This window comes from Reyranella sp. (assembly GCF_965279625.1).
GTDB lineage: Bacteria > Pseudomonadota > Alphaproteobacteria > Reyranellales > Reyranellaceae > Reyranella.
Window position 1 is genome coordinate 5225385 of record NZ_OZ257251.1, and the last position, 55566, is coordinate 5280950.

At 66.6% G+C, this 55566-nt stretch carries 56 protein-coding genes (2 of these 56 running past the window's edge); 37 read left to right on the forward strand and 19 right to left on the reverse strand.

Annotation, left to right across the window (positions count from 1 at the left end; all coding sequences use genetic code 11):
• On the reverse strand, window positions 1-426 hold the 5' portion of the coding sequence (locus ACQY78_RS25410; protein WP_428680400.1) for a dienelactone hydrolase family protein. Its footprint begins 291 nt before the window's first position; the window shows 426 of its 717 coding nt (coding positions 1-426); the start codon lies at window positions 424-426; its stop codon lies beyond the left edge, outside the window.
• Window positions 427-757: 331 nt separating this feature from the next.
• On the opposite strand from ACQY78_RS25410, the gene cysS reads away from it, so the two are divergent.
• Window positions 758-2089, forward strand: a complete 1332-nt coding sequence (gene cysS / locus ACQY78_RS25415) for a cysteine--tRNA ligase (RefSeq protein ID WP_428680402.1) — start codon at window positions 758-760, stop codon at window positions 2087-2089.
• 35 nt (window positions 2090-2124) lie between these two features.
• Here cysS and ACQY78_RS25420 read toward each other — a convergent pair whose 3' ends face one another.
• Genes ACQY78_RS25420 through ACQY78_RS25430 form a run of 3 tightly spaced genes read right to left on the reverse strand, consistent with a single transcriptional unit; the run spans window position 2125 to window position 3776 of the window.
• Window positions 2125-2898: a thioesterase family protein gene (locus tag ACQY78_RS25420; protein ID WP_428680404.1), complete on the reverse strand. Its 774-nt coding sequence runs from the start codon at window positions 2896-2898 to the stop codon at window positions 2125-2127.
• A 5-nt stretch (window positions 2899-2903) separates the two neighbouring features.
• Window positions 2904-3617, reverse strand: a complete 714-nt coding sequence (locus tag ACQY78_RS25425) for an alpha/beta fold hydrolase (RefSeq protein ID WP_428686500.1) — start codon at window positions 3615-3617, stop codon at window positions 2904-2906.
• A gap of 3 nt (window positions 3618-3620) precedes the next feature.
• A complete protein-coding gene (locus ACQY78_RS25430; protein WP_428680406.1) occupies window positions 3621-3776 on the reverse strand; it encodes a hypothetical protein in 156 nt (51 codons plus the stop codon).
• Window positions 3777-3896: 120 nt separating this feature from the next.
• On the opposite strand from ACQY78_RS25430, the gene ACQY78_RS25435 reads away from it, so the two are divergent.
• Genes ACQY78_RS25435 through ACQY78_RS25450 form a run of 4 tightly spaced genes read left to right on the forward strand, consistent with a single transcriptional unit; the run spans window position 3897 to window position 5691 of the window.
• Window positions 3897-4265, forward strand: a complete 369-nt coding sequence (locus tag ACQY78_RS25435; RefSeq protein WP_428680409.1) for an ArsR/SmtB family transcription factor — start codon at window positions 3897-3899, stop codon at window positions 4263-4265.
• Window positions 4243-4707: an SRPBCC family protein gene (locus tag ACQY78_RS25440; RefSeq protein ID WP_428680412.1), complete on the forward strand. Its 465-nt coding sequence runs from the start codon at window positions 4243-4245 to the stop codon at window positions 4705-4707. The genes ACQY78_RS25435 and ACQY78_RS25440 overlap by 23 nt, the downstream gene beginning before the upstream one ends.
• Window positions 4704-5393: a DUF899 domain-containing protein gene (locus ACQY78_RS25445; RefSeq protein ID WP_428680415.1), complete on the forward strand. Its 690-nt coding sequence runs from the start codon at window positions 4704-4706 to the stop codon at window positions 5391-5393. The genes ACQY78_RS25440 and ACQY78_RS25445 overlap by 4 nt, the downstream gene beginning before the upstream one ends.
• A gap of 16 nt (window positions 5394-5409) precedes the next feature.
• Window positions 5410-5691 (forward strand): DUF427 domain-containing protein, encoded by a 282-nt coding sequence (locus ACQY78_RS25450; RefSeq protein ID WP_428680418.1) that lies wholly within the window; start codon window positions 5410-5412, stop codon window positions 5689-5691.
• A 61-nt stretch (window positions 5692-5752) separates the two neighbouring features.
• Here ACQY78_RS25450 and ACQY78_RS25455 read toward each other — a convergent pair whose 3' ends face one another.
• From ACQY78_RS25455 to ACQY78_RS25465, 3 genes are all read right to left on the reverse strand, one after another.
• On the reverse strand, window positions 5753-6334 hold the full coding sequence (locus tag ACQY78_RS25455; protein WP_428680421.1) for a hypothetical protein: 582 nt from the start codon (window positions 6332-6334) through the stop codon (window positions 5753-5755).
• Between the two features lie 98 nt (window positions 6335-6432).
• Complete coding sequence (locus ACQY78_RS25460; protein WP_428680423.1) at window positions 6433-7224, reverse strand: alpha/beta fold hydrolase; 792 nt, start codon at window positions 7222-7224, stop codon at window positions 6433-6435.
• Between the two features lie 4 nt (window positions 7225-7228).
• On the reverse strand, window positions 7229-8503 hold the full coding sequence (locus ACQY78_RS25465; protein WP_428680426.1) for an LLM class flavin-dependent oxidoreductase: 1275 nt from the start codon (window positions 8501-8503) through the stop codon (window positions 7229-7231).
• Window positions 8504-8712: 209 nt separating this feature from the next.
• Here ACQY78_RS25465 and ccrA point away from each other — a divergent pair, with 209 nt between their 5' ends.
• Together ccrA and ACQY78_RS25475 are read left to right on the forward strand one after the other, a co-directional pair.
• Window positions 8713-10002 carry a crotonyl-CoA carboxylase/reductase gene (ccrA, locus tag ACQY78_RS25470; protein WP_428680428.1) on the forward strand — a complete coding sequence of 430 codons (1290 nt, stop codon included), beginning with the start codon at window positions 8713-8715 and terminating at the stop codon, window positions 10000-10002.
• Between the two features lie 140 nt (window positions 10003-10142).
• Window positions 10143-11783: an acyl-CoA dehydrogenase family protein gene (locus ACQY78_RS25475; RefSeq protein ID WP_428680431.1), complete on the forward strand. Its 1641-nt coding sequence runs from the start codon at window positions 10143-10145 to the stop codon at window positions 11781-11783.
• A gap of 84 nt (window positions 11784-11867) precedes the next feature.
• On the opposite strand, the gene ACQY78_RS25480 is transcribed toward ACQY78_RS25475, so the two are convergent.
• Window positions 11868-12080 (reverse strand): HIG1 domain-containing protein, encoded by a 213-nt coding sequence (locus tag ACQY78_RS25480; RefSeq protein WP_428680433.1) that lies wholly within the window; start codon window positions 12078-12080, stop codon window positions 11868-11870.
• 156 nt (window positions 12081-12236) lie between these two features.
• Here ACQY78_RS25480 and ACQY78_RS25485 point away from each other — a divergent pair, with 156 nt between their 5' ends.
• Both ACQY78_RS25485 and ACQY78_RS25490 read left to right on the forward strand, forming a co-directional pair.
• Window positions 12237-12539: a hypothetical protein gene (locus ACQY78_RS25485; protein ID WP_425064780.1), complete on the forward strand. Its 303-nt coding sequence runs from the start codon at window positions 12237-12239 to the stop codon at window positions 12537-12539.
• Window positions 12540-12600: 61 nt separating this feature from the next.
• Window positions 12601-13239: an SDR family oxidoreductase gene (locus tag ACQY78_RS25490; protein ID WP_428680436.1), complete on the forward strand. Its 639-nt coding sequence runs from the start codon at window positions 12601-12603 to the stop codon at window positions 13237-13239.
• 31 nt (window positions 13240-13270) lie between these two features.
• Here ACQY78_RS25490 and ACQY78_RS25495 read toward each other — a convergent pair whose 3' ends face one another.
• Window positions 13271-14800 (reverse strand): arylsulfatase, encoded by a 1530-nt coding sequence (locus ACQY78_RS25495; protein WP_428680438.1) that lies wholly within the window; start codon window positions 14798-14800, stop codon window positions 13271-13273.
• A 26-nt stretch (window positions 14801-14826) separates the two neighbouring features.
• On the reverse strand, window positions 14827-15555 hold the full coding sequence (locus tag ACQY78_RS25500; protein WP_428680440.1) for a helix-turn-helix domain-containing protein: 729 nt from the start codon (window positions 15553-15555) through the stop codon (window positions 14827-14829).
• Window positions 15556-15652: 97 nt separating this feature from the next.
• Here ACQY78_RS25500 and ACQY78_RS25505 point away from each other — a divergent pair, with 97 nt between their 5' ends.
• The 12 genes from ACQY78_RS25505 (at window position 15653) to ACQY78_RS25560 (ending at window position 26336) form a co-directional block, all read left to right on the forward strand.
• A complete protein-coding gene (locus ACQY78_RS25505; RefSeq protein WP_428680442.1) occupies window positions 15653-16621 on the forward strand; it encodes a Bug family tripartite tricarboxylate transporter substrate binding protein in 969 nt (322 codons plus the stop codon).
• Window positions 16622-16630: 9 nt separating this feature from the next.
• Window positions 16631-17515, forward strand: coding sequence for a TauD/TfdA dioxygenase family protein (locus ACQY78_RS25510; RefSeq protein ID WP_428680444.1), 885 nt, complete (start codon window positions 16631-16633; stop codon window positions 17513-17515).
• Between the two features lie 12 nt (window positions 17516-17527).
• The gene (locus tag ACQY78_RS25515) at window positions 17528-18181 is read left to right on the forward strand and encodes an HAD family hydrolase (RefSeq protein WP_428680446.1); all 654 of its coding nucleotides are present in this window, start codon (window positions 17528-17530) and stop codon (window positions 18179-18181) included.
• The gene (locus ACQY78_RS25520) at window positions 18166-19605 is read left to right on the forward strand and encodes a flavin monoamine oxidase family protein (RefSeq protein ID WP_428680449.1); all 1440 of its coding nucleotides are present in this window, start codon (window positions 18166-18168) and stop codon (window positions 19603-19605) included. Before ACQY78_RS25515 ends, ACQY78_RS25520 begins: the two co-directional genes overlap by 16 nt.
• A gap of 6 nt (window positions 19606-19611) precedes the next feature.
• Window positions 19612-19824 carry a twin transmembrane helix small protein gene (locus ACQY78_RS25525; RefSeq protein ID WP_428680452.1) on the forward strand — a complete coding sequence of 71 codons (213 nt, stop codon included), beginning with the start codon at window positions 19612-19614 and terminating at the stop codon, window positions 19822-19824.
• Between the two features lie 3 nt (window positions 19825-19827).
• Entirely contained in the window at window positions 19828-20424 is a 597-nt protein-coding gene (locus ACQY78_RS25530) for a cob(I)yrinic acid a,c-diamide adenosyltransferase (protein ID WP_428680455.1), read from the forward strand.
• Between the two features lie 154 nt (window positions 20425-20578).
• On the forward strand, window positions 20579-21328 hold the full coding sequence (locus ACQY78_RS25535; protein WP_425064793.1) for an electron transfer flavoprotein subunit beta/FixA family protein: 750 nt from the start codon (window positions 20579-20581) through the stop codon (window positions 21326-21328).
• Between the two features lies 1 nt (window position 21329).
• Window positions 21330-22265 (forward strand): electron transfer flavoprotein subunit alpha/FixB family protein, encoded by a 936-nt coding sequence (locus ACQY78_RS25540; protein WP_428680458.1) that lies wholly within the window; start codon window positions 21330-21332, stop codon window positions 22263-22265.
• A 21-nt stretch (window positions 22266-22286) separates the two neighbouring features.
• Window positions 22287-23159, forward strand: a complete 873-nt coding sequence (locus ACQY78_RS25545; RefSeq protein WP_425064795.1) for a 3-hydroxybutyryl-CoA dehydrogenase — start codon at window positions 22287-22289, stop codon at window positions 23157-23159.
• Window positions 23160-23175: 16 nt separating this feature from the next.
• Window positions 23176-24660 carry a M81 family metallopeptidase gene (locus ACQY78_RS25550; protein WP_428680462.1) on the forward strand — a complete coding sequence of 495 codons (1485 nt, stop codon included), beginning with the start codon at window positions 23176-23178 and terminating at the stop codon, window positions 24658-24660.
• On the forward strand, window positions 24657-25757 hold the full coding sequence (locus ACQY78_RS25555; protein WP_428680464.1) for an NADH:flavin oxidoreductase: 1101 nt from the start codon (window positions 24657-24659) through the stop codon (window positions 25755-25757). The genes ACQY78_RS25550 and ACQY78_RS25555 overlap by 4 nt, the downstream gene beginning before the upstream one ends.
• Before the next feature lie 117 nt (window positions 25758-25874).
• Window positions 25875-26336: a hypothetical protein gene (locus ACQY78_RS25560; protein ID WP_428680466.1), complete on the forward strand. Its 462-nt coding sequence runs from the start codon at window positions 25875-25877 to the stop codon at window positions 26334-26336.
• Between the two features lie 139 nt (window positions 26337-26475).
• On the opposite strand, the gene nadC is transcribed toward ACQY78_RS25560, so the two are convergent.
• The 4 genes from nadC to ACQY78_RS25580 form a co-directional block, all read right to left on the reverse strand.
• Entirely contained in the window at window positions 26476-27327 is an 852-nt protein-coding gene (gene nadC / locus ACQY78_RS25565) for a carboxylating nicotinate-nucleotide diphosphorylase (RefSeq protein ID WP_428680469.1), read from the reverse strand.
• A gap of 7 nt (window positions 27328-27334) precedes the next feature.
• A complete protein-coding gene (gene nadA / locus ACQY78_RS25570; protein WP_428680472.1) occupies window positions 27335-28324 on the reverse strand; it encodes a quinolinate synthase NadA in 990 nt (329 codons plus the stop codon).
• 72 nt (window positions 28325-28396) lie between these two features.
• Window positions 28397-29329: an NUDIX hydrolase gene (locus ACQY78_RS25575; RefSeq protein WP_428680475.1), complete on the reverse strand. Its 933-nt coding sequence runs from the start codon at window positions 29327-29329 to the stop codon at window positions 28397-28399.
• 42 nt (window positions 29330-29371) lie between these two features.
• Window positions 29372-29959 carry a TlpA disulfide reductase family protein gene (locus tag ACQY78_RS25580; RefSeq protein ID WP_428680478.1) on the reverse strand — a complete coding sequence of 196 codons (588 nt, stop codon included), beginning with the start codon at window positions 29957-29959 and terminating at the stop codon, window positions 29372-29374.
• A 35-nt stretch (window positions 29960-29994) separates the two neighbouring features.
• On the opposite strand from ACQY78_RS25580, the gene argH reads away from it, so the two are divergent.
• The 3 genes from argH to ACQY78_RS25595 are packed head-to-tail and all read left to right on the forward strand — an operon-like array spanning window position 29995 to window position 35364.
• Window positions 29995-31443: an argininosuccinate lyase gene (argH, locus tag ACQY78_RS25585; protein WP_428680481.1), complete on the forward strand. Its 1449-nt coding sequence runs from the start codon at window positions 29995-29997 to the stop codon at window positions 31441-31443.
• Between the two features lie 2 nt (window positions 31444-31445).
• Window positions 31446-32720 carry a diaminopimelate decarboxylase gene (gene lysA / locus ACQY78_RS25590; protein ID WP_428680483.1) on the forward strand — a complete coding sequence of 425 codons (1275 nt, stop codon included), beginning with the start codon at window positions 31446-31448 and terminating at the stop codon, window positions 32718-32720.
• A 13-nt stretch (window positions 32721-32733) separates the two neighbouring features.
• Window positions 32734-35364 carry a TIGR02302 family protein gene (locus ACQY78_RS25595; RefSeq protein WP_428680486.1) on the forward strand — a complete coding sequence of 877 codons (2631 nt, stop codon included), beginning with the start codon at window positions 32734-32736 and terminating at the stop codon, window positions 35362-35364.
• A 154-nt stretch (window positions 35365-35518) separates the two neighbouring features.
• Here ACQY78_RS25595 and hpt read toward each other — a convergent pair whose 3' ends face one another.
• Both hpt and ACQY78_RS25605 read right to left on the reverse strand, forming a co-directional pair.
• Entirely contained in the window at window positions 35519-36076 is a 558-nt protein-coding gene (gene hpt / locus ACQY78_RS25600; RefSeq protein ID WP_428680489.1) for a hypoxanthine phosphoribosyltransferase, read from the reverse strand.
• Window positions 36077-36099: 23 nt separating this feature from the next.
• Window positions 36100-36855 carry a zinc-ribbon domain-containing protein gene (locus tag ACQY78_RS25605; RefSeq protein ID WP_428680492.1) on the reverse strand — a complete coding sequence of 252 codons (756 nt, stop codon included), beginning with the start codon at window positions 36853-36855 and terminating at the stop codon, window positions 36100-36102.
• Window positions 36856-36888: 33 nt separating this feature from the next.
• On the opposite strand from ACQY78_RS25605, the gene ACQY78_RS25610 reads away from it, so the two are divergent.
• Window positions 36889-37623 carry a lysophospholipid acyltransferase family protein gene (locus tag ACQY78_RS25610; RefSeq protein WP_428680495.1) on the forward strand — a complete coding sequence of 245 codons (735 nt, stop codon included), beginning with the start codon at window positions 36889-36891 and terminating at the stop codon, window positions 37621-37623.
• A gap of 80 nt (window positions 37624-37703) precedes the next feature.
• Entirely contained in the window at window positions 37704-39983 is a 2280-nt protein-coding gene (locus ACQY78_RS25615; RefSeq protein WP_428680498.1) for an adenosylcobalamin-dependent ribonucleoside-diphosphate reductase, read from the forward strand.
• A 5-nt stretch (window positions 39984-39988) separates the two neighbouring features.
• Here the strand turns inward: ACQY78_RS25615 and ACQY78_RS25620 are convergent, their stop codons facing one another.
• Window positions 39989-40990, reverse strand: coding sequence for a Bug family tripartite tricarboxylate transporter substrate binding protein (locus tag ACQY78_RS25620; RefSeq protein ID WP_428680501.1), 1002 nt, complete (start codon window positions 40988-40990; stop codon window positions 39989-39991).
• 136 nt (window positions 40991-41126) lie between these two features.
• Here ACQY78_RS25620 and ACQY78_RS25625 point away from each other — a divergent pair, with 136 nt between their 5' ends.
• A complete protein-coding gene (locus ACQY78_RS25625) occupies window positions 41127-42500 on the forward strand; it encodes a Do family serine endopeptidase (protein ID WP_428680503.1) in 1374 nt (457 codons plus the stop codon).
• A 20-nt stretch (window positions 42501-42520) separates the two neighbouring features.
• A complete protein-coding gene (locus ACQY78_RS25630; RefSeq protein WP_428680506.1) occupies window positions 42521-43810 on the forward strand; it encodes a replication-associated recombination protein A in 1290 nt (429 codons plus the stop codon).
• Window positions 43811-43897: 87 nt separating this feature from the next.
• On the opposite strand, the gene ACQY78_RS25635 is transcribed toward ACQY78_RS25630, so the two are convergent.
• Complete coding sequence (locus tag ACQY78_RS25635; RefSeq protein WP_428680509.1) at window positions 43898-45421, reverse strand: L,D-transpeptidase family protein; 1524 nt, start codon at window positions 45419-45421, stop codon at window positions 43898-43900.
• The gene (locus tag ACQY78_RS25640) at window positions 45421-46311 is read right to left on the reverse strand and encodes a dienelactone hydrolase family protein (protein ID WP_428680512.1); all 891 of its coding nucleotides are present in this window, start codon (window positions 46309-46311) and stop codon (window positions 45421-45423) included. The genes ACQY78_RS25635 and ACQY78_RS25640 overlap by 1 nt, the downstream gene beginning before the upstream one ends.
• A 35-nt stretch (window positions 46312-46346) precedes the next feature.
• On the opposite strand from ACQY78_RS25640, the gene ACQY78_RS25645 reads away from it, so the two are divergent.
• From ACQY78_RS25645 to ACQY78_RS25685, 9 genes are all read left to right on the forward strand, one after another.
• The gene (locus ACQY78_RS25645) at window positions 46347-47351 is read left to right on the forward strand and encodes an RluA family pseudouridine synthase (protein ID WP_428680515.1); all 1005 of its coding nucleotides are present in this window, start codon (window positions 46347-46349) and stop codon (window positions 47349-47351) included.
• A 37-nt stretch (window positions 47352-47388) separates the two neighbouring features.
• Window positions 47389-49398, forward strand: coding sequence for an AsmA family protein (locus ACQY78_RS25650; protein ID WP_428680518.1), 2010 nt, complete (start codon window positions 47389-47391; stop codon window positions 49396-49398).
• Window positions 49395-49961: an STM3941 family protein gene (locus tag ACQY78_RS25655; RefSeq protein WP_428680521.1), complete on the forward strand. Its 567-nt coding sequence runs from the start codon at window positions 49395-49397 to the stop codon at window positions 49959-49961. Before ACQY78_RS25650 ends, ACQY78_RS25655 begins: the two co-directional genes overlap by 4 nt.
• Before the next feature lie 73 nt (window positions 49962-50034).
• Window positions 50035-50751, forward strand: coding sequence for an ATP12 family chaperone protein (locus ACQY78_RS25660; protein WP_428680524.1), 717 nt, complete (start codon window positions 50035-50037; stop codon window positions 50749-50751).
• An 8-nt stretch (window positions 50752-50759) separates the two neighbouring features.
• Window positions 50760-51632: a phosphonopyruvate hydrolase gene (locus tag ACQY78_RS25665; protein ID WP_428680527.1), complete on the forward strand. Its 873-nt coding sequence runs from the start codon at window positions 50760-50762 to the stop codon at window positions 51630-51632.
• Entirely contained in the window at window positions 51629-52066 is a 438-nt protein-coding gene (locus tag ACQY78_RS25670) for a hypothetical protein (RefSeq protein WP_428680530.1), read from the forward strand. Before ACQY78_RS25665 ends, ACQY78_RS25670 begins: the two co-directional genes overlap by 4 nt.
• Window positions 52067-52122: 56 nt before the next feature.
• Window positions 52123-53655, forward strand: a complete 1533-nt coding sequence (locus ACQY78_RS25675; RefSeq protein ID WP_428680533.1) for an acyl-CoA carboxylase subunit beta — start codon at window positions 52123-52125, stop codon at window positions 53653-53655.
• A gap of 10 nt (window positions 53656-53665) precedes the next feature.
• Window positions 53666-53884 (forward strand): hypothetical protein, encoded by a 219-nt coding sequence (locus ACQY78_RS25680; RefSeq protein WP_428680536.1) that lies wholly within the window; start codon window positions 53666-53668, stop codon window positions 53882-53884.
• Window positions 53885-54015: 131 nt separating this feature from the next.
• Window positions 54016-55566, forward strand: the 5' portion of a protein-coding gene (locus ACQY78_RS25685; protein WP_428686502.1) for an acetyl-CoA carboxylase biotin carboxylase subunit. Its footprint extends 402 nt past the window's final position; only the first 1551 of its 1953 coding nucleotides appear in the window; the start codon lies at window positions 54016-54018; the stop codon falls past the right edge of the window.

Consider the following 55566-nt stretch of genomic DNA (forward strand, 5'->3'; position numbering starts at 1 on the left):
ATGGAAGCCGACGACCGCCTTCACATCGGCGCCGCTGCGGGCGATCTCGAGCGAAGTCGTGCCGCCAAAGCAGTAGCCGATGGCCGCGAGCCGCGCCGGATCGACCTCCTTCTGGGCCTTCAGCGCGTCGAGCGCGGCCAGCGCCCGGGTGCGGATACCGGTCGGATCGGCCATCCAAGGCTGCAGCCGCGCCATCGTCTGGCTGGGATCGGCAAGCGGCTTGCCGTCGCCGTGATAGTCCATCGCGAAGGCGGCGTAGCCCAGGCCCGCGAGGCGCGCGGCGATCTTCTTCGTGTGGTCGGTGAGGCCCGGCCCCTCGTGGCAGACCAGGACGCCGGCCCGACGGCCCGGTTTGCTATCGTCGACCACATACTGTCCGACCATGCGGACGCCGTCGGCCTGGTACTCGATATCCTCGGTGCGCATTGTGGTTGGTTTCCTCCGGTTGGAACGGAGACTAGCGGAGCCGGCTCGACCCGCCAACGACCCGCCGCCTCAAGGCGCCGCCATGGTCACACCCGCGTCCCCGCCCGTCGTCCGTTTCGCGGCCGGGCCCGCGCGACCGAACGGCTTCACGGGCGCGAAGCCTGAGAAAGCGTTGCCACGGGGCCTGAATTGCGCGGCAGGAACCCATCGTATAGATTGCCGCCATGTCGCAGTTCTTTCTTCCCGGCGCGTCCCTCGCGCGATGTATCGAGGCCTGAGGCCCAGCGGGCCCTGTTAGCCTTCGTTCGTTTTTGAGTCGGGAGAAGGGGCGATGTCCCTCGTCGTTTACAACACGCTATCGCGCGAGAAAGAGCCGTTCGTGCCGCTCGATGCGGACCATGTGCGCCTCTATGTCTGCGGCCCGACGGTCTACGACTATGTCCATATCGGCAATGCGCGGCCGGTCGTCGTGTTCGACGTCCTCTACCGTCTGCTGAAGCGACGCTATTCGCGCGTCACCTATGTCCGCAACATCACGGACATCGACGACAAGATCATGGTGCGCGCCGCCGAGAACAAGGAGTCGATCGACGCGCTGACGGCGCGCACGGCCGCCGCCTATCAGAGCGACATGGGTCGTCTCGGGGCGTTGTCGCCGGACGTCGAGCCGCGCGCCACGAAGTACGTGGGCGAGATGATCGCGCTGATCGAGCGGCTGATTGCCCGCGGCCATGCCTATGAAGCGGAAGGCCATGTGCTGTTCGACGTGCCCAGCATGGAAGACTACGGCCGGCTGTCGCGCCGCTCGCATGACGAGCTGATTGCGGGCGCCCGCGTCGAGGTCGCACCCTACAAGAAGGACGCGGCCGACTTCGTGCTGTGGAAGCCGTCGACCGATGCGCAGGCGGGTTGGCCGAGCCCATGGGGCCGCGGCCGTCCGGGCTGGCATATCGAGTGCTCCGCCATGAGCGGTGCGCTGCTCGGCGAGACGTTCGACATCCATGCCGGCGGGCTCGACCTCATTTTCCCGCACCACGAGAACGAGATCGCGCAGAGCCGCAGCGCCTTTGGTCACGCCATCATGGCGAAGTACTGGATGCACAACGGCTTCCTGAACATCTCAGGCGAGAAGATGAGCAAGTCGCTCGGCAACTTCTTCACCGTGCACGAGCTGCTCGACCAGTATCCCGGCGAGGTGATCCGGCTGCTGCTGCTGTCGGCGCAGTATCGCCAGCCGCTCGACTTCACACCCGAGGGGCTGGCTCAGGCCAAGGGCACACTCGATCGCTGGTACGGGCTGTTGCGCGGCAAGGCGGTCGAGCCGAAGCCCATTCCGGCTTCCGTCGAGGAGGCGCTGTCGGACGATCTCAACACGCCGCTTGCGATCAGCGCGCTGCACCAGTTGCGCGATCCGTCGGAGCTGAAGGCGGGTGCGTCGGCGCTCGGCCTGCTTCAGCAGGATCCGGAAGCCTGGTTCCGGTGGACGCCGGCGGCGGCTGCCGAAGGTCCCTCCGATACTGAGATCGAGGCCGCCATCGCGGCCCGTCAGGCGGCGCGCAAGGCCAAGGACTTCAAGGAGTCCGACCGCATCCGCGACGACCTGAAAGCCAAGGGCGTGATCCTCGAGGACGGGCCGAAGGGCACGAGCTGGAAGCGCGGTTAGTCATCGGAGCGCGCTGAGGCGCGCTCCGATGAGCATCACCGCTTCTCGAAGATGATGCTTTGTACGGCGCGGCCGAAATAGCCTTGGCGGTCGGCGAGCCGTGCGGCGGCGATGCCGACCGAGTCCGGCCCGATCCAGGTCTCGGCGTCGAGCAGCACCCACTCTCCGACCGGCTCGCGGCCGAGGCTGACGGTCAGGTCGGCGTTGATGAACGTCCACTCGTTCATGTCGAAGACCGACGAGGTGCCGTTGCAGAAGTCGGCGGCGATGACCGCCCGCATCAGCGGCGAGATCTCCGCGCCTTCCACGAGGGGCCGCGTCGCGCGGTACCAGACGGCCGCCGGGCCGGGGATGCGGAAGCCGCCCTTGGCCGTGCGCATCTCGATGCCCTTGAGGAACGGCGTCTCGGTCGCGAAGAAGTCGGGCGGGCTGCAGTGCTCGGGCATCGGAAGCTCGACCGATGGCCCGTTGGCGATCGCCGGCATCTCCTTGGGATCGATGCGGATGCGCAGCGCGCTTGCCCGCACCACTTCGGCGCCGTCGGCCAGCAGCCGCACCGACACGAGCTGGATCTTGCGGCCTTCACGGACGATCTCGGTCGCGATCGTGAGCGGCGCCACCGGCACCGGGCGCATCAGGTCGACGGTGAGGCGGGCGACGCGCATCGGCACCGGTGACGGCAGGCGCTCGACGGCCCAGCAGATCAGCGACGAGGGTGCCGCGCCGTGCTGAAGTTTCGGACTCCAAGGCCCGCCGGCAAAGGCGCTCGTCTCGGCAATGGCGCCTTCGACGCGGTAGATCGACTCCATACGCTTCAACTCCGTGCGAACCGGAGCAGGTCGTTGTTGAAGCGCTCGCGGTCTGTGATGAAAAGCCCATGGGGCGCGCTTTCATAGACTTCGACGCGACTGCCGGCAATCAGCTCCCCGGTGCGGCGGGCGTTGCTGACCATCGACGGCATGTCACCCGATCCGTAGACGATCAGCGTCGGCACCCGGATCGTGCGCAGGTCGGACCGGAAGTCGGTTTCGGTGAAGGCTCGCAGGCATTCCTTTAGCGCGCTGGGATCGGCCTGATAGGACATGTCGAGCGCCCACTTCACCGTCTCGGGCGCCGGATTCTTGCCGAGCAGGCCGGGCGCGCCGGCCGCCAGGTATCCTTTGGGATTGGCCTCGAGTGCGGCAACGAGCTGGTCGAAAACGTTTCGGTCGGTGCCTTCGGGATTGTCCTCGGTTTTCACGGCATAGGGTGTCGTGGGCGCAACGAACATCGCTCGCGCGATGCGCTCGCCGCCGTGTCGCGAGAAGTAGCGGGCGATCTCGCCACCCGACATTGAATGGCCGACCAGCGTGGCGTTCGCGACGTCAGTACGTGCGAGGACCGCCGCGAGATCGTCCGAGAGCGTATCAAAATCATATCCTGTAACGGGCTTGGTCGAGCGTCCGTGTCCGCGCCGATCATAGACGATCACGCGGTGTCCGCTGGCCATGAGAAAGTCGGTCTGTGGCTGCCAGATCTCGCCCGACAGGGATCAGCCGTGGAGGAAGACGACGGGCGTCCCGTTACCAGTGTCGCTAAAGGCGAGCCTCTGTCCGTCGGGCGTGTCGATGAACCTGGTGGCGGCGCGCGAAGCGGGAGCGGCGAGAGAGCTGGCGACCAATGAGGCGATGACGGCTCGGCGTTTCATGAGGGTCCTCCTTCTGTGTGCGGTTGAAATGCGCCCGGGAGGCGGAGACGTCGATGATGCGGCAGGTAATCGCCGACGGGGCGACTTGACGGATTTCTGTATTTAACATATTTGTTAAATATGGATTCTCTCTCGCAGACCTTTTCCGCCCTCGCCGATCCGACACGGCGCGCCATTCTCGCGCGGCTCGCCAGCAGTGGCGCCACGGTCGGCGAACTGGCCGAGCCGTTCGACATGTCGCTGCCGGCGGTGTCGCGCCATCTCAAAGTTCTGACGGAGGCCGGGCTGATCGAACGCCATACCGAGGCGCAGTGGCGCCGCTGCGAGCTGCGCGGCGAGGGGTTCGCAGCGGCGGCGGACTGGATCGAGCACTACCGCAAGTTCTGGGAAGCGAGCTTCGATCGGCTCGACGCATTCCTGAAGAGCACCGAATCCGATGATCCCAAGCCGACGAAAGGAAAGTCAAATGCCCGACGCAAGGCTCGATAACAACACGCTGCATCTCAGCCGGATCTTCGACGCCCCGCGCGCGCGGGTGTTCGACGCCTGGGTGAACCGCGACCAGTTCGTGCGCTGGATGTGCCCGCCCGGCGTGGAGATCACGCTGTGCGAGGTCGAAGCGAGGCGCGGGGGTGCCTGGCGCATCGATGGACGCAACGAGCGCGGCGTCTTCTCCTCGTCGGGCATCTATCTCGAGGTCGCCCGGCCCGAGCGGCTGGTGTTCACCTGGGCCCATCACGCCGATGGCGATTACAACCGGGCGCGCGGCCACGAGACGACGGTCAGGGTCGAGCTGCGCGCCCTGGGGGAGCGCACCGAACTCATCCTGATCCACGGTCCGTTTGCCGATGCCGAAGACTTCGCCTGCCACAATGAGGGTTGGGCGGGTAGCTTCGACAAGCTCATCGCCTTTCTCGGGAGGACAGCATGACCGCGCACGTCGTTTCCCACCAGGAATGGCTCGCCGCCAGCCGCGAACTTCTCGCGAAGGAGAAAGAGTTCACGCGCTTGCGGGACGAGCTGTCGCGCCAGCGCCGGGAGCTGCCCTGGGAACGGGTCGACCAGGAGTATTCCTTCGAGGCGCCCGAGGGCCGCGTGGCGCTGGCCGACCTGTTCTCCGGGCACAGCCAGCTTCTGGTCTACCATCTCATGTTCGGTCCGGACTGGACCGAGGCGTGCAAGAGCTGTTCCTTCTGGGCCGACAACTTCAACGGCGTCGACGTGCATCTCGCGCATCGCGACACGGCGCTGGTCGCCGTCTCGCGGGCGCCGCTCGCGACGCTCGAAGCCTACGCCAAGCGGATGGGCTGGACCTTCCGCTGGGTGTCATCCGGAGGAGGCGACTTCAACTTCGACTACAAGGTTAGCTCGCGGCCCGGCGAGGATACGCTGGACTACAATTTCGGGACGATGAAGGTTGGCCCCGGAGAGATGCCCGGCTTCAGCGCCTTCCGCCGTGGCGACGACGGCGCGATCTATCACACCTATTCGACCTACGCGCGCGGCGTTGACATGCTGAACGGCGCTTACCACTTGCTGGATCTGACCTCGAAAGGCCGGGACGAGTCGGGGCTCCCCTTCACGATGAGCTGGGTGAAGCGTCGCGACCAGTATTGAGAAAGGAAAGGCAGCCATGAAGGCCGTGTGGCAGGGCAACGTTATCGCCGAGAGCGACCGCACGCTCGAAGTCGATGGCTACCATTACTTTCCGCGCGAAGCGGTGCGCATGGACTTGCTGAAGCAGACGCCGAAGACTGGCAGCGACCTGCAATGCCCGCATGGCGTTCAGTTCTATGATGTCGTGGAGGGTGAAGCGCGCAGCCCGCGCGCCGCCTGGTCCTATGAGGCCCCGCAGGCGCGTATGCAGGCGGTCGATCATTGGATCGGGTTCTGGGAAGACGTCAGCGTCGGCTGACACCCCACAAAAGAAAACGGCCGGCGAATGCCGGCCGTTTGAAACGTCTGTCGGGAGTGTCTCAGCGCGCCGGCGAGATGGCGGTGATCGTCAGCGGGGTCGTCATGCCGATCACGACGTCGCCGACCTTGATCTTCTTCAGCATGTCCTGCTTGGCGATGGAATTCGCCGAATAGGTCCGGACCGGGCCGCCGCGGCCGTCGATCACCGAAACCATGTTCTTGGCGAGGTCGACGCCGACGACGGTGAGGGTGAAGCGGCCGGCCTCGACGTCGGTCTGGTTCGGCTGGCCCATCTGGTCCTTGCGGGCGAGCTGGGCGCCGGGGCCCTTCTGGCGCAGGTTCAGCATGGTCACCACCTCGGAGTAGGTGACGTCGGCCATCGAGCCATCATCGATCGCATCGAGGTTCTTGACGCTTTCGGCCACGGGAAGGATCTCGAGCTGGCCGTTCGGCATCGTGAAAGCCACCGTGCGGCTCTCCGGGTCGGCCGACTCGATCTTGACCCGCTGGGTGACCACATTGTTGAAGGCCACACCTTCGCGCGGCACAGGCCTCACCTGGGCCGACGCCTGCCGCTCGGGCAGGCTGGCACCGATCGCCAGGACCGCCGCGAACAAGGAGACGCCTGCGGTCATCTTCATCGAACGGATCGTCATTGCCGTGTTACCTCGCAAAACCCCTAACGCGCCGGACAATAGCGATCCGAACCGGCGAAGCAACCACCAAGGGCGTGAGCCTCTCAAGCAAAATGGGCCAATATCGCCCGCGCGACCGCGTCGGGCTGGTCGAGATAGGCCAGATGGCCGGCATTGGGCACGGTTTCGACCCGAGTCGTGCCGTTGATCCCCCTCTTTATTCCCTGGGCGAACTTGTCCCCATAGCTGGAGGGCAGAATGGCGTCGCGATCGCCCCACAGGATCAGGGTCGGCGCCGCGATCAATCCCAGGCGCTTTTCCAGACGCGTGTTGCCGAGCGGCCAGAAGGCCCGCGCGGCGGCTTCGGAAGCCCGGGTCATCTCGATCGGCCATTCCACCGAATTGGCACCCTCGGGCGGAGCGACGAGTTCGTTCCAGTTGGCGGCGTCGGCGCACATGAGGCCCGGCAGCACGTCCTTGCGCTGCGCCCAGGGATCCGCCGCCGGCTCCCTGTCGTCGAACAGGCCGAAAGGGGCAATCAACGCGAGCCGGCGGACATGGCCGGGAAAGATCGCCGCCATTTCGGCCGCGAAGGCGCCGCCGACCGAGGCGCCGACCAGATCGGCCCCGGCGAGGCCTGCCTGGTCGACGATCTGGCGCACCGCCAGCACCCAGTCGAGATGGCTGTCGAGCTCGGTATGGCCGGTCGCGCCGGGATAGCCGGGCAGCGACGGCGCGATCACCGTCCGGGTCTCGGCGAGCCTGTCGAGGAAGGGCAGCCAGCGCGGCAGGCCCCCGAGGCCGGCCAGGAAGCCGAGCTTCGGGCCGGTGCCCTTGGTCCAGACGCGGCAGGGGTGGCCGTTGACCTCGACGGTCGTCGTGGCGGGCTGGGACACGCGACTACTCCGCGGCGACGGTCTGGGGGCGGAAGGCGGGAACGGCGGCGCGCTGGCCCTTCGCCATGGGCTTCGGCCACCACTTGTCCTCCCAGTCGCCGAACAGGTCCTTGACCTTCGGCATCACCTTCTCGGCGAACAGGCGCGTGTTGTACTTGGTCGTGTCCTTGCTCATGTTGCCGTACTGCAGCAGCAGCATAAGATGGCCCACGTTCAGGCTTTTGGCGACGTGGCGGATCTGCTCCACCACCTCGTCGGGCGAGCCGACGATGACGTAGCCGCCATCCACGATGTCCTTCATGTTGGTGGCCTTCATGCTGAGCTTGCTCGAATAGCTTGCGGTGTTGGCCGCCTTGCTCACCATGCTCTGGATGCCGGCGCGCTGCGTGGCCTCAGTCGTGTAGCCCGGCGGCGTCGCGAAGCGTGCATCGACATGCAGGCAGCGACCGTAGAAATACTCTGCCGGCTCGGTGTAGAGATCGAGCGCCTGCTGGCGGCTCTCGGCCACGCCGACGAACTGCAGGAAGCCCGCGCGGTAGGGATTGCGGTCCTTGCCGAGCTTCTCCATCTCGTTCCAGAAGCCCTGCATCGTCGTGAGACCGGCCTTGTAGCCGTAGTACGAGAGATAGCAGTAGACGTAGTCCATCTCGGCGCACCAGCGCCACGTCTCGACCGAGCCGCCGCCGGGAATCCAGATCGGCGGATGCGGGTCGTTCTGGATGGGGCGCGGCCAGATATTGACGTAGCGCTGCTGGTTGTAGCGGCCGTTGAAGGCGAAGGTGTCTTTCTCGGTCCATGCCCGCTTCACGAGGTCATGCGCCTCGAGATAGCGCTCGCGCAGCAGGCTCGGGTTCTGGCCATAGGCGTAGCAGGTGTCCATCGGCGAGCCGACCGGGAAGCCCGCGATCAGCCGGCCGCCCGAGATCACGTCGATCATGGCGAACTCTTCGGCCACGCGCGTCGGCGGATTGTAGAGCGCCAGCGAGTTGCCCATCACGCAGAGCGCGGTGTCGGTGGTGCGGCGCGCCAGCGACGAGGCGATCAGGTTGGGGGAGGGCATCAGCCCGTAGCCGTTGGAATGATGTTCGTTGACGCAGACCGCGTCGTAACCGAGCTCGGCGGCGTACTCGAGCTCGTCCATGAAGTCGTTGTACATGTGATGAGCGCGCTTGGGGTCGAACAGCGAGGAATGGATGTCGACCCAAACCGACGGGTGCTTCCGGTTGAAGTCTTCCGGAAGCTCCGTGTACGGCATCAGGTGGAACCACATGAGCTTCATGGTGCGCTCTCCCTAAACTCGAGCTGCTTGGTAAACGACCGTTTACCGCTCAAGCCTGCCGCGACTCCCGGAAGCCGGCAATGCGGAATTTCCGCAGGGCGTGGGTAATTTTGTTGTTTTTCCCCTGTGCCAACCGTTCCGATTCGTATTTGTGCATTGCACTCTCGCGAATGCAGCAATAGTTTCGCCGCAACGCAGGAGGATTTGCCATGTCCGTCGTCGCTTTCGCGGCTCGCCCTCATCCCACGGCCAACCAGCCGAAGAAGGATCTCTACGAAGTCGGGGAAATTCCGCCGCTCGGACACGTGCCGAAGAACATGTACGCCTGGGTCATCCGGCGCGACCGTCACGGGCCGCCGGAGCAGTCGATGCAGCTGGAGGTCGTGCCGACCCACACGATCGGCGAGGACGAGGTGCTGGTCCTCGTGATGGCGGCGGGCGTGAACTATAACGGCGTGTGGGCGGGTCTGGGCCTGCCGATCTCGCCGTTCGACGTGCACAAGCAGCCCTTCCATATCGCCGGCTCCGATGCCTCGGGCATCGTCTGGGCGGTCGGCGCCAAGGTGAAGCGCTGGAAGGTCGGTGACGAGGTCGTCATCCACTGTAACCAGGACGATGGCGACGACGAGGAGTGCAACGGCGGCGACCCGATGTTCTCCACCAGCCAGCGCATCTGGGGCTACGAGACGCCCGACGGTTCGTTCGCCCAGTTCTGCAAGGTGCAGGCGCGCCAGCTCATGAAGCGCCCGGCGCATCTCACCTGGGAGGAGAGCGCCTCCTACACGCTCACCCTCGCCACCGCCTATCGCATGCTGTTCGGCCATCGTCCGCACATCCTGCGTCCCGGCCACAACGTGCTGGTGTGGGGCGCGGCGGGCGGTTTGGGCTCGATGGCGATCCAGCTCATCGCGACGGCCGGCGCCAACGCCATCGGCGTGATCTCCGATCCGTCGAAGAAGGATTTCGTGATGTCGCTCGGCGCGCGCGGCGTCATCAATCGTAACGACTTCGACTGCTGGGGCCAGCTTCCCGACGTCGACGACCAGAAGACCTATGCCGAGTACATGAAGAAGGTGCGCAAGTTCGGCGCCGCCATCTGGGAACATACCGGCAAGGGCAACGACGTCGACTTCGTGTTCGAGCATCCCGGCGAGCAGACCTTCCCGGTGTCGTGCAACATCGTGAAGCGCGGCGGCATGGTGGTCTTCTGCGCCGGTACCACCGGCTTCAACCTCACCATGGACGCGCGCTTCGTGTGGATGCGCCAGAAGCGCATCCAGGGCAGCCACTTCGCCAACCTGCTGCAGGCCAGCCAGGCCAACCAGCTGGTGATCGAGCGCCGCATCGATCCCTGCATGAGCGAAGTCTTCGAATGGGCCGACATTCCCAAGGCCCACACCAAGATGTGGAAGAACCAGCACAAGCCCGGAAACATGGCGGTGCTGGTCTCCGCCAAGCGCCCCGGCCTGCGCACCCTCGAGGACGCGCTGGACGAGTAAGAGTCCTGCCTCCCCCGCAACGCGGGGGAGGTGGCCGAAGGCCGGAGGGGGAAAGCCCCCCGTCCGGTTTGTTGTTTTCCCCTCCGCCCCTTCGGGGCACCTCCCTCGTGAGACGGGGGAGGAGATGATTTGAGCCTGCCATGTCCCTGATTCTCGCTGACCTTCTCCCCCTCTGCGCCGAAGCCGAGGGCGCGGCCGGCCGCCATGAGACCGCTGCCCGCGAAGCGGTGCGGGCGCTGGTGGCGCCGCAGGGCAAGGTCGATGCGAAGCTGCTGGAGCGTGAGCAGTTCGCCGCGCACGGCTTCGCCTGGATCGCGACCTACGTGGCGGCGCTGCGCCAGATGCGGCGCTGGGCCGAAGCGGGCGCGGGTGGCGAACTCGAAAGCCTGATCCTGCAGTCGGCCTATGGGGAGTATCTCGCCCAGCTGAAGGGCGGCATCGCCATCAGCCAGGTCGAGATCGTGCGGCCGGGCGACTTCGGGCTGGACGGTTCGGCGCTAGAGACGCCCGCCGTCGCGAAGCTGATCGCCGGCAACACGCCGGCGGTGCGCGGCCGCATCGCCGAACTCATTTCGGACGGCCTCGACACCGGCGGCTTCGGCGCGCTCGGGCTGGATGATGAGGCGCTCGACGAGGTGCGCCGTCAGTTCCGCCGCTTCGTCGACACCGAGGTGGCGCCGCACGCCCATGGCTGGCACCTGCGCGACGAGCTGATCCCGTTGCCAGTGGTGCAGCAGATGGCCGATCTCGGCGTGTTCGGACTCACGGTCCCCGAAGAGTGGGGCGGACTGGGCATGGGCAAGCTGGCCATGTGCGTCGTCACCGAGGAACTGTCCCGCGGTTATATCGGCGTCGGCTCGCTCGGTACGCGCTCGGAGATCGCGGCCGAGCTGATCCGCTCCGGCGGCACCGAGGCGCAGAAGCAGAAATACCTGTCGCGCATCGCCTCGGGCGAGCTGCTGCCGACGGCGGTGTTCACCGAACCCAACACCGGTTCCGACCTGGCCAGCCTGCGCACCCGCGCCGTGCTCGAGGGCGACACGTATAAGATCAACGGCAACAAGACGTGGATCACCCACGCCGCGCGCGCCGACATCATGACCCTGCTGGCGCGCAGCGATGCCTCGAAGCCCGGCTATCAGGGCCTGTCGATGTTCCTTGCCGAGAAGCCGCGCGGCACCGACGCCGAGCCGTTCCCCGCCAAGGGCATGAGCGGCGGTGAGATCAGGGTGCTCGGCTATCGCGGCATGAAGGAATACGAGATCGGCTTCGACGGGTTCGAGGTGCCGGCCGCCAACCTGCTGGGCGAGAAGGAGGGGCAGGGCTTCAAGCAGCTCATGGCGACCTTCGAGAGCGCGCGTATCCAGACCGCGGCGCGCGCCGTCGGCGTGGCGCAGAACGCGCTCGAACTCGGCCTGCGCTACGCCAAGGACCGCATCCAGTTCGGCAAGCCGCTGTACGCGTTTCCGCGCGTCGCCGGGAAGATCGCCTGGATGGCTGTCGAGACCATGATCGCCCGCCAGCTCACCTACTTCGCCGCGCGCGAAAAGGATTCCGACCGGCGCTGCGACATCGAGGCCGGCATGGCCAAGCTGCTGGCCGCGCGCGTCGCCTGGAGCAATGCCGACAATGCGCTGCAGATCCACGGCGGCAACGGCTACGCGATGGAATATCCCGTCAGCCGCGTCCTGTGTGACGCCCGCATCCTCAACATCTTCGAGGGCGCGGCCGAGATTCAGGCCCAGGTCGTCTGCCGCGGCCTGATCGAGGGCCGCAACTAGACACACGCTCGTTCCGGGGCTGGCCGTTCGGCCCAGGGATCGTGCTGAGCGGAGTGTTACCCGTACAGCGGCCTGAGCTTTGCCTCAGGCGCGGCTGGCCAGATACCAAAGCGGTATCAGCAGGACGGTGATCAACTGCAGCCGGACGCGCCAGACCATCAGGCGGTTGCTGCGGCTCGCGCCGGCCGTCGCGTCGGCTTCATCGCGCCCCATCGAGAGCACTCCGACGAACAGAACCACCAGAGTTGAAAATGCAGAAACGAGGACGAGCACGAAGAGGAAGTTTGCCAGTGTCATGAGGGCTCCAGACCGACGCGGCGGTCGATTGCCTGACAGTTGGTTGTGCAAGCGTTCGGCGGCAAGTCCCCACGATGGCTGGGGCTGCCATGTCGCACGCGTGATCCGCCACCGCTCCCGACGCGTACTGGTTGCAGTGTTCACAAGGATCAAAACATGAGTTCTCTTTATCGCGCCGTCATGGACTCCAGCGTCAACCCGCTTCGAACGCTGCCGGCGGCCCAGCGATTCCAGCTCATGCTGTTCCTCAGCGTCATGTGGACCAACATCTTCTGCCTCAGCGCGGGGGCATGGATCTGGTACGGCGAACTCATCGTGTTCCATGTCCTCGTCGCGGCCGGCGTCATCATCACGGGGCTCGTCTTCCGGCAGGCTTCGATGACTTCCGCCTATCGCACCTACCGTCATTTCCCCCTGAAGGACGGCACCGCCCGCTATGACGATGTCTGGGGCGGCTGACGCGCATCTCCTGGGAGGCATTGCCATCGTTGTCGGCTCGTCGGGAGGGATCGGCAGCGCATTGCATGAACACCTCTCGGCGCAATCCCGCTTCGGCACGGTGCTGGGATTGGGTCGAAGAAGCTCACCGCCGCTCGACCTGACGGACGAAGAGAGCATTGCTGGAGCGGCCCGCCATGTTGCCGGGCTCGGGCGAGACGTCCGCCTGATCATCGATGCCAGCGGAATCCTTCACGATGATGGGCTCTCCCCTGAAAAGAGCTGGCGCGATCTCGATGCGGCGCAGATGGCCAAGGCCTTTGCCGTGAATGCCATCGGGCCGGCTCTGCTGATGAAGCACTTCCTGCCGTTGCTGCCGCGCCAGGGGCGCTCGGTATTCGCCACTCTGTCGGCCAGGGTCGGCAGCATCGGCGATAACCGGCTGGGCGGCTGGTACAGCTATCGCGCCTCGAAGGCGGCGCTCAACCAGTTCGTCCGCACGGCGGCCATCGAGCTGGGCCGCCGCCAGCCGGCCGCACTTTGTGTGGCACTTCATCCCGGGACGGTGGCCACAGCGCTCTCGTCGCCCTTCGTCAAGGCAGGTCTCGACGTGCAAACGCCCGACCTGGCGGCCGGGCGTCTGCTCGAAGTGATCGAGCGCCTGCCGCCCGGCAGCACTGGCGGCTTCTTCGATCACCGCGGCGCTCCGATTCCATGGTGACAGTGTTCAAGGTCTTGGATTCGGCAGGCGGCTACTCGCGCTTGTCGTCCACCTTGATGCCCATGATCTTCTTGGCGGGGTACTTCTTGAAGGTACCCAGATGGTTGCGCATGCCGAGCTGGAAGGCCTCGATGTAGGCCAGCTTGCGCGTCAGGTAATTGTGCTGCTCTTTCGGGTCGAGATAGAGGTTGAACAGCTTCGGATAGGTGTAGCGCTCCAGCACGCCGGTGAAGCCGCCGGTGCCGAACGCGTCCGTCGCGTTGTCGCTCGTGGCCGACAGCACCATCTTGTATTCGCCGCAGCGCATGCCCGAGAAGGTCTGGCTGAGCCAATAGTAGTGGTACTTGCGATTCGAGAGGCCATCGGGCGCCAGCAGGAACGAACTCTGGTCGACGCCATCGATATAGCGGTCGGACGGCAGCAGGTCCGAAGCGCCGGCCAGGCCGAGCGCCGTCGGTACGATGTCGTTGAAGTCGAACAGGCCGTCGCTCTGGCGGCCTGCCTCGATCGTGCCCGGCCAGTACATCAGGCCCGGGACGCGCACGCCGCCTTCCCAGGTCGAGCCCTTGGCGCAGCGGAACGGCGTGAAGGCGGCGTCCGGCCACGTTTCCATATGCGGGCCGTTGTCGGACGAGATGAAGATCAGCGTGTCCTCGAGCTGGCCGGACTTGCGCAGCGCCTCGACGAGGCGGCCCATGATCTCGTCGAGTTCGAGCAGCGTGTCCTTGTAGGGATGCTTGGCCGGCGACTTGCCGAGGAACTTCTCGCCCGGATAGTTGTCGAAGTGTGCGCCGCGCGTGCAGTGATAGAGCAGCCACGGCTTGTCTGACTTCGCCTGCTTCTCGATGAACGCCTCGGAATACTTGCACCACTTCTCGTCGAGTTCGGAGAGGACGGGGATCGTCACCTCCTCGACGTTGGTCAGTTCCTTGCCCTTGGTCGCGTGCACGAAGCAACGGTTGAAGGGCATGTTCTTGATCCACTCGGTGCGCGCGTCCGAATAGACGATTTCCGGGAAGAAGTGCGGGTCGCGCCATTCCGTGTACATGTCGGAAACGGAGAGGAAGCCGTAGAAGTCGTCGTAGCCGACATGCTGCGGCTGGCTCTCCACGTTCTCGCCGAGATGCCATTTGCCGACCGCCTGCGTCGTGTAACCGGCTTGGCCGAGCAGCATCGGCAAGGTGATCTCGCCCTGCAGCCCGCCGGGTTCGCCGTACATCGGCGGGCGATGCAGCCCGTGACGGTTCGGAACGCGGCCGGTGTGCAGCGTGGCGCGCGACGGCGAGCAGGAGGGCTCGGAATAGCAGGAGGTGAGCTGCAGTCCGCCGCGTGCGATCCTGTCGAAGTTGGGCGTCGGAGCGCCGACGGCGACACCGCCGCCATAGCAGCCGAAATCGCCCCAGCCGACATCATCCATCAGATAGATCAGGATGTTGGGCTTCTTCTTCCGGGCGGCGAGTTTTCGCGCTGCGGCCTCGACGTCTTCATTGTGCACGAAAGCGGGTTCGAGATGGCTTGCCTTGCGCACGGTCTGCGTTGCGATGGCGTCGAATGCCGGCATGTTTCCTCCGTTGATTTGCGCGCAAACTACTCGCTCGCGGCGTCGGTGGCGATGGCGCGTGCGAGCGCAGTCAGCGGCGCGCCGTAGCGGGCGCCGGCCTCGGCTTCGCTCATTGCCGAGCGTGTGAAACGCATCGAGATGCATCCCAGCACGCGCTCGTTTCTCTGTATCGCGACGGCGATACCCTGCAGGCGGGCCGGCCGCGTCACGACCGAGAAGGCATGGCCCTGCCGGCGTATGCGGGCAAAGGCCTCTGCCAGTTTTGCGTCGTGGCGTACGCCAAGATCGCGCAGGATCGCGCGGCGCTCATCGTCTGCCGAGAAGGCGAGCCAGGCGCGCCCCAGCGCGCCCGACAGGATCGGGCTGCGGCGATGGAGGGCCGTCCGTTCGAACGACATCGGGCTCTCGGCCGCGGTCGAATAACGGATGGTGATGGCGCGGTGGCTGATCGAGCCGAGATACAGTGGCCAGCCATGCTCCTGCGTGAAGCGCTGCATGTGCGGCGCGGCGATGTCGACGAGATGATCGATGAAGCGAATGCCCTGCGCCAGACCCAGCACGCGGTCGGTGAGGCGATAGCCGATCAGCCGCGAGACCTGGGTCACGTATCCCAGTTCGACCAGCGTGTTGAGCAGGCGCGCAACGGTGGGGCGGGGCAGGCCCGTCTCGTTTGCCAGCGCCGCAATCGTTCCGTGCGGGCGCTGGCTCAGCGCTTCCAAGATTGCGAAACTGCGGCGAACGGGCTCGATGGCCATGCGGGAAGCTATTCCGTAATACGGACTATGTCGACTTCAGCCCGGCGGTCGACGGCAAAAGGGTCTATAGGCCGATGACAAGAAAAGACGAGGAAACATGATCGGCAGACGGCAGTTCGGGATGGGGCTGGGCGTTGCGGCCTTCGCGGCGCCTTCCATCGTGCGGGCGCAGAAATTTCCCGCCGGTCGCGTCACGATGGTCGTGCCGTTTCCGGCCGGCGCGGCGACCGACATCAGCGCGCGCGTCTACGCCGAGCGCCTCTCGGCGCTGTGGGGTCAACCCGTCGTGATCGACAACAAGGGCGGCGGCAATGGCATCCCCGCGGCCGAATCGGTCGCGCGCGCCAAGCCCGACGGCCTGACGCTGTTCGCCACCTCGGCTATGACGCAGGTCGTCAATCCGGCGATCTACGACAAGCTGCCTTACGACCCGATCGCCGACTTCGCGCCGATCTCGCGCATGGGCACCTCGCCCTTCGTGCTGCTGGTCGACAGGAACAGCCCGATCAACACCGCGGCGGAACTGACGGCGAAGCTGAAGGCCGAGCCCGGCAAGTACAATTACGGCGCGGGATCGCTGCCGGCCCGCGTGGCCTCCGAACTCTACAAGATGGCGGCGGGCGTGGACGCGGTCTATGTCGGCTATAAGAGCAATCCGCAGGCGATCCCCGACGTGCAGAGCGGGTTGCTCACCTTCATGATGATCGACACCGTCAACGCCAAGATCGCGATGGACCGCGGCGCGCTCAAGGGGTTGTTCGTCACCGACAGCGAACGCTACGCCGCCGTGCCGGAGATGCCGACGGCGGCGCAAGCGGGTCTTCCCGAGGTTCTGCTGACGACCTGGACGGGCTTCTATGCGCCGAAGGGAACGCCAGCGGAGATCGTGAACCGGATCAACGCGGACCTCTACACCGTGTCGGCGATGCCCGAGGTCGTCGAGCGCCTTGCGGCGCTGGGCGGCACGCCCAAGCTCATGCCTCCGGCCGAGTTCGCGGCCTTTGCCAGCGCCGAGAAGGACCGCTGGGGGCAGATCATCCGTCGAGCCAACATCAAGGTTGAATAGGAGAGACCCATGGCAGGATCCCTGAACGCCAATGCCGGCCCGCGCTACCGGCACACGACCGATGAAAGCGCCCCGTACGAGACGATCACCATCGACAAGCTCACGCCGATCCTCGGTGCCGAGATCGGCGGCATCGACCTCAGCCAGCCGCTGTCCAACCGGCAGCAGGATGAGATCCATCGCGCGCTGGCCGAGAACCTGGTCATCTTCTTCCGCGACCAGCATATCAGCCAGGATCAGCACCTGGCGTTCGGCCGCCTGTTCGGCGATCTGCACACCCATCCCGCGGCGCCGAGCGAACCCGGCAAGCCCGAGCTGATGATCATCCATGCCGACAAGGATTCGCCGCGCGCCAACGGCGAGGGCTGGCACACCGACGTGAGCTGCGACCTCGAGCCGCCGATGGGCAGCATCCTCTACATCAAGAAGTGTCCGCCGAAGGGCGGCGACACGCTGTTCGCCAGCATGTATGCCGCCTACGAGGCGCTGTCTGATCGCATGAAGACCTATCTCGACGGCCTGACCGCCGTGCATGACGGCGAGTCGGTCTATCGCGGCCTCTACAAGAACTATAACGTCGTCGACAAGCCGGAGTATCCGCGCGCCATCCATCCGGTGGTACGGACCCATCCGGTGACGGGCAAGAAGGGCCTCTACGTCAATCGCGGATTCACGCGCTCGCTGGTCGGCCTGCCACGCGACGAGAGCGATGCGATCCTGCGCTATCTCTACGAACACATGGAAAACCCGCTGTTTCAGTGCCGCTTCCGCTGGCAGGAGAATTCCATCGCCTTCTGGGACAATCGCTGCGCCCAGCACCGCGCGATGTGGGACTACTGGCCGCACACCCGCAGCGGCAACCGGGTCACGGTGGCAGGCGACAAGCCTTACTGATACTCCTGGGGCGTGCTGGTCATATTCGATTGCGACGGGGTGCTGGTCGACAGCGAGCCCCTCGCCAACACCTGCTTTGCCCGCGCGCTCCGGCGCGAGGGTCTCGACTGGAACGTCGAGGACACGATGCGGCGCCTGATGGGCCGCTCGATGAGGTCGTGCGTGGAGATCGTCGAAGGCGAACTCGGCCGTGCTCTGCCCGTTGATTTCGTCGACCGTCTGCAGGCTGACACAATGCAGGCTTTCCGCGACGCGCCGCTGCGCACCGTCCCCGGCGTCGTCGAAGCGATCGATGCAATCGAAGCGGCGGGAATTGCGACCTGCGTCGCGAGCTCCGGCGGTCTGGACAAGATGCGTGTCACGCTCGGCATCACCGGCCTGTGGTCGCGTTTCGAGGGCCGCATCTTCAGTTCGACCCAGGTGCCCCGCGGCAAGCCCTTCCCGGACCTCTTCCTTCACGCCGCGATTGAGATGAACGAGCAGCCTTTCGACAGCGTCGTCGTCGAGGACTCGCTCCCCGGCATCCAAGCGGCCCGTGCCGCCGGCATGCGCGCGCTCGCCTATGTCGGCGCCCCGTACAGCGACGCCGAGGCGTTGCGCGCTGCGGGCGGTCGGACGTTCGATTCGATGTCTTCGCTGCCGATGCTCGCATGGGCCGGACGGTGAGCCGCACCGGTTCGTGGTCGATGGGATCGGGCAACGGCGAGCGTATCGTCGTCGTCGGTGCGGGCATGGCGGGGCTGGTCGCGGCCAGGCTGCTGCAGGATTCGGGTTTTGCCGTTAGCGTGCTCGAGGCGCGGGGACGTATCGGCGGCCGGACCTGGACGGACGATCGCGTCGGCGCGCCGGTCGATCTCGGCGGATCCTGGGTGCATGGCGTCGAGGGAAATCCGCTCACTTTGTGGTGTGAGAAGCTCGGCATCGAACTGGTCGAATCGCAGGGCGAGCGCCTGCTGATCGACAAGCGGGCGACCTCGCCGACGCGCGAGGGCCAGCGCCGGCGTGCGGTGATGGGGCGGCTTGCCTTCAAGGCGGCCATCGAATGGGCGAGCTGGAAAAGCAAGGCGCTGACCCGCGTCCGCGGTCCGCGCTCGATCTCCGTACGTGAAGCCGTCGAGCCGCTGCTCACGGCGTCGTGGCTGCCGGAAATCGACCGGCTGGTGGTCGCGACCTTCGTCGAGATGAGTGAGGGCGTGCAGAGCGCGCCCTGGGACGCGGTTGCGGCAGAGGAGTGGTTCCCCACAGAAGGACTCGAGCGCAACGCCCAGCCAAGGGGCGGCTACAGGTCCCTGGTCGACGACGTCGCGCACGGGCTCGACATCCGCCAGGGCGCGGCGGTCGAGCGGGTGGTATGGACGGGCGACGGGGTGACCGCGATCCTGCAGGGCGGCGAGCGCATCGAGGCGGATCGCGCGGTGATCGCCGTGCCGGTCGGGCTGCTGCGCGCGGGCCTGCCGGCGCTTGATCCCGCCCCGCCGGAACTTCAGCGGACGGCGATCGGCCGGATCGGCTACGGCGCCGGCGTCCTGGGCAAGATCTACCTGCGCTTTCCGCACCGCTTCTGGCCGGAGTCGCCGAAATGGTTCGGGCGCCTTCCGGATTCGCCCGAGCGGCGCGGTGGCTTCAACACCTTCGTCAGTCATCAGCAGGAGACCGGCCTGCCGATCCTGCTCAGTTTCTGCAACGGCCACACCGCGATCCATCTCGACCGTGAGGCGAGTGATGCGGAGGTGACGGGCGTTGCCATGCGATCACTGCGCGCGATGTTCGGCGACGACATTCCCGAGCCCGTTGCGATGGTCTTTCCGCGCTGGCTGAGCGATCCCTGGTCGCGCGGCGGCTATTCCTATCCCGGTGTCGGCAGCGATCCCGACGACTGCACCGAACATGCGCGGCCGCTGGGAAATCGCGTGTTCTTTGCCGGCGAGGCGACCGAGCCGGTCGAGTACGGCACGGTACACGCGGCCCTGTGGTCGGCCGAGCAGACCGCCGAGACGATCTTCCGCCTCGCCACCGGCACGGCAGCTTCGCGCGACGCGCGGCCCTGGGCGGGCGCCCGTACTGGCGCGGGCAGGCACAATGCGGGATAAGCCCCTATGACTCTCGCAAACGTTCTTTTCGTCCTCGTGCTGGTGTCTGCGTTTGCCACGCTCGGCACGCTGTTCGCCGGCCTGATCAACATGAGCCGCAACCAGGACGGCAACATCGAGGGCAGCCGCCGCAGCAACCGCATGATGTGGTGGCGCGTGCGCCTGCAGCTGCTCACGGTCGTGCTGATCCTTCTCTGGTACCTCGCGAGCAGGAGCTAACCGATGGCCGTCACCCTCAATCGCATCTACACGCGCGGTGGCGACACCGGCATGACGTCGCTCGGCCGCGGCGAACGCGTGGCCAAGCACGACATCCGTGTCGAAGCCTATGGCACGACCGACGAGGCCAATTCGGTGATCGGACTGGCGCGCAGCGCCATCACGCGCGCCGGCAGTGCCGATCCGCGCCTCGCCGAAGCCGACGCGATGTTGAGCCGGATCCAGAACGATCTGTTCGATCTCGGTGCCGATCTCTGCACGCCCGAAGGCAAGGCGAAGCGCGACGAGCCGGCCCTGCGCATGGTCGCCTCGCAGGTCGAGCGCCTCGAACGCGAAATCGATGCGATGAACGCCGAGTTGCAGCCGCTCAAGTCTTTCATCCTGCCGGGTGGCAGCGAGACCGCCTCGTGGCTGCATCTCGCCCGGACCGTGGCGCGTCGGGCCGAGCGCTGCATGACGCATCTGGCGGCCGAGCAGGAGATCAATCCGGAGGCGGTCAAGTACATCAATCGACTCTCGGACCACCTGTTCGTGCTGGCCCGCCGGGTCAACGACAATGGTGCGGCAGATGTGCTGTGGGTACCGGGCGGGGCGCGCTAGCCGGCAAGCTGTTGAAAAATTGAGAAAAAAGCTTCCACACTGCGGTTTTGTGCAGTGCGCCATAGCCTTGACATGATCGGCTCAACACCCCTACACGAAAACCCCTTCGCCGGACGGGTCAGTCCGGCCGCAACTCACCGATAGGCGCAACGCGATGAAAGTGCTGGTCGCGGTCAAGCGGGTCATCGACTACAACGTCAAGATCCGCGTAAAGGCCGACAACACGGGTGTCGAGACGGCTAACGTCAAGATGTCCATGAACCCCTTCGATGAGATCGCCGTGGAAGAGGCGATCCGCATGAAAGAGAAGGGCGCCGCTACCGAAATCATCGCCTTCTCGGCCGGCCCGGCCCAGTGCCAGGAGACGATCCGCACCGCGCTCGCCATGGGCGCCGACCGCGGCATCCTGGTTCAGACCGACGCCGAACTGCAGCCGCTGGCCGTCGCCAAGCTGCTGAAGGCCGTGGTCGACAAGGAGCAGCCCGGCCTGGTGATCGTCGGCAAGCAGGCGATCGACGACGATTCCAACGCCACCGGCCAGATGCTGGCCGCGCTGCTCGGCTGGTCGATCGGAACGTTCGCCAACAAGCTGAATGTCGCCGACGGCTCGGTCGAGGTGAAGCGCGAGGTCGACGGCGGCCTCGAGAACATCAAGATCAAGATGCCGGCGGTGATCACCACCGACCTGCGCCTGAACGAGCCGCGTTACGCCTCGCTGCCCAACATCATGAAGGCGAAGAAGAAGCCGATCGAGACGCTGGCGCCGGACGCGCTGGGTGTCGACGTCGCGCCGCGCCTCAAGACGCTGAAGGTCGAGGAGCCGCCCAAGCGCAAGTCGGGCATCAAGGTGAAGACCGTCGCGGAGCTGGTCGAGAAGCTGCGCAACGAAGCGGGAGTGATCTGAGATGGCCGTCCTCGTTGTCGCCGCGCATGACGGCAAGACCGTTCGCGCCAATGTCGCCAACGCTGTAGCGGCCGCCGGCCAGATGGACGCCGAGGTCCATGTGCTCGTGGCCGGCAGCAACGCCGGCGAGGCCGCCAAGTCGGCGGCCGCGATCCAGGGTGTCGCCAAGGTGCTGCAGGCCGAGGACGCGGCCTACGCCAACTGGCTGGCCGAGGACATCGCGCCGCTGGTCGTCAAGCTGGCGCCGAACTACAGCCACATCGTGATGGCCGCCGACTCGGTCGGCAAGAACGTCGCCCCGCGCGCCGCGGCCCTGCTCGACGTCGCGCAGGTCTCCGAGGCGATCCAGGTCGTCTCGCCCGACACCTTCGTGCGCCCGATCTACGCCGGCAACGCGATGGCGACGGTTCAGAGCACCGACAAGATCAAGATCGTCACGGTCCGTCCGACCAACTTCAAGGCGGCGGCCGGCGGCGGTTCGGCCACGATCGAGCAGATCGAGGGCACGGGCAGCACGGGGCTTTCGTCCTTCGTCGGCGCCGAGCTCTCCAAGAGCGAGCGACCCGAACTGACCAGCGCCAAGATCGTCGTCAGCGGCGGTCGCGGCCTGCAGAGCGGCGAGAACTTCAAGATGCTCGAGACCCTGGCCGACAAGCTCGGCGCCGGCCTTGGCGCCAGCCGCGCCGCGGTCGATGCGGGCTACGTGCCGAACGACTATCAGGTCGGCCAGACCGGCAAGGTGGTCGCGCCTGACCTCTACATCGCCATCGGCATCTCCGGCGCCATCCAGCATCTCGCCGGGATGAAGGACAGCAAGACGATCGTGGCGATCAACAAGGACGAGGAAGCCCCAATCTTCCAGGTGGCCGACTACGGACTTGTGGGCGATCTCTTTCAGCTCGTCCCCGAGCTCACTGCCGCGATCGAAAAAAAGTAAAGTAACCCGAGGGTACCCATCATGATCAAGCGCATCGGAGTCATCGGTGCCGGCCAGATGGGCAGCGGCATCGCCCATGTCTGCGCGTTGAAGGGCTTCGATATCCGGCTCGCGGATATCGACCAGGCCCATCTCGACAAGGGCATCGACGCGATCAGCCGCAACATGGATCGGCAGATCGGCCGCGGCATGATCCGTCCAGAGGACAAGGACTCGGCGCTCAAGCGCATCTCGACCGCCACGGATTACAAGCCGTTCGCCGATTGCGACCTGATCGTCGAGGCGGCGACCGAGAACGAGGCGGTGAAGCGCGAGATCTTCAAGAAGGTCTGCGAGGGCCTGCCGGCCAACGTCCTGCTCGCGACCAACACCTCGTCGATCTCGGTGACCAGGCTTGCGGCGGTCACCGACCGGCCCGGCAAGTTCATGGGCATGCACTTCATGAACCCGGTCCCCCTGATGGGCCTGGTCGAGCTGATCCGCGGCATCGCTACGGAGGAGGAGACCTTCCGCACGGTGCGCGAGGTCGTGGTCAAGCTCGACAAGAAGCCGGTCAATGCCGAGGACTTCCCGGCCTTCATCGTGAACCGCATCCTGCTGCCGATGATCAACGAGGCGGTCTATGCGCTCTACGAGGGCGTTGGCAACGTCGAGGCGATCGATACCGGCATGAAGCTGGGCGCCAACCATCCGATGGGCCCGCTCGAGCTGGCCGACTTCATCGGCCTGGATACCTGCCTCTCGGTGATGCAGGTGCTGCACGAAGGCCTGGCCGATTCGAAGTATCGTCCGTGCCCGCTGCTTGTGAAGTATGTCGAGGCCGGCTGGATCGGCCGCAAGGTCAAGCGCGGCTTCTACGACTATTCCGGCGAGCGCCCGGTCCCGACGCGCTAGCGGGGCGGGCGGCGCGATGCGTATCGCCGTCCTGCAGTTCGCCCACGAGACGGTGACGTTCCTCCCGAACGACACCACGCTCGCCGATTTCATCTATCCCGGTTCCCCGGCCAGCGGCGAAGCGCTGCTGGCGCACGATCCCAGGTCCTACATGGGCGGGTTCGTGAAGGTGGCGCGCGAGTATGACGGTGTCGAACTTGTCGGCATTGAATCGCCGCTGTGGCCGCGGACCGGCACCGGCTCGGGCTGGATCACGGAAGAAGCCTACGAGACCTTTCTCGGCCGGATGGTCGCCGGCCTGAAGGAGCAGGGGCCGTTCGACGGCGTCTATCTCAGTCTGCACGGCGCAATGGGCGTGCGCGGCGTCGCGCGGCCGGAGGCCGACATCGCCCGCCGCGTCCGCGAGGTGGTCGGGCGCAACGCCTTCATCGTCGGCACCTTCGATCCGCACGGCAACGAGGACGAGGCGTTCCTGGCCCAGGCCGAGATGGCCTTCACGGTCAAATATTTCCCGCATTACGACAGCCATCTCCAGGGCGAGCGTGCGGCGCGCATGCTGGTGCGCGCCATCCGCGGCGATTACGTTCCCGCCACGGTGACGGTGAAGGTGCCGATCATCACGCCGACCGTGCTGCAATGGACCGGCGCCTCGCCGTGGATGGACCTCGTGCAGCGCGCCCTCGTCTGGGAAGCGCGCGAGCCCGACCTCTACGTGAACGTCTTCTTCGGCTTCCCCTTCGCCGACGTGCCAGATGTCGGCATGACCTTCCAGGTCATGACCAACGGCAATCCGGCGCTGGCCCAGAAGGTCGCCGACGACATGTCGTCCTGGGCATGGCGCCGCCGCGAAGCGCTGCTCAATACAGCGAAAGTCCATCCCATCCCCGAGGGCGTCCGGCTCGCCAAGGAGGCGATGGCGCGCGGCGAGACTCCAGTCGTGCTGGCCGACCATAGCGACCGGTCGGGCTACGCGACCTGGATCCTGAAGGAAGTGATCGAGCAGGATCTCTCGGACGTGCTGATCGCCACCATCGCCGATGCCAAGGCCATCGATGCGCTGAAGGCCGAGGGCGTGAAGGTGGGCGATGCGTTCGACCGGGAAATCGGTGGCCTCGCCGACGAATCGGCCGGCCAGCCGGTCCGCGTCACCGGTACGGTGATCGGCGCGCACGAAGCCCATGGCACCCTCTGGGTGAGCGTCGCCTTCGGCCGGGGCAACGTCGTGCTGATCAGCCGCTATCTCACGCAGATCGTCGAGCCGTCGGAACTTGCGGGCCCGGCCTTCGACCTCGCGCAGTTCAAGGCGATCGCCATCAAGTCGCGCGTGCACTTCCGCCGCGGCTTCGACGATAGCGGCTTTGCCAAGACGATCCTGCTGGTCGAGCCGGTCGAGCCTTTCCTCGGCACCGTGCGGCTCGACGGGTTGCCGTATCGCAACGTCGATCTGAAGAACTTCTATCCCTACGGCGACGTAGAATTCCCGCAAGCGAGACGTCCATGACCAGCCCGCTCTTCCGACCCTTCTCGACCAAGTCGCTGTCGCTGCCCAACCGTGTGGTGATGGCGCCGATGACGCGCTCCAAGAGCCCCGACAGCATCCCGGGCGCCGACGTCGCGGCTTACTATCGCCGGCGTGCCGAAGGCGGCGTCGGTCTCATCGTTACCGAAGGCACCACCGTCGACCGGCCGGCCGCCTCCAACGACACCAACGTGCCCGATTTCCATTCGCCGGCCAGTCTCGCGGGCTGGCGGCACGTGGTCGAGGAAGTGCATGCCGCCGGCGGCAAGATCGCCCCGCAGATCTGGCACCAGGGCATGATGCGCAAGACGGGGACGGGCCATCATCCCGAGGCGCCGTCGGACGGTCCGTCCGGCCTGTCCGCGTCCGGCAAGCAGGTCGGTCCGGCGATGACTGACGCCGACATTGCCGACACGATTGACGCCTTCGCGCGGGCCGCCGGTGCGGCGCAGGAGATCGGCTTCGACGCCGTCGAAATCCACGGCGCGCATGGCTACCTGATCGACCAGTTCTTCTGGGAGGGCGCGAACAAGCGTAGCGACGTGTGGGGCGGCGACTTCGTGCAGCGCACGCACTTCGCCGCCGAGATCGTCAAGGCGATCCGCGCGCGCGTCGGCGCGGACTATCCCATCATCTTTCGCTTCTCGCAGTGGAAGCAGCAGGACTTCACGGCGTGCCTGGCGCTGACGCCCGACGAGCTTGCGCGTTTCCTGGAGCCGCTGACGGCGGCCGGCACCGACATCTTTCACTGCTCGACGCGCCGCTTCTGGGAGCCCGAGTTCGAGGGCTCGACGCTGAACCTCGCGGGCTGGACGAAGAAGCTGACCGGCAAGCCCACCATCACCGTGGGCTCGGTCGGCCTCAAGGGGGCGGATTTCGTGCAGACGTTCCGGACGCGCGAGGATTCCGAGATCGGCGATCTCGGCGAACTCGAGGCCCGGCTGGAGCGCGAGGAGTTCGATCTCGTGGCGGTCGGCCGCGCTTTGTTGGCCGATCCGCAGTGGGCGGCCAAGGTGCGCGAGGGACGCTTTGGCGACCTGGCGCCGTTCTCGGCTTCATCGCTGGCGACGCTGGCGTAAGAAAGAGTTTGCTTGGGGGCGCGCCAGTCCAGTGGCGCGATCTCACCTGGTGCTGGTAATACGCGCCACTGGACTGGCGCGCCCCCAGCAGAACAAAGCGACAAAGAGAGCCGACGCATGCATAGGATCTTTAAGTCTCTCGTCGCAGCCGCGCTGCTCTCGAGCTTCGCGCTGCCGTTCGCCTCGGCTGAGGCGCAATGGGTGTTCGTCGCCCGCAAGGCGCTGGGCCGCATCCACCAGATGACCGAAGGCGGCCAGCCGGACGGCCGCGCCGGCTACGATTTCGCGACGGTCCTGCTCGATGCCCATGCCGACAGGATCTTCTCGACGGCGCTCGACCTCGCGCGAAAGAATCCGTCTGTCCGCATCCTGATGCAGGATCCCGGCGCACGCCGCCGCCAGATCGCCGAGGGCGACCGCACCGCCACGCTCAACGTCGTGCCGTTCAACGACGACGTCTCCCAGCTCATGATCGCGGGCCATGCCGGCGCGGGCGAGAGCTCGACCACGTCGCTGGTGGTCCAGGCAGTGCTGCGGGTCTGCAAGGAAATGGGCAAGCACTGCGAAGTCAGCAATTAAGACCAAGATCCTTGCACTACGACCTCATCCTGAGGAGCGTCGCATAGCGACGCGTCTCGAAGGATGGGCAACAGACGCGGTGCACGTGCCCACCCTTCGAGACGCACGCCTTCGCCGCGCTCATCAGGGTGAGGGCTGCTTAGCTTTGCCAGTCGAGGCCGATGTCGAGGACGCTGGCGCTGTGCGTCAGCCAGCCGGCTGAGATGAGGTCGACGCCGCTAGCCGCGATGGCCGGCGCCGTCTGGGGTGTGATGCGGCCGGAGGCTTCGGCGAGGGCGCGTCCGTCGATCATGCGAACCGCGGTGGCGAGCTGCTCGGGCGTCATGTTGTCGAGCAGGACCGCATCGACGCCGGTCGCCAGCGCTTCTGCGAGCTGATCCAGCGTATCGACCTCGACTTCGATCTTCACGAGATGGCCGACGCCGCGGCGCGCCGCGAGGATCGCCGGCCGGATGCCGCCAGCCACGGCGACATGGTTGTCCTTGATGAGGACGCCATCGTCGAGGCCGAAGCGGTGGTTCATGCCGCCGCCCACGCGAACGGCGTATTTCTGCAGGGCGCGCAGCCCCGGCATCGTCTTGCGGGTGCAGCAGATGCGCGCCTTGTGGCCGCGCACCGCCTCCACCAGAGTCGCCGCGCCACTGGCGACGCCGCTCAGGTGCCCGAGGAAGTTCAGGGCGACGCGCTCGGCGGTCAGCATGCCGCGCGCCGGGCCGGCAATCGTGGCGATGCGGTCGCCGGGTGAGAGCGCCGTGCCGTCCGGCCGCTCGATCGCAATCTCGATCGAGGGGTCGACCAGCCTGAAGGCCATGGCCGCTGCGCCAAGCCCTGCGACGACGCCTTGCTGGCGTGCGACCAGGGCCGTCTTTGCCCGTGCCGTCGCCGGCACGATGGCGTCAGTGGTGAGGTCGCCAGCGCGGCCGAGATCCTCCAGGAGGGCGGCACGCACCACGGGTTCGACCATGAGAGGGAGAAGGGACGGGACCATCATCCGAGCCTCAGATTTCCAGCATGCGTTCGACCGCGCGGCGGGCCGGCTGGGCCACGGCGGGATCGATCGTTACTTCGTGTTGCATTGTCTCCAGCGTGCGGCGGATCTTCGGCAGGGTGATCTGCTTCATGTGCGGACAGAGATTGCAGGGCCGGATGAACTCGACCTCGGGATGCTGGACGGCGACGTTGTCGCTCATCGAGCATTCGGTCACGAGGACGACGCGCGCCGGCCGCTTGGAATCGACATAATCGATCATCGCCGCCGTCGAGCCGGTGAAGTCCGATTCACCCACGACCTCGGGCGGGCATTCAGGGTGGGCCAGCACCACGATGCCGGGATGGCCGGCACGGAGCTGGCGGATGTCCTGTGCCGTGAAGCGTTCGTGTACCTCGCAGTGCCCGGCCCAGGTGACGATCTCGACGCCGGTTTCGGCGGCGATGTTCTGCGCCAGATACTCGTCTGGCAGCATGATGACCTTCGGGACGCCTAGGCTCTCGACGATCCTGCGGGCATTGCCGGAGGTGCAGCAGATGTCGCTCTCGGCCTTCACCGCAGCCGAGGTGTTCACGTAGGTAACGACGGGCACGCCGGGATAGCGCTGGCGCAGCAGCCGGACATCGGCGGCGGTGATCGATGCGGCCAGCGAGCAACCGGCGTCGAGGTCGGGGATCAGCACGCGCTTTGCCGGATTGAGGAGCTTGGCCGTCTCGGCCATGAAATGGACGCCGGCCAGCACGATCACCCCGGCATCGACCTTCATGGCCTCGCGGGCCAGCGCCAGGCTGTCGCCGACGATGTCGGCCACGCAGTGGAAGATCTCGGGCGTCTGGTAGTTGTGCGCGAGGATCACGGCGTCGCGCTCGCGCTTCAGCGCCAGGATGGCGTCGATGTCCTCGGCGAAGGCTGGCCATTCGATCGACGGGATCACCGATTTCACGCGGTCATAGAGCGGGGCCGTGCGGGCCATCAGGTCCGGCGCAAAGGACAGGGACATCTCCAACCTCATTATGCTCAATGGGAGTATTAATTATTTATACTAATAATGAGCATTAATCAGGTCAAGTTTTCAGATCGGGCGGGAGAGGGGGAGCTTGCTGCCGGCGACGGCGCGTTCGAGGACGATCTCGCGGCGGAAGCGGAACAGCTTGGCCGGTCGGCCCCGCGCCTCCGCGGTCGACGCGCCGGTCGGCTCGACCAGCCCCTGCGCATCGATGAGGCGGCGGAAGTTCTGCTTGTGCATGGGGCGGCCGGCCAGCGCCTCGACGGCGCGCTGGAGCTGCAGCAGGGTGAATTCGGGCGGCATCAGCTCGAAGAAGACCGGCCGGTATTTGATCTTGGCGCGCAGCCGCGCAATGCCGGTGGCGAGGATCCGGCGATGGTCGTGACGCATCGGCATGCCCGGCACGGGATCGGCCGCCGCCGGCTTTGCTTCGGGCACCAGACCGGCCTCGTAGAGCAGCTCGTAGCGCTGGAGGACCAGGTCCTCGTTCCAGTTTTCCTGGCCGTCGCCGAAGTTCACCTCGACCCGCTGCTGCCGCTCGCGCCGGCTCGCCGCATCAATGCCGGCCTCCGCCCAAGCTGAGAGTCTCGGCAGGATGGCCCCGGCGATCAGGGGGGAGGGGCCGGCACGCCAGTCCTCCCAGGGGAAATAGCGGTACCAGCTGCGCCATTCCGGATCGCGCGCGCCGGCGGCCAGCCGCTCGCGGGTGAGGCCGAGATAGCTGATCGACACGACGCGCTGCCGACCGTCCAGGCCAAGGCGGTTGCGATCGGCGAAGGTGTAGAGCTGCTCGACATAGCCCAGCGGATGATGGGTCTGCCGTTCGACCCAGGCCCGCAGACCGCTCTGGAGAGTCGGATGCTCGGTGGCGAAGGGCCCCGAGGGCAGGACGGTGCCGTCTTCCAGGGTCAGCACCAGCGGCTGGTCCGCCGTCAGGGCGACCAGCACCGCATTGAGTTCGATGGCAACGGCGTCGGAAGGCGCGGGAGGCGGCGTCATGTCGGCCGCATTATGCACGAACGCAGGGCGACTTCGCGCCCGTCAGGCCTTGCCCATCGCCGCCTTCATCAGGGCGATCGATTCCGGCATGTCCCAGTCGGCATCGCCTTCGATGCGGCCGAGCTCGCGGCCCTGGGCATCGACCAGGATCGAGGTTGGCAGCAGGGTGACGTCGAGCCCCTGCATGGTCTTGCGGCCCTTGTCGAAATAGATGCCGAGGTTGGTGAGCTTCTGGTCCTTGTAGAAGGGCGCGACCTTGGGCTTGGTCGGGCCGTCGATCGACAGCGGCACGATCAGGAACTTGTCCTTGGGCAGCGCCGCCTGCAGGCGGTCGAGGCTCGGCATTTCCTTCACGCAGGGCGCACACCAGGTCGCCCAGAAGTTCAGCAGCACGACCTTGCCCTTGAAGTCGCCGAGCTTCAGCAGCTTGTCGTCGGCGCCCTGGATCTCGAGGTCGGGCAGCGGCTTCGGCGTCTTGGCGATCTTGAAGCGTTCCATCGCGCCCCTGGCCATGTCCGGCTTCACGCCGGCGGAGGCCTGTCCCGCGAAGACGGGCAAGGCGAGGACGGCCAGGCCGCCGGCCAGGACCGACCGTCTGCCGGGGAGGAAATCTCGCTGGGGATGTGCCATAAGCCGCGTTCCTAAAAGGATATATGGCTGAATTCATGGCACGGAAGAACACGACTGCGCGAGCGGCCAAAGGTGGCTCCAATCGTCGCTCCAACACGATGTGGGGCGGCCGCTACAAGCTCGGGCCCGCGGAAATCATGGAGAAGATCAACGCCTCCATCGGTTTCGACCGGCGGCTCTATGCGCAGGACATTGCGGGCTCCGTCGCGCACTGTGACATGCTGGTGGCACAGGGAATCCTGACGGCCAAGGACGGCCGCGACATCAAGCGTGGGCTGGCCCAGGTCAAGACCGAGATCGAGAGCGGCAAGTTCAAGTTCTCGACCAAGCTCGAGGACATTCATTTCAACGTCGAGCAGCGGCTGACCGACATCATCGGGCCGACCGGCGGGCGGTTGCACACCGCGCGTTCGCGCAACGACCAGATCGCGCTCGATGTCCGCCTCTGGGTGCGCGACACGATCGACAAGTTCGAGGAGATGCTGCGCGACCTGCAGGCCGCCTTGATCGACCGTGCCGACGAATATTCGGCCACCATCATGCCGGGCTTCACCCACCTGCAGACGGCCCAGCCGATCACCTTCGGCCACCACCTGATGGCCTACGTCGAGATGATCGGCCGCGACCGCAGCCGCTTCGCCGACTGCCGCGCGCGTCTCAACGAATCGCCGCTGGGCGCCGCGGCGCTGGCGGGCTCGCCGCATCCGATCGATCCGCGCAAGACCGCCAAGGCGCTGGGCTTCGATCGGCCGATGGCCAACTCGCTCGATGCCGTGTCGGACCGCGACTACGTGATCGAGTTCATCGCTGCTGCCTCGACGACCGCCGTGCACCTGTCGCGCCTCTCCGAGGAGATCGTGATCTGGTGCTCGGCGCCGTTCCGCTTCATCGCGCTGTCGGATGCCTTCACGACCGGCAGCTCGATCATGCCTCAGAAGCGCAATCCCGACGCCGCCGAGCTGACGCGTGCCAAGGTTGGCCGCATCGTCGGCAGCTTCGTGGCGCTCTGCACCATCCTGAAGGGTCTGCCGCTGACCTACGGCAAGGACATGCAGGAGGACAAGGAGCCGCTGTTCGACGCCGCCGATTCGCTGGAACTCGGCATCGCGGCGATGACCGGGATGATCCGTGACCTGAAGGCCAATCCCGAGCGCATGCGCGCCGTGGCTTCGGCCGACTATTCGGTGGCGACCGATCTCGCCGACTGGCTGGTGCGCAAGGTCGGCCTGCCGTTCCGCCAGGCCCATCACGTCACCGGGCGTCTGGTCGGCATCGCCGCGGACAAGGGCATTGACCTCGACAAGCTGTCGCTCGACGAGATGCAGGCGGTCGAGCCCAAGATCGACCGCAGCGTCTATCGCGTGCTGACCGTCGAGGCTTCGGTCAACGCCCGCAAGAGCCTGGGCGGAACCGCGCCTTCAAATGTCGTGCGCGCCGTCGCCGAAGCGCGGCGTCGCTTCCTGGGCAAGGCCGGGGGACGCTGAATATGAGCTTCTTCGCTTACAAGGACGGCGAGATGCACGCCGAGGGCGTGGCGCTCGCCTCCATCGCGGCCCAGGTCGGCACGCCGTTCTATTGCTACTCCGCCGGGGCGCTGCGCGCCGGCTGGCAGGAGTTTGCCGACGCCATCAAGGGCATGAACGCCAGCGTCGCCTATGCGATGAAGGCCAACAGCAACCTGGCCGTCATCCGCCTGTTCGGCGAGATGGGCGCAGGTGCCGACATCGTCTCGGTCGGCGAGATGAAGCGGGCGCTGGCCGCCGGCATTCCGGCCAAGCGCATCATCTATTCCGGCGTCGGCAAGAAGCCGTCGGAGCTGATGGCGGCGCTGGAAGCGGGCGTCGGCCAGATCAACGTCGAGAGTTCGGCCGAACTGGAGACCCTGGACGCGGTGGCGGGCCAGCTCGGCCTCAAGGCCGACATCACCATCCGCGTGAATCCCGACGTCGACGCCAAGACGCACGCCAAGATCACGACGGGCCGCAAGGAGAACAAGTTCGGCATCGACATCGACCTGGCGCGCGAGGCTTTCGCGCTGGCGGGCCGGCTGCCGAACCTCAACGTCGTGGGCGTGGCCATGCATATCGGCTCGCAGCTCACGTCGCTCACGCCCTATCGTGACGCCATCGTGCGGGTGCGCGAACTGATCGCGCAGCTGCGCCAGGACGGCCATACGATCGACCGGTTCGACATCGGTGGCGGGCTGGGGATCGTCTATGCCGACGAGAAGCCGCCCTCGATCGCCGAGTTCATGGCCGTCGTGGCGCGCGAGACCGAGGGGCTGGGCTGCGAACTGGCTTTCGAGCCGGGTCGGCGGCTGGTCGGCGAGGCGGGGGTGCTGGTGAGCGAGGTCATCCTCGTGAAGCCCGGGTCCGCCAAGACTTTCGTCATCGTGGATGCGGCGATGAACGACCTCATCCGGCCCACGCTCTACGAGGCCTGGCACGATATCTTGCCGGTCCGCCAGCCACGCCCCGATGCCGCCACGATCCGTTGCGACATTGTCGGTCCCATCTGCGAATCGGGTGACTTCCTTGCGCAGAATCGTGATCTACCGCCGCTGGCGGCGGGCGACCTCGTGATGGTACGGTCGGCGGGCGCATATGGGGCGGTGATGGCTTCCAGCTACAACAGCCGTCCGCTGGCGCCCGAAGTGATGGTGGATGGCACGAGGTTTGCGGTTACGCGACCGAGGCCGACCGTCGAAGAGATGATCTCCGCCGAGCGGTTCCCGCCCTGGATGGAGCCGAAAAAGGCCTAACGAAAGGACGTCGATGGACGCCAGCCAGACCACCCCGACGATCCAGGCCCCCGGGCTCGGACGCAAGATCGGTTTGGCGCGGGCGGCCTTGGCATGGGAAAGCCTCTGGCCGCGTCTGGTGCCGCTGCTTTCGTTCGTGGCGCTCTTCGTGGCCGCCGCCCATCTCGACCTATTCGCCGGGCTGGATCCGTGGGTGCATACCGGCATCCTGGCGGCCATTGCGGTCGCCTTCGCCGGTCTCGCCTGGTGGCGCCTGCGCGATTTTTCCTGGCCGACGCGGGAAGCGTCGATCCGCCGGCTCGAGCGCGACAGCGACATTCCGCACCGTCCGCTCATCGCCGTACAGGATCATCTGGCCACCGGTAATGCCGACCCGATGGCCGTGGCCCTCTGGGAGGCCCATCGCCGCCGCGAGGCCGAGCGCCTCGCCGGACTGACCAACCGGCCGGCCCATCCTGGCCTCGCCGTGCTCGACACCTGGGCATTGCGCTTCGTGCCGCTGCTGGCCCTCGTCGTCGCCATCGCCGTTGCGGGTGGCTGGCGCAGCGACCGCATGGCCGCCGCCGTGACGCCGGCTTTCCCGATGCCGCCGCCGGTCGTCGCCAACCTGTGGATCGCGCCGCCGGCCTATACCGGCAAGCCGCCGGTCTATCTGGACATGGCCGAGCACGACAAGGTCCTGCGCGTTCCTGTCGGCAGCAAGATCGCGGGCTTCGTCGACGACGTGCGGGGCCGCAAGCCGCCGCAGCTCCTGATCGACGGCAAGGCCACCGAGTTCTCGACTGTGAGCAAGGGCAAGTACCAGGTCGAGGAGGTCATCACCGAGGGCAAGCAGATCACTCTGCAGGCGCGCGGCGACGAGCAGGCGCACTGGAAGCTCCACGTCATTCCCGACCTCGCTCCGACCATCGACTTCACCCGCCCGATCGGCGTCGACAAGTGGTCGACCAAGATCGAATACGTCGCCGGCGACGATTTCGGCGTGACGGGCGTCCAGCTCCAGATGCGCCTTCATGGCAGCGTCCTGGGCGACGATGCGCTGAGCAGCGACGAGGAGCCCGAGGTGCTGCGCGTCGACCTGCCGGTCGCGGGCAATGCCAAGAAGATCGCCGACACCTTCGTGCGCGACCTCACCAGCCATCCGTGGGCCGGCCTCAAGGTCACGGTGATGCTGTTCGCCACCGATGCGCTGGGCCAGAAAGGCCGCAGCTCGGTCGAGACGTTCCTGCTGCCCGAGCGTGTCTTCAACGACCCGACCGCGCGCGCCCTGATCGTGCTGCGCAAGGCGCTGACCCGCGATCCCAAGGGTTACCGCATCGACGTCGCCGACGGCATGCGCATGATACATGCGAATCCGTCGAGCTATCGCGAGGACCCGGTCGTCCAGCTCGGCCTGCGCATCGGCTCGGTGCGGCTCGCGCAGAACGACAACAAGGAGACGATCACCGACACGCAGAAGCTGCTGTGGGACCTCGCCATGCGCCTCGAAAGCGGCGCCACGTCCGACGCCGAGCGCGCGGTCGAACAGGCGCGGCAGCAGCTGCAGGACGCCATGCAGCGCCAGGCGGGCGACGAGGAAATCGAGAAGCTGATCCAGCAGCTCTATGACGCGATGGCGCGTTGGCAGCGCGAACTGGCCGAGAAGATGAAGGATCCCGACGAGCGCCGCCGCATGGAAGAGCAGGCGGAGAAGATGGATCCGAACAACACCATCACCGGCGACGACCTGCAGAAGATGCTCGACAAGATTCGCGAGATGGCGAAGAACGGCCAGCGCGAAGAGGCCAAGCGCATGCTCGAGGAGCTGCGCAAGATGATGGAGAACGCCACCCCGATGATGGCGAATCCCAACGGCCAGCAGCGTCAGCAGCAGGGACAGCGCGGCCAGCAGGGCCAGGGCAGCCAGCAGGGTCGCGAGATGATGAACCAGCTCGACCAGCTGTCGCGCCGGCAGAACCAGCTGCTTGGCGAGTCAGAACGCGAGGGCCGTCAGCAGCAGGGACAGCGTGGCCAGCAGGGTCAACAGGGACAGCAGGGTCAACGCGGCCAACAAGGGCAGCAGGGACAACAGGGCCAACAAGGACAGCAGGGGCAGCAGGGCCAGGGCCAACCCGGGCAGCAGGGGCAGCCGGGCCAGGGGCAGGGCCAGTGGGGCGATCAGCAGCGCGGCCAGCAGGAAGGCCTGCGCGGCCGGCTCGGGGACTTCATGAAGAAGCTCGACGAGAACGGCCTGCAGATGCCGGAAGCGCTGGGACGGGCCGAGCGCTCGATGCGCGAGGCCGAGGAGGCGCTCCGTCGCGGCGACCCGCGCGAGGCGTCGCGCGCCCAGCGCCGGGCGCTCGACAACCTGCAGCAGGGCATGGGCGACATGGCCGAGCAGATGCGTCAGCAGCGCGGTCCGGGCAACAACCAGGACATTGCCGAGATCGAGGAGCGTGAGCGCCGCAGCGAGGACCGCGATCCGCTGGGCCGGTCGGACGGCAACTACGGCGATGCGGTCGACTCTGGCGCCGACCGGGTGCCGCTCGAACTGGAGCGCCAGCGAAGCCGCGAAATCCTCGACGAACTGCGCCGCCGCGCCGGCGACCAGCTGCGCCCGAAGGAAGAGCTCGACTACATCGATCGTCTGCTGAAGACGTACTAGGGGCCGAGCGACAAGTCAGTCTGAGGCGAATCTGTCGTCCTGAGCGCAGCGAAGGACCTGACAGATCGACCAGAGGGCTCCCCTGCTGGCGGGAGATCCTTCGCTTCGCTCCAGAGCGGGGGTTACTCCGCTCGTGATGACGAGAGCGCGCTTTCTACTCCGCCGTCTTCTCGACCACGCCGATATAGGGCAGGCCGCGGAAGCGGTGGGCCCAGTCGAGGCCGTAGCCGACCAGGAATTCGTCACCCGCCTCGAAGCCCACGAAGTCGGCCTTGAGGTCGGTCCGCCGTTTGCCGGGCTTGTCGAGCAGGGTGCAGATCGATACGCGGCGGGCGCCGCGCTCCTCGAGCAGCTTCTTGGCGAAGCTGAGCGTCAGGCCCGACTCCAGGATGTCGTCGACCAGCAGCACGTCGCGGCCCCGCACGTCGTCGACGATGTCGCGCACGACGCGGACATTGCCACTCGTCTCGGTGCCGCTGCCGTAGCTCGAGAGGGTCAGGAAATCCATCGACCAGTCGGCGCCGGCGCGGTTCAGCGCCCGGATCAGGTCGGCGGCAAAGACGAAGCTGCCCTTCAGCACGGAGACGACCAGCGTGTCGGACTCGAGCTTGTCGGAAAGGTCGGTCGCCATCTCCTCCACGCGCGCGGCGATCTCGGCGGCGGAGAAACGGATCGAGACGATCGGACGGTCGGAGGTGGTGCGGTCGGGCAACGTGAACTCTCGTCTGTGGGTCGCTAGTCGACGGTCGGCACGATACTGGTCGCACCGGAGGGAGGCTCGTCGAGCGGAAGGCTGAAACTCAGGCGCGCGCCGGGCGCGATCGGCCCCTCGACCAGCGGCATCGCGCGCTCGGCCAGGATCTGGTCGCCAGCCCGGAAGACAATCTTCAGGCGGCGGGTCGAGCCGGGGGCGGTGCCGGTGTTGATCAACTCGCCCGCCACCACGTAACGCCCTTCGATGATATCGATCTTGGTCGTCGCCATGTCGAGTCCGACATGCGCTTGCGCCACCTGAGGCGCGTTACGTGTCGCCTGCGCGGCGTCGAGATGCAGCAGCGCGCGCCAGGAGGCGGGCAGGCGGGACTTGATCTGGTCGCGATAGGCATAGCCCGCGCCGCCCAGCAGCACGATCAGGACGATCGCGTAGGCGATCCAGGTGCCCCAGTTTCTCTTCCTGGGCGGAGGAGGCGTGGTCAGGGCCGGCAGGCCGGCACCTGGAGTCGACGGCCGGATGACGACGTCGGGGACGGGGGGAGCGGCTGGCGCAGGCAGTGCTTCCGACGAAGTCTCGGCGACCGGCGACGCATCGGGCTCCTGGAACCAGCGATGATCGCAGCGCACACACTGAACGGTGCGACCCGTCGGGCCGATTGCCATCGGGTCAACGGCGTATCGAGCGCCGCAGTTTGAACATGTAACTTGCATGATGAGCGGGGTATGCCCCACCAGATGTCCTTTGCGCGGGGACACTAGGCCACTACAAGTTGGCATACAAGCAACACGTCGCTCGTGAATACGTTTGAGATGATTGGCCTCCGGCTGCGCTCGTTCTTCTTCAATGTCGGCTGGTATGTCGGCACCACGATCCTCGCCATCGCCGGTTCGCCGATCCTGCTGATGCCGCGGCGGTTCGTGGTCGCCTGGTCGCTGGTCTGGATCGACTTCTGCCTGTGGTGGCTGCGCGTCACCTGCCGGCTGACGCATCGCGTCGGGGGGCTGGAGAACATGCCTGCGGGGCCGGTCATCTTTGCGTGCAAGCATCAATCCTCTTGGGAGACGCTGGCGTTCTCACGTCTGTTTCCCGGCGCCGCCACCGTGATGAAGCGCGAGCTGGTCCTGATTCCAATCGTCGGCTGGGCGATGGCGCGGGCCGGCAACATCGCCGTCGAACGCGGCGATGGCGCCAAGGCGCTGCGCGGGCTGGTGAAGCAGGCCAAGGCAACCCTGGCCGAGGGCCGGTCGATCCTGATTTTCCCTGAGGGGACGCGCGTCGCCGTCGGCGACGAGAAGCCCTATCAGGTGGGAACGGCGGCGCTCTACCGGCAGCTCGGCGTTCCCGTCGTTCCGGTCGCGCTGAATTCCGGTATGTTTTGGGGCCGGCGCAAGTTCATCAAGTGGCCGGGTGTGATCGACGTGGAAATCTTGCCGGCCATTCCGCCGGGCCTGGGCCGCGACGTCTTCATGTCTACCCTGCGCGACCGGATCGAGGGTGCCACGGGCCGACTCGTTGCCGCAGCCTGCAAGCGTGAACAAAAATAGAACGATCTGTTGATATCGACTGGCCTTGGGCCTAGTTTTTCGGAATGGAATGGGCTCCCGTCTCCCAGCGGATCTGGGACATGAAATATCGCTTCAAGAGTGCACCCGGCGGCAGCGCAGCGGCGACGCCGGACGCCGATCTCGACGCGACCTGGTGGCGTGTGGCGCGCGCGCTGGCGGCGCCGGAACGCGACCCCGAGCTCTGGGCCGGGCGCTTCCACGAGGCGCTGTCGGGCTTCAAGTTCCTGCCGGCCGGGCGCGTGATCGCGGGCGCCGGCACCGGGCGGACGGTCACCCTCTTCAACTGCTTCGTGATGGGTACGATCCCCGACGACATGTCGGGCATCTTCGAGAACCTGCGCGAGGCCGCCCTCACCATGCAGCAGGGCGGCGGCATCGGGCACGATTTCTCGAGCCTTCGCCCGCAGGGCGCGCCCGTGGTGGGCGTCGGCGCCGATGCGTCGGGTCCCCTGTCGTTCATGGACGTGTGGGACTCGATGTGCCGCACCATCATGAGCGCGGGCTCGAGGCGCGGTGCCATGATGGCGACCCTGCGCTGCGACCATCCCGACATCGAGGCCTTCGTCGACGCCAAGCGCGATCCGAAGCGGCTGCGCATGTTCAACGTCTCGGTGCTGGTCACCGACGCCTTCATGAAGGCGGTCGAGGACAATGCCGACTGGCCGCTGGTGTTCGGCGGCAGGACCTTCCGGACGGTGAAGGCCAAGGCGCTGTGGGAACGCATCATGCGCGCCACCTACGACGTGGCCGAACCCGGCGTCATCTTCATCGACCGCGTGAACCGCCGGAACAACCTGCGCTATTGCGAGACCATCCAGGCTACGAACCCGTGCGGCGAGCAGCCACTTCCTCCGTACGGCGCCTGCCTTCTCGGATCGATCAATCTCGCGGCGCTGGTGAAGGCGCCGTTCACGCCCGGGGCGACGCTCGACGACGAGGCGCTGGAGCGGCTGGTGCCGCTGGCCGTGCGCATGCTCGACAATGTGATCGACGTGTCGCGTTTTCCGCTGCCTGAGCAGGAGAAGGAAGCGAAGGCCAAGCGGCGCATCGGGCTCGGCGTGACCGGGCTCGCCGATGCGCTGATCTTCTGCGGCGTGCGCTACGGCTCGCCCGAAGCGGTGCGGCTCACCCGCGAATGGCTGGGCGCCGTGCAGCGTCTCTCCTACATGGCTTCGGCGGACATCGCGGCGGAGAAGGGCAGTTTCCCGCTCTACGAGCGCGGCAAGTACCTGGCGGGCGAGACGATCAAGGCCTTGCCCGAAGAGGCCAGGACGGCGATCGGCCGCTACGGCATCCGTAATGCGCTGCTGAACTCGATCGCGCCCACCGGCACGATCTCCCTGCTGGCTGACAACGTCTCGTCCGGTATCGAGCCGGTCTTCGCCTTCAGCTACGTGCGCCATGTCCTGCAGCCGGACGGCACGAAGCGCGAGGAGAGCGTGGACGACTATGCCTTCCGTGTCTGGCGCGAGATGAAGGGCAATGAGGCGCCGCCGCCGGACGTCTTCGTCGATGCCCAGACCCTGTCGCCCGCCGATCATCTGGCGATGCAGGCCGCGGCACAGGATCATGTCGACAGTTCGATCTCCAAGACCATCAACCTGCCGCGCGACATTTCCTTCGACGCCTTCAAGGGCGTGTACGAGGAGGCCTATGCGCAGAACTGCAAGGGCTGCACCACCTACCGTCCCAACGACGTGACCGGCGCCGTGCTCGAGGTGAAGCCGGCCGAGACCGCGAAGCCGGTCCCGGCTGTGGCATCGCCGGACAGCGACGTCGTCTACCTTGCCCCGCCGCTCGACCGGCCGGAGGAACTGCCGGGCCGGACCTACAAGATCAAATGGCCGGGCAGCGACCACGCGATCTACATCACCGTCAACGACGTGGTGCAGGAGGGGCGTCGGCGGCCCTTCGAGATCTTCATCAACTCCAAGAACATGGAGCATTACGCCTGGACCGTGGCGCTGACGCGCATGATCTCGGCGGTGTTCCGCCGCGGCGGCGACGTGTCGTTCGTGGTCGAGGAGCTGAAGGCCGTGTTCGACCCGCGCGGCGGGCAGTGGATGGGCGGTCGTTACGTGCCGTCGCTGCTGGCCGCGATCGGCGGCGTGATCGAGCGCCATCTGGTCGAGATCGGCTTCCTGGCGCCGACCGAGCAGCCCAGCCTGATCGACGCGATCGAGGAGCGCATGCGCCTCGCCGCCGGCGCGAAGGAGCCGGCGGCCAGCGGTGGTTCAGCCAAGTCGATGGGGCAGTGCCCCAATTGCGGCGCCGCGGCACTCACCCACCAGGAAGGCTGCGACGTCTGCCTGAACTGCGGCTACTCCCGCTGCGGGTGAAGCGCTCAGCCCAGCTCGAGTTCGATGCCGGCCGACTTGCTGACGCCGGCCCACAGGGTGGCAAAGTCGCCGACGAAGGCGGTGTATTCGGCCGGGGTCATCGGCTTGTCGCCGGGCAGCAGCACCACTTCCTTGAAGCGCTCCACGACCTCGGGGGCCTTGTAGGCCTTCTGCAGCTCGTCGTAGAGCCGCGCCACGACGTCGGGCGACATGCCCTTGGGACCGGAGACGCCGACCCAGGTCGAGGTGGTGAGTTTCGGGAAGCCCTGCTCGGCGAAAGTCGGGGCATTCGGATACATGTCGAGGCGCTTGTCGGAACTGACCGCCAGCAGCCGGACCTTGCCGGAATTGATGTGCGGCACGTTGGTGGTGATCGGGTCGAACATCGAGGGGATGGCGCCGGCCAGCATGTCCTGCAGCGACGGCGCCGAGCCGCGATAGGGGACGTGCTTCAGCTTGACGCCGGCCAGGCTGCCCAGCAGCTCACCCATCAGGTGGGTGTTGGAGCCGATGCCGGAGCTGCCGAAGGCGATCTCGTCGGGCTTGGCCTTGGCGGCGGCGATGTAGTCGGCCAGCGTCTTGTAAGGCGAATCGCCCGGCACGATCAGGACGTTGGGCGTGTGACCGATCAGGGTCACGTGGGTGAAGTCCGTGACCACGTTGTACGGCAGCTTGGGGTAGATTCCGGGCGCGATGCCGAGCGGCGAAGCATGCGAGATGACGAGCGTGTAGCCGTCCGGCGCGGCCTTGGCTGCCAGGTCGGAACCGATCGTGCCGCCGGCGCCGGGCCGGTTCTCGACCACCACCTGGGTGCCGAGTGCGGCCGAAAGCTTCGGCGCGAGGATGCGGGAAATCGTGTCGGCTGTGCCGCCCGGCGGGAAGGTGGCGATCAGCTTGATCGGCTGCTTGGTCGGCCAGCCGGGGCTTGCCTTGACGGCGGGGGCGGCCAGCGAAGAGCCCAGGGTGGCGGCCGATGCGGCCAGGACGGTACGGCGGGTCAGTTTCATGAAGCGCTCCGGTTTCCTCTCACGCCAATGGCTGGCGTGTTGTGCCGAAGCCCTGCAATCGATATGCCAGCGGATATCCGCCCTTGATTTGCCGCAAGAGAGGCCGCAAATCCGGGCCGACCAAGGAGATGTCTATATGATGCGGCGGCTGGTTCTGGCGGCGGTTCTCGTGGGATGCGGTGCGGCGACTTCCGTGGCCCCGGCCGCCATGGCGCAGGGGCTGCCGAACTCGCGCAGCGAGCTCGCCTATTCCTTCGCGCCGCTGGTCAAGCGCGTCTCCCCGGCCGTGGTCAACATCTACACGACCACCACGGCCCGCGTGCAGCGCCGTCTCCCGTTCCCGTTTCCCGGCGTGCCCCAGCAGGGCGGCGAGCGGGTGCAGAACTCGCTGGGCTCTGGCGTCCTGGTGGGCGCGGACGGGCTGATCGTCACCAACGCCCACGTCGTGAAGGGCGCCGACGAGATCCGCGTCGTGCTGGCCGACCGCCGCGAGTTCGAGGCGAAGCTCATCACGCAGGACGAGCGCTACGACCTGGCGTTGCTGCGTATCGAGAGTTCCGACGAGAAGTTCCCGTTCCTCGAACTGCGCGACTCCGATTCGATCGAGGTGGGCGACGTCGTGCTGGCGATCGGCAATCCGTTTGGCCTGAACCAGACCGTAACCAGCGGCATCGTCTCGGCCGTGGCGCGCAGCGCCGGCGGGATCAACGATTCGAACTTCTTCCTGCAGACCGACGCGGCCATCAATCCGGGCAATTCGGGCGGCGCGCTGGTCGCGCTCGACGGGAGGCTGATCGGCATCAATACGGCGATCTACTCGCAGAGCGGCGGCTCGGTGGGCATCGGCTTCGCCACGCCCTCCAACATCGTCGAGCGCATGATCTCGACCGGCACGAAGGGCGGCAGGATCGTGCGGCCGTGGCTGGGCGTCAGCATGCAGCGCGTGACGCCGGACCTCGCCTCGGGCTTCGGCCTGTCGCGGCCCGCAGGCCTGGTCGTCAAGGATGTCTATGCCGGCGGTCCCGGCGCCGACGCCGGCCTCAAGCGCAATGACGTGATCGTCGGCATTCGCGAACAGGCGATCGACGACGAGGCGGGGCTGCGGTTCAGGCTGTCGACGCTCAACGTCGGCTCGGTCGTGCCGGTGAAGGTCATGCGCGGCGGCAAGGAAGTGGTCGTGGAGTTGAAGCTCGCGGCGCCGCCCGAGGATCCGCCGCGCGAGCTTTCGGTGCTGGAGGGCAGGCAGCCTCTGTCCGGTGCCTCGGTCGTCAACATGTCGCCCGCGGTCGCCGAGGAAATGGGCCTGGCCGAGTGGCGTCCCGGCATCATCATCGTCGACGTGAAGAGCGGCGCCTATGCCGGCCGCTTCGTGCGCCCCGGAGACATGATCCTGGCGGTCAACGGCCAGGAGGTGAAGAACGTCGCTGAACTCAAGAAGCGCGTCGCCAGCGGCATCAACAGCATCAACGTGGGCCGCGACGGCGTGGTGTTCCCCGTCCAGTTCCGCTGACCCCATGAAAGTGTCGGGCCGTGCCGGCTGAACTCTTCGCCTCGCTCGCCCCGACGCCGCTGGCCGAGCGCCTGCGCCCGAAGGCGTTGGGCGAGATTCTCGGGCAAGACCATCTGCTCGGTCCCGAGGGGCCGCTCGGCCGCATGCTGGAGGCGCGCAAGCTCGGGTCGCTGATCCTCTGGGGACCGCCGGGCTGCGGCAAGACCACCATCGCCCGCCTGTTGGCCGAGGCTGTGGACCTGCATTTCGAGCCGCTGTCGGCGGTGTTCTCCGGCGTGGCCGACCTGCGTCGCGTCTTCGAGGGAGCCCGCCAGCGCCGCAAGGACGGCAAAGGCACGCTGCTCTTCGTCGACGAGATCCATCGCTTCAACCGCGCCCAGCAGGACGGCTTCCTGCCGTACGTCGAGGACGGCACGGTGACGCTGATCGGCGCCACCACCGAGAACCCGTCCTTCGAACTGAACGCCGCTCTCCTGTCGCGCTGCCAGGTGCTGGTCCTGCGCCGTCTCGACGACGCGGCATTGTCGACGCTGCTGGCGAGGGCCGAGGAGGCGATCGGCCGCAAGCTGCCGGTCGACGAGACCGGCCGCGAGGCCCTGTTCGCCATGGCCGACGGCGACGGCCGCTACATGATCGGGCTGGCCGAGCAACTCTCGCAACTGAAGGACAAGGGACCGGTGCCGCCGTCGCGGCTGGCGACGCTCCTGCAGAAGCGTGCGCCGCTCTACGACAAGGCCCAGGAGGCGCACTACAACCTGATCAGCGCGCTGCACAAGTCGCTGCGCGGGTCGGACGTCGATGCCGCGCTCTACTGGTTCGCGCGCATGCTCGATGGTGGCGAGGATCCCAAGTACATCGCCCGCCGCCTGGTGCGCTTCGCCGTCGAGGATATCGGCATGGCCGATCCGCAGGCTCTGACCCAGACCCTGGCGGCGTGGGAGACCTACGAGCGGCTGGGGTCCCCGGAAGGCGAACTGGCGATCGCGCAGGCGGTGATCTATCTCGGCACAGCGCCTAAATCGAACGCAGCCTATGTCGCCTTCGGGGCCGCCAAGCGCGCCGCCAAGACGCACGGTTCGCTGACGCCGCCGATGCACATCCTGAATGCGCCGACCAAGCTCATGAAGGAGATCGGCTACGGCAAGGGCTACGAGTACGACCACAATGCCGCCGACGGCTTCTCGGGCCAGAACTACTTCCCCGACAATATGAACCGCGAAGAGTTCTACCAGCCGGTCGAGCGCGGCTTCGAGCGCGAGATCCTCAAGCGGCTCGAATACTGGAAGAAGCTCAGGGAAAAGAAGCGGTAGAGGGCCGAGCGAAGCTCGGCCGCTGAGCGTCAGGACATCGTGAAACGATGTCCGGGAGCGCCGAAGGACGAACGATCGCGCCGAGCCTCAGGGCTTGGCCATCGCGCGCACGACGCGGCGGTCGCGGCCGTAGACGTCGTCGCGGAAGGTCGGCACGCCGTCGGCATTGGCGCTGACGGTCCGGTAGGTCACGTAGAGCGTGATCGGCTCGGGGAAGGTGTAGTGGGCCTGCTGGCCGTCCTTGATCGCCTGCTGGACACGGTCCTTGCTGAAGCCGTTCTTGCCGTTGAATACCTTCTCGACGAAGTCGAGCGGGTTCTGCAGACGGATGCAGCCATGGCTGAAGTTGCGGCTGCCCTCGGTGAACAACCAGCGGCTCGCCGTGTCGTGCATGTAGATCCCGTACTTGTTGTTGAACGGGAAGAAGATGTAGCCCAGCGCGTTCGACGCGCCCGAATCCTGCCGGATGCGATACGGGAACGCCTTGGGATGGATCGAACTCCAGTCGATCGTGTTGGGGTCGATTTCGTCGTCGTGGCTCCAGCTCGCGAAGATCTTGAAGCCACTGCCAGACAGGGCATTGGGATCGCGGCGCAGGATCGGCAGATACTCCTCGCCGGCGATCGACGGCGGCACCGTCCAGTACGGGTTGGTCTGGAAGCCGCGCATGGTCGACTGGATCTCGGGCGTCGGGTCCTTCGGCGTGCCGACGATGACCTGGCTCTGGAAGGCAATCTTGCCCTCGTTCACGAACACCATCGAGTAGTCGCCGGTGTTCACGTAGACGAAGCGGCTGCCGAGATCCTCCGGCAGCCAGCGGCGGCGTTCGAGGTTGGCGACGATCTGCTCGATGCGTTCGTCGATCGTGGTGTTGAGCGAGCGGACGGTCTTGGCGCCGATGACACCATCGACCGTCAGGCCCTTCATCTCCTGGTACGACTTGACCACGCCGACCAGCGGCTCGTCATAGAGATCGGCGACGGCGCCGGCCGGCGGCACCGTGAAGTCGAGTTCGGTCAGGCGCTTGCGCAAGACGGGCACGCGGGCGTCGATCATGCCGGGCTTCAGCGCGCTGCCGTCGGGCATCGCGGTGTAGGTCGTGCGGGTCTTCTTCTCCCGCCAGGCCGCCAGCGCCTTCTGCAGCGCCGGGTAGTCGCCCTTGGGCGGCAGCGAGGCGAGGTAGGCCGCGAAGTCGGGCGCGTCGGCCGCAGCCTGCAGCAGCTCCGCCTTGTCGGCCTTGCGCTGGATGATGTCGATTTCCTTGTCGACCCTGTTGGCGCGGACGCGGCCCGTCGAGACGTCGCTGGCATAGGCCACGAACGCGGCGGACAGCATGGCTTCGGCCGCGCTGGAATCGGCGCCCGGCGCCATCGCTCTTTCAACGTCGGCGAGGTTGTACCAGGCGGGATCCAGTCCGTGATCGCCGGCGCTGCGCAACGCCTTCAGCAAGGCCTCTGCACGTGCCGTGGCGAGGCTGGATCCAGTCCACAAGACGCCCGAGGCGTAGGAGGACGATGCTCCCGAGAAGGAGAGCGCGAGCGCCAGGAAAGCGGCGAAAAAATTGATTCGAATCACACCGGAAGTATAGGGAGAACCCGCCGATTCGTCCATCAGCGCACGAATCCGTGAACGGCGAGGAAAGCGATCAGGTCGGCGCTGGCGCGCTGCTTCAGATCGGCCGTCCCGCCGCCGGCACGGGCACCTCGGGTGACGCAGTGCTGTCGCGCCCAGGCCTGGAACTCGGGCTCGTCCATCGCCTGTCCCAGCGAGGGCACGAAATGGCGGCCGTCATCCTCGATGATGTTGCGGCAGCACGACCAGTTCTCGGCGTCCTTGATGTCGAAGACGGGACCCAGCGATTCCCAACCATGATGGGCGCCGCCATAGACCTTGACCTTGATCCGGTCGTTGCCGGCCGCCCGCATGCGCTCGGCGTACTCGATGGCCAGCTCGGCCGGCGTGTAGTCGTCCCTGGCGGCCAGCATGAAGAACATCGGCCGTCCGTGCGTGGTGGCGTCGCGATGCTGGGCCGTCGCGCCGGGGCAGAGGGCGACGTGGATGTCGAACAGGTGCGGGAAGTCGCGTCGCCAGCGCTGGCGCACGGCGAGGGCGGCATTGAGCGTCGCCACCCCGCCCTTGGAGACGCCCATGATACCGATGCGTGCCGGATCGATGCGGCGGTCGGCGCGGAGCAGGGCGAGGGCTGCAAAGGCGTCGCCCTCCATCTGGGCCGCCGAAACCAGGCTCTGGTCGGCCACGGTACGCCGCACCCCACGGCTCCTGAAACTGTCGACGATCAGCGCCGCCGCGCCTGCCGCGTTCAGCAGGTCGGCGTAGTAGTGCTCGCGATGGCGCTGGACGCCGGCGCTGCTGGTCAGGATGACCATGCAGGACACCGGTTCCGGTCGGTCGGCGGGAATGTGCAGGGTCGCGGAGATTCGCGCCGGCCGGCAAGCCGTCGGATGGTCGAACGTCAGCGTGTCGAAGGACACCGATTCCATGGACCCTGTGTAGCTTGTCCCGTAGTTTGTGCGCCATGAGTGACAGCCCTGCCAGTGGTGGTAGCCAACAGACCAAGGTCCAGAATCGCGCCGTCACGGACGACGAGACTGGCATGCGCCTCGACCGGTGGTTCCAGCGCCACTTCCCCGAACTGAGCCACGGCGCTTTGCAGAAGCTGCTGCGCACTGGCCAGGTCCGGATCGACGGCAAGCGGGCCGAGGGCAAGGACCGGATCGAGCCGGGGCAGTCGATTCGCCTGCCGCCCGGCGTCACGAATACGCCGGCGCCCAAGCCGCGAACGGAGGCGAAGCCGACCGTTTCCGATCGCGACGCCGCCGAGATCCAGCGCATGGTGATCCATCGCGACGATCACGTGATCGTGCTCAACAAGCCGCCGGGACTCGCGGTCCAGGGCGGCAGCGGCACGGATAAGCACATCGACGGGATGCTGGACGCGCTGCGGTTCGGCTTCGAGCAGCGGCCGCGCCTGGTCCACCGGCTCGACAAGGACACCAGCGGCCTGCTGCTGATCGCGCGAACGGGGCAGGCCGCCAGGCGCCTGACGGAATCCTTCAGGGATCGCGAGACCGAGAAGCTCTATTGGGCGATCGTCGTGGGCGTGCCGCCAAAGAAGGAAGGCACGATCGACCTGCCGCTGGCCAAGCGGCCCGGCGCCCGCGACCGCGAACTCATGCAAGTCGACGAAGAGAACGGGCTGAAGGCGATCACCCATTTTCGCGAAGTCGATCGCGCCGGCCGGCGCGCCGCGCTGCTGGCGCTATGGCCGCGGACGGGGCGCACTCACCAGCTCCGCGTTCATTGCGCGGAAATGGGCTGCCCGATCCTGGGAGATCGCAAGTATGGCGGCGAGGAAGCGCTGCTGGTCGCGGTCGCCGAGGGGCGCCGGCTGCATCTCCATGCCCGCCGCCTGTCTCTGCCGCACCCGTCGGGCAAGGGGGAGCTGAAGGCCGAGGCCGAGTTGCCTCCTCACTTCCGCCGCACCGTCGAGGCATTTGGCTTCTCGACGGACGGTGTTTGAGCGAGAATCGGTCAGGATGCGGATTCCCTGGAGGCGAGTGGCCGTGATCACGGCGGTGGCGGTGCCGGTCGCCGCCGTCGTCGGCGTCATCTGGGCGGCCACGCGCGATCTGTCGAGCTATCAGGCGCGGCTGACCGAGCAGGTCCGCAAGGTCACGGGGCGCGAACTGGCCGCCCGCGTGCCGCTCAGCGTCAGGCTGGGCAGCGAGCCCGCGATGGTCGCCGAAGGCGTCACGCTCTCCAATGCAGCGTGGGGTTCCCGGCCCGATCTGGCGCGCGTGCGCCGCATGACGCTTTTTCTCGACCCGTTTTCGCTGTTCCTGGGCGATGTCAAGATTGGACGGATTCTGCTCGAGGGCGCCGACATCCTGGTCGAGCGCAACGAGGTGGGTGACTCCAGCCTCGAGATGCTGCCGCCGCCCGACGGGTCGGGGCCGCATCCCGGCGAGAACCGGTCTCTCCGGCTTCGCACGTCCTCGGCCTTTCCCTGGATCAGCACGGTCGAAGTCCGCGACTCCGTCCTGACCGTCACGGAAGGAGCGGGCCGGCCGCCGGTGGTGATCGACGTGCCGAACGCGACCTTCAAGGCGCAGGCCCCGAACCAGACCTTGCAGGTCGAGGGGCGGTTCGGCGTGGCGCAGGGCGTGCCGATGGACCTCACGGGCACCGCCGGCTCGTTCAACGGCTGGATGGCCGGGCTGCCCGGCAACATCGACCTTCAGGGTGGATTCGGCGACGGCAAGATTTCGATCAAGGGCAGCATCAACGCCAAGGGCACGTCGCTGCAGGTCAATTCCGAAGGCGCCGACGTTTCGGTGCTTGGACCCTACATTCGCCTTCCCGTCCCGGTGGGCGGTCCCTACGTGATGAATTCGAAGGCTTCGACCCAGCGCAACGGCTTCAAGGTCGAGGTCACGGCGCTGAAGGTCGGCTCGAGCGAGGGGGCCGGCGAGGCGCTGTTCCGCGTCGATCGCAAGGGCACGCCGACTATCATCGTCAATGCCGACATTACGCGCCTCGACGTCTCGGAACTGAAGGCGCCGCCCGCGACCGCCGCGCCCGCGGCACCCGCAACGGCTCCGATGCAGCAGCCGCGCCTCATTCCGGCCCTGCCGTTCTCCGCAAGCTGGCTCGGCCGGTCGGCCCTCTCGGTGACGGTGAGGCTGGGGGAGGTCGTGGGTCTTGGCGCCAAGATGCAGAACGCATCGGTGACGCTGGCTTCGGGCGAGACGCGTTTCACCTTTCGCGCGGCGGCGACCGTCGGCGGCGGCTCGGCCGGCGTCGATCTGGTCTACGACCCGGCTGGTCGCATCGGGCAGACCACGCTGACGGCCACCGCCAACCGAGTCTCCCTGGGCGAGCTGTCGACCCTTCTCGGCCTCGATCTCGGCCTGCGCGACGGTGTTGCCGATGTCGACCTTCGCCTGCGCGGCGGTGGCCGCACCACGCGCGACGCGCTGAACACCGCCAACGGCTCGATCGACGTGGCCATGGGCAAGGGCATGTGGCCCCAAAGCCAGCTCGCGAACTGGCCGCCCGAGACCCAGCGGCTCCTCGGCGGCACCGAGGCCGGCGTGCCGTTCAACTGCATCGCCGGCCGGTTCGAAGTGAGTGGCGGTGTCGCCAACCTGCGGCGCCTGGTCGTCGACACGCCGCGCGGCGTGCTGGTCGGCGGCGGCTACCTGCATCTGCGCACCGAGGGCTGGGAGTTCATCGTCGCCCCCGAGGCACGCGACCATCAGAACGCTTCGCTCGCCACGCCGATGCGCATCAAGGGCGGCGCCGGCAAGGCCACGGCGAGCGCGGTCGATCCCAACCTCTCCAAGCTGCTGGTGGGCGGCGGCCCGATCCCGAGCCTGGTCGCCCAGGTGGGGCAGGCCGGCCGGCAGGCCGGCGCGAATGCCTGCGCCGTGCTGGCGCCGCGGGTCGAGGCCCTGCGGCCGGGGCTGCGGGCGCAAATGCCGGCGCCCACGTCGGACATTCGTCAGCGGGCGTCGCGGCCACAGGGGCAGACGCCGGGTCCGCAGCGTGGCCAGAGCCGGCCGTGAGCGAAGAGAAGAGACCAGAAATCGCGATCCCCGTCAGTCGCTCGAAGGTCGGCTTTCTGGCGATTGCCAGTCTCGCGATGGCGGTGGCGGCGGGTTGGATGCTCATGGCGGCGCCGGGCGTCGGATCGAATTCGTTCCACCAGTTCGTGCTGGGATTCGGTATCTTTTTCTTCCTGCTGCTTGCCTACGGCCATCTGAGAACCCTGACTGCGACAGAGCCAGGGCTCGTCATCAATCGACAGGGGTTCTTTTTTCGCCCGACCGGCCTGGCATTCGGCTGGGTCGATTGGGCGGACGTGACCGAAATCAGGGAAGGCATGGGGAGGGGCGGAGCCTTTCTCTCGATCAGGCTGCGCGATCCTCAAAAGTACATCTCACGCGGCAACAGCCTTCAGCGGTTGGCGAAGGCCATCAACTGGCGCCTGTCCGGAAGTCCCGTCACTTTCACCAGCGGTTCGCTTCAGGCGGATCCTGCCGAATTCGTGCAAATCATCCGATTGTTCTTTTCGGAGGCGAAACGGACTGAATCGGGAGCCTTGTCGCCCAGCCCATCTCCCATGTAAGCCCCTCGCGCAGGTCGTAAGGTGCGATGCAGGAATTTCGTATCGTGGATATCTTGCGCTGCTCGGGAGCAGAATGAAGCGCTTCTACAAGGATACGGGCGTCGATGAGGGAGAGGGCGGGTTTCGCGTCCTGCTCGATGGCAAGCCCATGCGGACGCCGATGAAGGCGACCTTGGTCGTGCCGACCCGGGCGCTTGCCGAGGCCATCGCCGCCGAATGGGCGGGCGTGCCCGACAAGGCCGAGATCAACGCCGCTCACCTGCCGCTGACGCGCCTTGCCGCAACCGCCATCGACCGCGTCGTGGCGCGTCGCGACGAGGTCATCGCCGATACGGCCAAGTATGCCGGCTCGGATCTCCTCTGCTATCGCGCGACCGCGCCGGAGAGCCTGGTGAAGCTGCAGCTTGAGCTGTGGCAGCCCTTGCTCGACTGGGCAGCCGAGCGCCATGGCGCCCGGCTGGTCACCGCCGAAGGCATCGGCTTCGTGGATCAGCCGGAAGCGGCGAAGGCGCGGCTTCACGAAGCGGTTTCGGCACACGGCGATCTGGCGCTGTCGGCGCTCTACAATCTCACGCACACGGCGGGGTCGGTGATGATCGGGCTGGCGGTGTCGGAGGGGCGCCTCGATGCGGCCGGCGCCTTTGCCGCCGCCCAGATGGACGAACTCTACCAGGTCGATCGCTGGGGTGACGATCCGCTGGCGGAGAAGCATCGCGAAGGCGTGCGCAGGGACATCGAGGCGTGCGCCCGCTTTCTTTCATTGCTGGAGAACGCGCGTCTGCGCGGCTGAGAGGGATCATGGGAGCGGGCACCAGGCTGCGGAAGATCATGGCCGACAAGGGCCTCGTCGAGGCGATGGCGGCGCACAGCCCGCTATCGGCGATGCTCGCTGCAGAAGCAGGCTTCGACGCGATCTGGGCCTCCGGCTTCGAACTGTCCGCCCTGTACGGCGTGCCGGACGTCAGCATCGTATCGATGACCCAGCATCTCGACATGACGCGCGCCATGGTCGACCGGTCGGGCCTGCCGGTGGTGGCCGACATCGACACCGGTTTCGGCAATGCCATCAACGTCCTCTATGCGGTGGAGCAGTACGAGCGCGCCGGGGTGGGCGCGATCGTGATGGAGGACAAGAGCTTCCCCAAGGTCACCAGCCTGATCGCCGGTGGCCGGCAGGACATGGTCCGCATCGAGGAGTTCCAGGGCAAGATCGAGGCCGCGCGGTCGGCCCGGCGCGATCCCGATCTCGTCGTCGTGGCCCGCACCGAGGCGCTGATCGCCGGCCTCGGCCAGGACGAGGCGCTGAAGCGAGCGCGGGCCTACGAAGCCGCCGGCGCCGACCTGATCCTCGTCCATTCCAAGCAGAAGACGCCGGACGAGATCGAGGCCTTCATCAAGGCGTGGGATGGCAAGGTGCCGATCGCGCTGGTGCCGACCGCCTATCCGCAGATGACGGTGGCGCGGGTGAGGGAACTGAAGAAGGTCGGCCTGCTCATCTGGGGCAACCACGCCATCAGGGCTGCCGTCGGCGCCATGCGGGCGACCTTCGCACAGATACGCAAGGATGGCGGCATCCACGGCGTCGAGGGCAGCATCGCCACGGTCGACGAGGTGTTCGATCTGCAGGGTATGGGAACGGTCAAGGACAACGAGAAGCGCTTCCTGAAATGATCGGCCTGCCGGGGCTTTTCGTTCCTCTGACGATGATTGCGGCCCCTGCGATGGCGCAAAGCTTGCAGGGCGTGTGGCAATTCGAGCGGCAGGCGCATAACGGTCGTCATGCCGGCATCGTCGTGATCGATGGTGACGACGCGCGCAGCACCGCCCGCGGCCCGGTACAGGAATATGCTCAATGCGGCTTCGTTCGCATCGACGTCGAGCGCGTCGAGATCGTGTTCACCAAGGTGGCGGCTTCCCGGCCGTACAGCCCCGACCGCTTCATCTGCACCGCATCGGGCGGTTCGTCGCTCGTATGCTACAACCGCGATGCAGCAGGGCACCGGGAACCCACGAGTTTCGCACTACGGCGCACCGGCGACCTTCCCGATACGGCCTCAGGCCGGCTCGAGGATATCTGCCGGCCGCGCGAAAAGCCGAATTCGTGAACTGGACGCCTCGAACATTTTGCCTGAAAACGGGCCGGCGAGCCGGAGTGAATTGAATGCAGAAAATGTTGGAAGAACTCGAGCGCAGGCGTGCAGCGGCGCGTCTGGGCGGAGGCGAGCGCCGCATCGAGGCGCAGCACGCCAAGGGCAAGCTGACGGCGCGCGAGCGCATCGATGCGCTCCTCGATCCCGAGTCGTTCGAGGAATACGACATGTTCGTCGAGCACCGTTCGATCGATTTCGGCATGGAGAACCAGAAGATCCCGGGCGACGGCGTGGTCACCGGCCACGGCACGATCAACGGCCGGCTGGTCTATGTCTTCAGCCAGGATTTCACGGTGTTCGGCGGCGCCCTGTCCGGCATGCACGCCACCAAGATCTGCAAGGTCATGGACATGGCCATGAAGGTCGGCGCGCCGGTGCTTGGCCTCAACGACTCGGGCGGCGCGCGCATCCAGGAGGGTGTCGATTCGCTCGCGGGCTATGCCGACGTGTTCCAGCGCAATGTGCTCGCGTCCGGCGTGATCCCGCAGATTTCGATGGTCATGGGTCCCTGCGCCGGCGGTGCGGTCTATTCGCCGGCCATGACCGACTTCATCTTCATGGTGAAGGACAGTTCCTACATGTTCGTGACCGGTCCCGATGTGGTGAAGACCGTCACGCACGAGACGGTGACCCAGGAAGAGCTGGGCGGCGCGCTCACGCACACCCAGAAGTCGGGTGTGGCCGATCTCGCCTACGAGAACGACATCGAGGCGCTGCTGCAGCTTCGCCGCTTCGTCGACTTCCTGCCCTCGAACAATCGCGAGAAGGCGCCGGTCCGCGCGGCGCTCGATCCGATCGATCGTGACGACTTCTCGCTCGACACGCTGGTGCCGGAGAATCCCAACAAGCCCTACGACATCAAGGAACTGATCCTGAAGGTCGTGGACGAGGGCGATTTCTTCGAGCTGTCGCCGGAATGGGCCGCCAACATGGTGGTGGGCTTCGGCCGCATGGCCGGCCGGACGGTGGGTTTCGTGGCCAACCAGCCGATGGTGCTGGCGGGCTGCCTCGACATCGACAGCTCGCGCAAGGCCGCCCGCTTCGTGCGTTTCTGCGACGCCTTCAACATCCCGATCGTGACCTTCGTCGACGTGCCGGGCTTCCTGCCGGGCACGACGCAGGAATTCGGCGGCATCATCAAGCACGGCGCCAAGCTGCTCTACGCCTATGCAGAGGCCACCGTGCCGAAGGTTACGGTGATCACCCGCAAGGCCTATGGCGGCGCCTACGACGTGATGGCGTCCAAGCACCTGCGCGGCGACGTGAACTATGCCTGGCCGGGTGCCGAGATCGCGGTGATGGGCGCCAAGGGCGCGGTCGAGATCATCTTCCGCTCCGACGTCGGCGACGCCGGCAAGATCGCGGCGCGTACCGAGGAATATCGCCAGAAGTTCGCCAACCCGTTCGTGGCGGCCAACCGCGGCTTCATCGACGACGTGATCATGCCGCACGGCACGCGCCGCCGGATCTGCAAGGCGCTGGCCACGCTCGAGACCAAGAAGCTCGAGAATCCGTGGCGCAAGCACGGCAACGTGCCTCTGTGACGGCGACGCCGTGCATCTGTCTCCCGAGGAGCGCATGAGGCGCGGCCGGATCGTGCGCAAGCACCTGATGGTCGGGCTTCTCGCGCTGCTCGTGATCATCCCGCTGAATTTCATCGTGAGCCGCCAGTATCCGTGGTGGCTCTGGGTCCTCATCGTCTGGCTGCCCCTGATCGGCGCTCACTCACTGTGGGCCAGGGGCTTCTTCGATCGCAGAAAAGAAGGAATCTGAGCATGGCCGCCAAGAAGAAGGTCGCCAAGGTCGCCACCAAGAGTGCGCCCAAGAGCGTGCCCAAGAGCGCATCAAAGGGCGTCGCGGCTGCGAAGAAGGCGCCGGCTCCGAAGCCTGCCGCCGACGGACCGCTGTTCGACAAGATCCTGATCGCCAATCGCGGCGAGATCGCCTGCCGGGTCATCCGGACCTGCAAGCGTCTCGGCATCAAGACCGTGGCGGTCTACTCCGAAGCCGACGCCGACGCGCTGCACGTGCGCGAGGCCGACGAGGCGGTGCTGATCGGACCGCCGCCTTCCGCGCAGTCCTACCTGCTGATCGACAAGATCGTCGAGGCCTGCAAGGCGACCGGCGCCCAGGCGGTGCACCCGGGCTACGGGTTCCTCTCCGAGAAGGAGGCCTTCCAGAAGGCGCTGGCCGAGGCCGGCATCGCCTTCATCGGTCCCGATGCTCACGCCATCTACGCCATGGGCGACAAGATCGAGTCGAAGAAGCTCGCGCAGGCGGCCGGGGTCAGCACCGTGCCCGGTTACCTGGCGGCGATTCCCAATGCCGACGAGGCGGTGAAGATCGCCCAGAAGATCGGCTACCCGGTGATGATCAAGGCCTCGGCCGGCGGCGGCGGCAAGGGCATGCGCATCGCCTACAACGATGCCGAAGCGCATGAAGGCTTCGGCTCGGCGACCAACGAGGCCAAGGCCTCGTTCGCCGACGATCGCGTGTTCATCGAGAAGTATATCGAGGAGCCGCGCCACATCGAGATCCAGCTCATCGCCGACGGCCACGGCAACTGCATCTATCTCTGGGAGCGCGAGTGTTCGATCCAGCGCCGCCACCAGAAGGTGATCGAGGAGGCGCCGAGCCCGTTCCTCGACGCGAAGACGCGCAAGGCGATGGGCGAGCAGGCCGTCGCGCTGGCCAAGGCGGTAAAGTACAAGAGCGCCGGCACCGTCGAATTCATCGTCGACAAGAACCGCAAGTTCTACTTTCTCGAGATGAATACGCGCCTGCAGGTTGAGCATCCGGTGACCGAGCTGATCACCGGCCTCGACCTGGTCGAGCTGATGATCCGCGTGGCGGCGGGCGGCAAGCTGCCGTTCCAGCAGAAGGACGTGAAGCTGCAGGGCTGGGCCGTCGAGGCGCGTCTCTACGCCGAAGACCCGTTCCGCAACTTCCTGCCCTCCACGGGACGGCTGGTGAAGTACCGCGAGCCCGAGGCGGGACCCGACGTCCGCGTCGATACCGGCGTCTACGAGGGCGGCGAGATCTCGATGTTCTACGATCCGATGATCGCCAAGCTGTGCACGCACGGCAAGACGCGCGACGAGGCGATCGACCGCATGCGCCGCGCGCTCGACGAGTTCTACGTCCGTGGCGTGTCGCACAACGTGCCGTTCCTGGCGGCGCTGATGGCCCATCCCAGGTTCCGGGCGGGCAAGCTCACCACGAACTTCATCGCCGAGGAGTTCAAGGGCGGCTTCACGGCCGAGCATCTGCCGCCGAAGGACGCGGCGGTGCTGGCGGCGGTCGCGGCCGTGGTGGATCGCATTCATGCTCATCGGGCAGGGGCGCCTCAGTCCGAGCGCGTCGTCATGCTCAATCGCGCGCCGATGCCCGTCTCGGTGAGTGGCGGCGGCCTCGAATTCGCCGTGGACATCGACGCCCGCCGGATCGAGATCGAG

Bases quoted from the DNA above. Each gene is read 5' to 3' on its own strand.
- ACQY78_RS25620 (WP_428680501.1), bottom strand. From the start codon at position 40,990: ATGAAACTGACCCGCCGTACCGTCCTGGCCGCATCGGCCGCCACCCTG.
- ACQY78_RS25615 (WP_428680498.1), top strand. From the start codon at position 37,704: ATGAAATATCGCTTCAAGAGTGCACCCGGCGGCAGCGCAGCGGCGACG.
- ACQY78_RS25510 (WP_428680444.1), top strand. From the start codon at position 16,631: ATGGCAGGATCCCTGAACGCCAATGCCGGCCCGCGCTACCGGCACACG.
- ACQY78_RS25560 (WP_428680466.1), top strand. From the start codon at position 25,875: ATGCATAGGATCTTTAAGTCTCTCGTCGCAGCCGCGCTGCTCTCGAGC.
- ACQY78_RS25670 (WP_428680530.1), top strand. From the start codon at position 51,629: ATGATCGGCCTGCCGGGGCTTTTCGTTCCTCTGACGATGATTGCGGCC.
- ACQY78_RS25455 (WP_428680421.1), bottom strand. From the start codon at position 6,334: ATGAAGATGACCGCAGGCGTCTCCTTGTTCGCGGCGGTCCTGGCGATC.
- ACQY78_RS25610 (WP_428680495.1), top strand. From the start codon at position 36,889: ATGATTGGCCTCCGGCTGCGCTCGTTCTTCTTCAATGTCGGCTGGTAT.
- ACQY78_RS25525 (WP_428680452.1), top strand. From the start codon at position 19,612: ATGACTCTCGCAAACGTTCTTTTCGTCCTCGTGCTGGTGTCTGCGTTT.
- ACQY78_RS25635 (WP_428680509.1), bottom strand. From the start codon at position 45,421: ATGGACGAATCGGCGGGTTCTCCCTATACTTCCGGTGTGATTCGAATC.
- nadA (WP_428680472.1), bottom strand. From the start codon at position 28,324: ATGTCCCTGTCCTTTGCGCCGGACCTGATGGCCCGCACGGCCCCGCTC.
- ccrA (WP_428680428.1), top strand. From the start codon at position 8,713: ATGTCCGTCGTCGCTTTCGCGGCTCGCCCTCATCCCACGGCCAACCAG.
- ACQY78_RS25500 (WP_428680440.1), bottom strand. From the start codon at position 15,555: ATGGCCATCGAGCCCGTTCGCCGCAGTTTCGCAATCTTGGAAGCGCTG.
- ACQY78_RS25475 (WP_428680431.1), top strand. From the start codon at position 10,143: ATGTCCCTGATTCTCGCTGACCTTCTCCCCCTCTGCGCCGAAGCCGAG.
- lysA (WP_428680483.1), top strand. From the start codon at position 31,446: ATGAGCTTCTTCGCTTACAAGGACGGCGAGATGCACGCCGAGGGCGTG.
- ACQY78_RS25530 (WP_428680455.1), top strand. From the start codon at position 19,828: ATGGCCGTCACCCTCAATCGCATCTACACGCGCGGTGGCGACACCGGC.
- ACQY78_RS25625 (WP_428680503.1), top strand. From the start codon at position 41,127: ATGATGCGGCGGCTGGTTCTGGCGGCGGTTCTCGTGGGATGCGGTGCG.
- argH (WP_428680481.1), top strand. From the start codon at position 29,995: ATGGCACGGAAGAACACGACTGCGCGAGCGGCCAAAGGTGGCTCCAAT.
- ACQY78_RS25520 (WP_428680449.1), top strand. From the start codon at position 18,166: ATGGGCCGGACGGTGAGCCGCACCGGTTCGTGGTCGATGGGATCGGGC.
- ACQY78_RS25485 (WP_425064780.1), top strand. From the start codon at position 12,237: ATGAGTTCTCTTTATCGCGCCGTCATGGACTCCAGCGTCAACCCGCTT.
- ACQY78_RS25675 (WP_428680533.1), top strand. From the start codon at position 52,123: ATGCAGAAAATGTTGGAAGAACTCGAGCGCAGGCGTGCAGCGGCGCGT.
- ACQY78_RS25535 (WP_425064793.1), top strand. From the start codon at position 20,579: ATGAAAGTGCTGGTCGCGGTCAAGCGGGTCATCGACTACAACGTCAAG.
- ACQY78_RS25645 (WP_428680515.1), top strand. From the start codon at position 46,347: ATGAGTGACAGCCCTGCCAGTGGTGGTAGCCAACAGACCAAGGTCCAG.
- ACQY78_RS25505 (WP_428680442.1), top strand. From the start codon at position 15,653: ATGATCGGCAGACGGCAGTTCGGGATGGGGCTGGGCGTTGCGGCCTTC.
- ACQY78_RS25480 (WP_428680433.1), bottom strand. From the start codon at position 12,080: ATGACACTGGCAAACTTCCTCTTCGTGCTCGTCCTCGTTTCTGCATTT.
- ACQY78_RS25660 (WP_428680524.1), top strand. From the start codon at position 50,035: ATGAAGCGCTTCTACAAGGATACGGGCGTCGATGAGGGAGAGGGCGGG.
- ACQY78_RS25430 (WP_428680406.1), bottom strand. From the start codon at position 3,776: ATGAAACGCCGAGCCGTCATCGCCTCATTGGTCGCCAGCTCTCTCGCC.
- ACQY78_RS25605 (WP_428680492.1), bottom strand. From the start codon at position 36,855: ATGCCAACTTGTAGTGGCCTAGTGTCCCCGCGCAAAGGACATCTGGTG.
- cysS (WP_428680402.1), top strand. From the start codon at position 758: ATGTCCCTCGTCGTTTACAACACGCTATCGCGCGAGAAAGAGCCGTTC.
- ACQY78_RS25555 (WP_428680464.1), top strand. From the start codon at position 24,657: ATGACCAGCCCGCTCTTCCGACCCTTCTCGACCAAGTCGCTGTCGCTG.
- ACQY78_RS25580 (WP_428680478.1), bottom strand. From the start codon at position 29,959: ATGGCACATCCCCAGCGAGATTTCCTCCCCGGCAGACGGTCGGTCCTG.
- ACQY78_RS25440 (WP_428680412.1), top strand. From the start codon at position 4,243: ATGCCCGACGCAAGGCTCGATAACAACACGCTGCATCTCAGCCGGATC.
- ACQY78_RS25435 (WP_428680409.1), top strand. From the start codon at position 3,897: ATGGATTCTCTCTCGCAGACCTTTTCCGCCCTCGCCGATCCGACACGG.
- ACQY78_RS25665 (WP_428680527.1), top strand. From the start codon at position 50,760: ATGGGAGCGGGCACCAGGCTGCGGAAGATCATGGCCGACAAGGGCCTC.
- ACQY78_RS25450 (WP_428680418.1), top strand. From the start codon at position 5,410: ATGAAGGCCGTGTGGCAGGGCAACGTTATCGCCGAGAGCGACCGCACG.
- ACQY78_RS25445 (WP_428680415.1), top strand. From the start codon at position 4,704: ATGACCGCGCACGTCGTTTCCCACCAGGAATGGCTCGCCGCCAGCCGC.
- ACQY78_RS25540 (WP_428680458.1), top strand. From the start codon at position 21,330: ATGGCCGTCCTCGTTGTCGCCGCGCATGACGGCAAGACCGTTCGCGCC.
- ACQY78_RS25545 (WP_425064795.1), top strand. From the start codon at position 22,287: ATGATCAAGCGCATCGGAGTCATCGGTGCCGGCCAGATGGGCAGCGGC.
- ACQY78_RS25550 (WP_428680462.1), top strand. From the start codon at position 23,176: ATGCGTATCGCCGTCCTGCAGTTCGCCCACGAGACGGTGACGTTCCTC.
- ACQY78_RS25640 (WP_428680512.1), bottom strand. From the start codon at position 46,311: ATGGAATCGGTGTCCTTCGACACGCTGACGTTCGACCATCCGACGGCT.
- ACQY78_RS25465 (WP_428680426.1), bottom strand. From the start codon at position 8,503: ATGAAGCTCATGTGGTTCCACCTGATGCCGTACACGGAGCTTCCGGAA.
- nadC (WP_428680469.1), bottom strand. From the start codon at position 27,327: ATGATGGTCCCGTCCCTTCTCCCTCTCATGGTCGAACCCGTGGTGCGT.
- ACQY78_RS25420 (WP_428680404.1), bottom strand. From the start codon at position 2,898: ATGGAGTCGATCTACCGCGTCGAAGGCGCCATTGCCGAGACGAGCGCC.
- ACQY78_RS25575 (WP_428680475.1), bottom strand. From the start codon at position 29,329: ATGACGCCGCCTCCCGCGCCTTCCGACGCCGTTGCCATCGAACTCAAT.
- ACQY78_RS25495 (WP_428680438.1), bottom strand. From the start codon at position 14,800: ATGCCGGCATTCGACGCCATCGCAACGCAGACCGTGCGCAAGGCAAGC.
- ACQY78_RS25595 (WP_428680486.1), top strand. From the start codon at position 32,734: ATGGACGCCAGCCAGACCACCCCGACGATCCAGGCCCCCGGGCTCGGA.